This is a genomic window from Streptomyces sp. LARHCF249, from assembly GCF_052871255.1.
In genome coordinates this window covers 1-51,539 of record NZ_JBIXJQ010000022.1, presented here as the reverse complement: position 1 = coordinate 51,539, position 51,539 = coordinate 1, and the positions used below count along the sequence as shown (strand labels likewise).

44 protein-coding genes, 1 tRNA gene and 1 rRNA gene are annotated in these 51,539 nt (G+C 72.6%); 19 read left to right on the top strand and 27 right to left on the bottom strand.

The features are described 5' to 3' along the window. Nucleotides 1–678, bottom strand: a 678-nt coding sequence (locus ACIPUC_RS36385; protein WP_446594672.1) for a hypothetical protein, incomplete at its 3' end; no start/stop codon positions are given. A gap of 34 nt (nucleotides 679–712) precedes the next feature. Further along, the gene (gene miaB, locus ACIPUC_RS36380; protein WP_446594671.1) at nucleotides 713–2,230 is read right to left on the bottom strand and encodes a tRNA (N6-isopentenyl adenosine(37)-C2)-methylthiotransferase MiaB; all 1,518 of its coding nucleotides are present in this window, start codon (nucleotides 2,228–2,230) and stop codon (nucleotides 713–715) included. A 108-nt stretch (nucleotides 2,231–2,338) separates the two neighbouring features. Between miaB and ACIPUC_RS36375 the strand changes: the two genes are divergently transcribed. Beyond that, nucleotides 2,339–3,334, top strand: coding sequence for a TAXI family TRAP transporter solute-binding subunit (locus ACIPUC_RS36375; protein ID WP_446594670.1), 996 nt, complete (start codon nucleotides 2,339–2,341; stop codon nucleotides 3,332–3,334). 160 nt (nucleotides 3,335–3,494) lie between these two features. On the opposite strand, the gene ACIPUC_RS36370 is transcribed toward ACIPUC_RS36375, so the two are convergent. Next, nucleotides 3,495–4,514: an ROK family protein gene (locus ACIPUC_RS36370; RefSeq protein WP_446594669.1), complete on the bottom strand. Its 1,020-nt coding sequence runs from the start codon at nucleotides 4,512–4,514 to the stop codon at nucleotides 3,495–3,497. A gap of 21 nt (nucleotides 4,515–4,535) precedes the next feature. Continuing rightward, complete coding sequence (locus ACIPUC_RS36365; RefSeq protein ID WP_446594668.1) at nucleotides 4,536–5,582, bottom strand: LacI family DNA-binding transcriptional regulator; 1,047 nt, start codon at nucleotides 5,580–5,582, stop codon at nucleotides 4,536–4,538. Nucleotides 5,583–5,817: 235 nt separating this feature from the next. On the opposite strand from ACIPUC_RS36365, the gene ACIPUC_RS36360 reads away from it, so the two are divergent. Together ACIPUC_RS36360 and ACIPUC_RS36355 are read left to right on the top strand one after the other, a co-directional pair. Beyond that, nucleotides 5,818–7,071, top strand: a complete 1,254-nt coding sequence (locus tag ACIPUC_RS36360; RefSeq protein WP_446594667.1) for a glycoside hydrolase 5 family protein — start codon at nucleotides 5,818–5,820, stop codon at nucleotides 7,069–7,071. Nucleotides 7,072–7,098: 27 nt separating this feature from the next. Next, nucleotides 7,099–9,261, top strand: coding sequence for an endo-beta-N-acetylglucosaminidase (locus ACIPUC_RS36355; protein WP_446594666.1), 2,163 nt, complete (start codon nucleotides 7,099–7,101; stop codon nucleotides 9,259–9,261). A 9-nt stretch (nucleotides 9,262–9,270) separates the two neighbouring features. Here the strand turns inward: ACIPUC_RS36355 and ACIPUC_RS36350 are convergent, their stop codons facing one another. After that, complete coding sequence (locus tag ACIPUC_RS36350) at nucleotides 9,271–10,683, bottom strand: ATP-binding protein (protein WP_446594665.1); 1,413 nt, start codon at nucleotides 10,681–10,683, stop codon at nucleotides 9,271–9,273. 12 nt (nucleotides 10,684–10,695) lie between these two features. Beyond that, entirely contained in the window at nucleotides 10,696–11,412 is a 717-nt protein-coding gene (locus ACIPUC_RS36345) for a response regulator transcription factor (RefSeq protein ID WP_446594664.1), read from the bottom strand. 261 nt (nucleotides 11,413–11,673) lie between these two features. Between ACIPUC_RS36345 and ACIPUC_RS36340 the strand changes: the two genes are divergently transcribed. The 8 genes from ACIPUC_RS36340 to ACIPUC_RS36305 all read left to right on the top strand — a co-directional run bounded on the left by ACIPUC_RS36340 (nucleotide 11,674) and on the right by ACIPUC_RS36305 (nucleotide 17,946). Beyond that, nucleotides 11,674–12,459 carry an amino acid ABC transporter ATP-binding protein gene (locus ACIPUC_RS36340; RefSeq protein ID WP_446594663.1) on the top strand — a complete coding sequence of 262 codons (786 nt, stop codon included), beginning with the start codon at nucleotides 11,674–11,676 and terminating at the stop codon, nucleotides 12,457–12,459. 119 nt (nucleotides 12,460–12,578) lie between these two features. Then, on the top strand, nucleotides 12,579–13,430 hold the full coding sequence (locus ACIPUC_RS36335) for a glutamate ABC transporter substrate-binding protein (protein ID WP_446594662.1): 852 nt from the start codon (nucleotides 12,579–12,581) through the stop codon (nucleotides 13,428–13,430). Nucleotides 13,431–13,513: 83 nt separating this feature from the next. Next, nucleotides 13,514–14,188 (top strand): amino acid ABC transporter permease, encoded by a 675-nt coding sequence (locus tag ACIPUC_RS36330; RefSeq protein ID WP_446594661.1) that lies wholly within the window; start codon nucleotides 13,514–13,516, stop codon nucleotides 14,186–14,188. Continuing rightward, nucleotides 14,185–15,078 carry an amino acid ABC transporter permease gene (locus ACIPUC_RS36325; protein ID WP_446594660.1) on the top strand — a complete coding sequence of 298 codons (894 nt, stop codon included), beginning with the start codon at nucleotides 14,185–14,187 and terminating at the stop codon, nucleotides 15,076–15,078. Before ACIPUC_RS36330 ends, ACIPUC_RS36325 begins: the two co-directional genes overlap by 4 nt. 154 nt (nucleotides 15,079–15,232) lie before the next feature. Beyond that, nucleotides 15,233–16,813: an FAD-dependent monooxygenase gene (locus tag ACIPUC_RS36320; protein WP_446594659.1), complete on the top strand. Its 1,581-nt coding sequence runs from the start codon at nucleotides 15,233–15,235 to the stop codon at nucleotides 16,811–16,813. Between the two features lie 33 nt (nucleotides 16,814–16,846). Continuing rightward, nucleotides 16,847–16,933: a putative leader peptide gene (locus ACIPUC_RS36315; protein ID WP_311318651.1), complete on the top strand. Its 87-nt coding sequence runs from the start codon at nucleotides 16,847–16,849 to the stop codon at nucleotides 16,931–16,933. 78 nt (nucleotides 16,934–17,011) lie between these two features. Next, on the top strand, nucleotides 17,012–17,545 hold the full coding sequence (locus ACIPUC_RS36310; RefSeq protein WP_446594658.1) for a cysteine dioxygenase: 534 nt from the start codon (nucleotides 17,012–17,014) through the stop codon (nucleotides 17,543–17,545). Continuing rightward, a complete protein-coding gene (locus tag ACIPUC_RS36305; protein ID WP_446594657.1) occupies nucleotides 17,542–17,946 on the top strand; it encodes a rhodanese-like domain-containing protein in 405 nt (134 codons plus the stop codon). Before ACIPUC_RS36310 ends, ACIPUC_RS36305 begins: the two co-directional genes overlap by 4 nt. Nucleotides 17,947–18,010: 64 nt before the next feature. Here ACIPUC_RS36305 and recX read toward each other — a convergent pair whose 3' ends face one another. Beyond that, the gene (recX, locus tag ACIPUC_RS36300; protein WP_446594656.1) at nucleotides 18,011–18,574 is read right to left on the bottom strand and encodes a recombination regulator RecX; all 564 of its coding nucleotides are present in this window, start codon (nucleotides 18,572–18,574) and stop codon (nucleotides 18,011–18,013) included. A 3-nt stretch (nucleotides 18,575–18,577) separates the two neighbouring features. After that, nucleotides 18,578–19,684 (bottom strand): recombinase RecA, encoded by a 1,107-nt coding sequence (gene recA / locus ACIPUC_RS36295; RefSeq protein ID WP_446594655.1) that lies wholly within the window; start codon nucleotides 19,682–19,684, stop codon nucleotides 18,578–18,580. 182 nt (nucleotides 19,685–19,866) lie between these two features. Between recA and ACIPUC_RS36290 the strand changes: the two genes are divergently transcribed. Together ACIPUC_RS36290 and ACIPUC_RS36285 are read left to right on the top strand one after the other, a co-directional pair. After that, nucleotides 19,867–20,475, top strand: coding sequence for a GNAT family N-acetyltransferase (locus ACIPUC_RS36290; protein ID WP_446594654.1), 609 nt, complete (start codon nucleotides 19,867–19,869; stop codon nucleotides 20,473–20,475). 47 nt (nucleotides 20,476–20,522) lie between these two features. Then, nucleotides 20,523–21,278, top strand: a complete 756-nt coding sequence (locus ACIPUC_RS36285) for a Clp protease N-terminal domain-containing protein (RefSeq protein ID WP_446594653.1) — start codon at nucleotides 20,523–20,525, stop codon at nucleotides 21,276–21,278. On the opposite strand, the gene ACIPUC_RS36280 is transcribed toward ACIPUC_RS36285, so the two are convergent. Both ACIPUC_RS36280 and ACIPUC_RS36275 read right to left on the bottom strand, forming a co-directional pair. Continuing rightward, a complete protein-coding gene (locus tag ACIPUC_RS36280; RefSeq protein WP_446594674.1) occupies nucleotides 21,232–22,320 on the bottom strand; it encodes an AI-2E family transporter in 1,089 nt (362 codons plus the stop codon). The genes ACIPUC_RS36285 and ACIPUC_RS36280 overlap by 47 nt on opposite strands. Before the next feature lie 363 nt (nucleotides 22,321–22,683). After that, nucleotides 22,684–22,878, bottom strand: coding sequence for a DUF3046 domain-containing protein (locus ACIPUC_RS36275; RefSeq protein ID WP_446594652.1), 195 nt, complete (start codon nucleotides 22,876–22,878; stop codon nucleotides 22,684–22,686). 81 nt (nucleotides 22,879–22,959) lie between these two features. Between ACIPUC_RS36275 and ACIPUC_RS36270 the strand changes: the two genes are divergently transcribed. Beyond that, on the top strand, nucleotides 22,960–23,925 hold the full coding sequence (locus tag ACIPUC_RS36270; protein WP_446594651.1) for a hypothetical protein: 966 nt from the start codon (nucleotides 22,960–22,962) through the stop codon (nucleotides 23,923–23,925). Here ACIPUC_RS36270 and ACIPUC_RS36265 read toward each other — a convergent pair. From ACIPUC_RS36265 to ACIPUC_RS36255, 3 genes are all read right to left on the bottom strand, one after another. Further along, nucleotides 23,894–24,202 carry an AzlD domain-containing protein gene (locus tag ACIPUC_RS36265; protein WP_446594650.1) on the bottom strand — a complete coding sequence of 103 codons (309 nt, stop codon included), beginning with the start codon at nucleotides 24,200–24,202 and terminating at the stop codon, nucleotides 23,894–23,896. The genes ACIPUC_RS36270 and ACIPUC_RS36265 overlap by 32 nt on opposite strands. Beyond that, nucleotides 24,199–24,906, bottom strand: coding sequence for an AzlC family ABC transporter permease (locus tag ACIPUC_RS36260; protein ID WP_446594649.1), 708 nt, complete (start codon nucleotides 24,904–24,906; stop codon nucleotides 24,199–24,201). The genes ACIPUC_RS36265 and ACIPUC_RS36260 overlap by 4 nt, the downstream gene beginning before the upstream one ends. Nucleotides 24,907–25,006: 100 nt before the next feature. Then, complete coding sequence (locus ACIPUC_RS36255) at nucleotides 25,007–25,843, bottom strand: AraC family transcriptional regulator (RefSeq protein ID WP_446594648.1); 837 nt, start codon at nucleotides 25,841–25,843, stop codon at nucleotides 25,007–25,009. A gap of 80 nt (nucleotides 25,844–25,923) precedes the next feature. Between ACIPUC_RS36255 and ACIPUC_RS36250 the strand changes: the two genes are divergently transcribed. Further along, complete coding sequence (locus ACIPUC_RS36250; protein WP_446594647.1) at nucleotides 25,924–30,513, top strand: ATP-dependent helicase; 4,590 nt, start codon at nucleotides 25,924–25,926, stop codon at nucleotides 30,511–30,513. Here ACIPUC_RS36250 and ACIPUC_RS36245 read toward each other — a convergent pair whose 3' ends face one another. Next, entirely contained in the window at nucleotides 30,514–31,221 is a 708-nt protein-coding gene (locus ACIPUC_RS36245) for an NADPH-dependent F420 reductase (RefSeq protein ID WP_446594646.1), read from the bottom strand. Beyond that, nucleotides 31,218–31,610 carry a VOC family protein gene (locus tag ACIPUC_RS36240; protein WP_446594645.1) on the bottom strand — a complete coding sequence of 131 codons (393 nt, stop codon included), beginning with the start codon at nucleotides 31,608–31,610 and terminating at the stop codon, nucleotides 31,218–31,220. Before ACIPUC_RS36240 ends, ACIPUC_RS36245 begins: the two co-directional genes overlap by 4 nt. 120 nt (nucleotides 31,611–31,730) lie before the next feature. On the opposite strand from ACIPUC_RS36240, the gene ACIPUC_RS36235 reads away from it, so the two are divergent. From ACIPUC_RS36235 to ACIPUC_RS36225, 3 genes are read left to right on the top strand one after another with little or no spacing between them, the layout of a single operon-like run. Then, nucleotides 31,731–32,303: a TetR/AcrR family transcriptional regulator gene (locus ACIPUC_RS36235; protein ID WP_446594644.1), complete on the top strand. Its 573-nt coding sequence runs from the start codon at nucleotides 31,731–31,733 to the stop codon at nucleotides 32,301–32,303. 28 nt (nucleotides 32,304–32,331) lie between these two features. Beyond that, entirely contained in the window at nucleotides 32,332–33,129 is a 798-nt protein-coding gene (locus tag ACIPUC_RS36230; protein ID WP_446594643.1) for an Fpg/Nei family DNA glycosylase, read from the top strand. Nucleotides 33,130–33,161: 32 nt separating this feature from the next. Next, nucleotides 33,162–33,932 (top strand): SDR family NAD(P)-dependent oxidoreductase, encoded by a 771-nt coding sequence (locus tag ACIPUC_RS36225; RefSeq protein ID WP_446594642.1) that lies wholly within the window; start codon nucleotides 33,162–33,164, stop codon nucleotides 33,930–33,932. Here the strand turns inward: ACIPUC_RS36225 and ACIPUC_RS36220 are convergent. From ACIPUC_RS36220 to ACIPUC_RS36180, 9 genes are all read right to left on the bottom strand, one after another. Continuing rightward, nucleotides 33,880–34,119 (bottom strand): hypothetical protein, encoded by a 240-nt coding sequence (locus tag ACIPUC_RS36220; RefSeq protein WP_446594641.1) that lies wholly within the window; start codon nucleotides 34,117–34,119, stop codon nucleotides 33,880–33,882. The two genes, ACIPUC_RS36225 and ACIPUC_RS36220, sit on opposite strands and share 53 nt — an antisense overlap. Before the next feature lie 165 nt (nucleotides 34,120–34,284). Continuing rightward, nucleotides 34,285–34,665, bottom strand: a complete 381-nt coding sequence (locus ACIPUC_RS36215; RefSeq protein ID WP_069922226.1) for a helix-turn-helix domain-containing protein — start codon at nucleotides 34,663–34,665, stop codon at nucleotides 34,285–34,287. Nucleotides 34,666–34,774: 109 nt separating this feature from the next. Further along, nucleotides 34,775–35,332: a CinA family protein gene (locus ACIPUC_RS36210; RefSeq protein ID WP_446594640.1), complete on the bottom strand. Its 558-nt coding sequence runs from the start codon at nucleotides 35,330–35,332 to the stop codon at nucleotides 34,775–34,777. Then, a complete protein-coding gene (pgsA, locus tag ACIPUC_RS36205) occupies nucleotides 35,329–35,985 on the bottom strand; it encodes a CDP-diacylglycerol--glycerol-3-phosphate 3-phosphatidyltransferase (protein ID WP_446594639.1) in 657 nt (218 codons plus the stop codon). The genes ACIPUC_RS36210 and pgsA overlap by 4 nt, the downstream gene beginning before the upstream one ends. Further along, nucleotides 35,982–37,478 (bottom strand): 30S ribosomal protein S12 methylthiotransferase RimO, encoded by a 1,497-nt coding sequence (gene rimO / locus ACIPUC_RS36200; RefSeq protein ID WP_446594638.1) that lies wholly within the window; start codon nucleotides 37,476–37,478, stop codon nucleotides 35,982–35,984. Before rimO ends, pgsA begins: the two co-directional genes overlap by 4 nt. 137 nt (nucleotides 37,479–37,615) lie before the next feature. Next, on the bottom strand, nucleotides 37,616–38,512 hold the full coding sequence (locus tag ACIPUC_RS36195; protein WP_446594673.1) for a helix-turn-helix domain-containing protein: 897 nt from the start codon (nucleotides 38,510–38,512) through the stop codon (nucleotides 37,616–37,618). Between the two features lie 245 nt (nucleotides 38,513–38,757). Next, on the bottom strand, nucleotides 38,758–41,547 hold the full coding sequence (locus tag ACIPUC_RS36190; protein ID WP_446594637.1) for a DNA translocase FtsK: 2,790 nt from the start codon (nucleotides 41,545–41,547) through the stop codon (nucleotides 38,758–38,760). A 127-nt stretch (nucleotides 41,548–41,674) separates the two neighbouring features. Then, the gene (locus tag ACIPUC_RS36185; protein WP_446594636.1) at nucleotides 41,675–42,355 is read right to left on the bottom strand and encodes a response regulator; all 681 of its coding nucleotides are present in this window, start codon (nucleotides 42,353–42,355) and stop codon (nucleotides 41,675–41,677) included. A gap of 274 nt (nucleotides 42,356–42,629) precedes the next feature. After that, nucleotides 42,630–48,161 carry a HAMP domain-containing protein gene (locus tag ACIPUC_RS36180; protein WP_446594635.1) on the bottom strand — a complete coding sequence of 1,844 codons (5,532 nt, stop codon included), beginning with the start codon at nucleotides 48,159–48,161 and terminating at the stop codon, nucleotides 42,630–42,632. A gap of 166 nt (nucleotides 48,162–48,327) precedes the next feature. Between ACIPUC_RS36180 and ACIPUC_RS36175 the strand changes: the two genes are divergently transcribed. Further along, a complete protein-coding gene (locus tag ACIPUC_RS36175; RefSeq protein WP_446594634.1) occupies nucleotides 48,328–50,910 on the top strand; it encodes a SpoIIE family protein phosphatase in 2,583 nt (860 codons plus the stop codon). A 21-nt stretch (nucleotides 50,911–50,931) separates the two neighbouring features. Here the strand turns inward: ACIPUC_RS36175 and ACIPUC_RS36170 are convergent, their stop codons facing one another. From ACIPUC_RS36170 to rrf, 3 genes are all read right to left on the bottom strand, one after another. Then, nucleotides 50,932–51,153 carry a hypothetical protein gene (locus ACIPUC_RS36170; protein ID WP_446594633.1) on the bottom strand — a complete coding sequence of 74 codons (222 nt, stop codon included), beginning with the start codon at nucleotides 51,151–51,153 and terminating at the stop codon, nucleotides 50,932–50,934. Nucleotides 51,154–51,333: 180 nt separating this feature from the next. Further along, nucleotides 51,334–51,409: transfer RNA gene (locus ACIPUC_RS36165), tRNA-Thr, on the bottom strand. Nucleotides 51,410–51,414: 5 nt separating this feature from the next. Beyond that, nucleotides 51,415–51,531, bottom strand: a 5S ribosomal RNA gene (gene rrf, locus ACIPUC_RS36160). Nucleotides 51,532–51,539 lie beyond the last annotated feature (8 nt).

Below are 51,539 nucleotides of genomic sequence, written 5' to 3'. Positions count from 1 at the left end.
CCCGTACGGCGCGTCCTCGTACAGCAGGCGCCCGTCGAGCCCCGCGCCCTCGGCGGCGCCCGCAAGCACCTGCCAGGGGGCCCGTCCGGCGGCCAGGAGCTCGGCCGCGAGTTCCGTGTCGAGGGCGGCGAGCGCGGCCGCGTCGGCGGCGCCCAGCGCCCGGGCGGCGGCCGCGTCGAAGGCTGCGGCGCGCTCGTCCAGGTAGCCGGGGGCCTTCAGGGTCCGGCAGGCGCTGCCGTCGCCCATCACGAGCAGCGCGACGCGGGCATCGCGCGCGGCGAGCTCCCGGCCGGCCTCCAGGCACCGCCCGGTGTCCAGCCGCTCCGCGACACCGAGCCCCTCGACGGGCGCCGCGCCCCAGCGCGCGTGCCGCAGCAGCCAGGCACCCACGGTGAGCGAGGGGGGCAGCGGGCGCCGCCCTTCCTCACCCTCCCCGAGCTCTACGCCGGCCTCGACGCCGAATCCGCGGAAGGTGCCGCGGGCACCCTGGGGGTAGGGCCCGATGCGGTCCTCGTCGGCGGCCCCGACCACGACGAGCAGGTCGGGCCGGGAGGCGGCGAGCACCGCGATCGCGTCGGAGCAGGCGGTGCGGGCGTCGCCGAGTTCGGCGGCGGCCCCCGAGGCGACCTCCGGCACGAGCAGCGGCGGGGCGGGACAGACGGCAGCGGCTACGAGCATGATCCGCAGCCTAGCCGCCGCCCGCGGCCGGCGGTCAGTCGATGGCGCAGCCCGAGGTGGCGGCGGGCAGCGGGGCCGGGACGCCCAGGGTCGGGATGCCGAGCATGACTCCGGCGGGCTGGGCCGGGGCGGCGTTGCGCTTCTCCCAGGCGTCGCCGGCGCGGGTGCGGCGCACGGCCAGGGTCGGGCCCTCGGCCAGCAGGTGGTGCGGGGCCGCGTAGGTGATGTCCACGGTGACCACGTCGCCCGGCCGGACCTCCGCGTCCGGCTTCGTGAAGTGGACCAGGCGGTTGTCGGCGGCGCGGCCCGACAGTCGGTGGGTGGCGCCGTCCTTGCGGCCCTCGCCCTCCGCGACCATGACCTCCAGCGTGCGGCCGACCTGCTTCTTGTTCTCCTCCCAGGAGATCTCCTCCTGGAGGGCGACCAGGCGCATGTAGCGGTCCTGCACGACCTCCTTGGGGATCTGCCCCTCCATGTCGGCGGCGGGGGTGCCGGGCCGCTTGGAGTACTGGAAGGTGAAGGCGCTCGCGAAGCGGGCCTCGCGTACCACGTGCATCGTCTGCTGGAAGTCCTCCTCCGTCTCGCCGGGGAAGCCCACGATGATGTCGGTGGAGATCGCGGCGTGCGGGATCGCGGCGCGGACCTTCTCGATGATCCCGAGGAAACGCTCCTGCCGGTACGACCGGCGCATCGCCTTGAGGATGGGGTCCGAGCCGGACTGCAGCGGCATGTGCAGCTGCGGCATCACGTTCGGGGTCTCGGCCATCGCCGCGATCACGTCGTCCGTGAAGTCGCGCGGGTGCGGCGAGGTGAAGCGGACCCGCTCCAGGCCCTCGATCCGGCCGCAGGCGCGCAGCAGCTTGCCGAAGGCCTCGCGGTCGCCCAGGTCGGAGCCGTACGCGTTGACGTTCTGCCCGAGCAGGGTGATCTCGGAGACGCCCTCGGCGACCAGGGCCTCCACCTCGGCGAGGATGTCGCCGGGACGGCGGTCCTCCTCCTTGCCGCGCAGCGCCGGAACGATGCAGAAGGTGCAGGTGTTGTTGCAGCCTACGGAGATCGAGACCCAGGCCGCGTACGCGGACTCGCGGCGGGTCGGCAGCGTCGAGGGGAACGCCTCCAGGGACTCGGCGATCTCGATCTGCGCCTCCTCCTGGATGCGGGCGCGCTCCAGCAGCACGGGCAGCTTGCCGATGTTGTGCGTACCGAAGACGACGTCCACCCAGGGGGCCCGCTTGACGATCGTGTCGCGGTCCTTCTGCGCGAGGCAGCCGCCGACGGCGATCTGCATGCCGGGCCGCTTCGTCTTCATGGGGGCGAGCCGGCCGAGGTTGCCGTACAGCTTGTTGTCGGCGTTCTCGCGGACCGCGCAGGTGTTGAAGACCACGACGTCGGCGTCGCCGTCGGAGCCCTCCGGGGCGCGGACGTAGCCGGCGTCCTCCAGCAGACCGGAGAGCCGCTCGGAGTCGTGCACGTTCATCTGGCACCCGTAGGTGCGCACCTCGTATGTTCCCTTGACGTCCACTGCCGTGCTCCGGTCGCTGCTGCTGGTCATGGAACAAGGGTAGGCGGTACCCGGAGGCCCTCCGGCCGCCGTGGGCGACGGACCGTGCCGTGAGCCCGCGCCGTGACAGGACGGCGGGCGGGTGGCAGGATCGCGCCCATGCCTCACGTACCGCCCCGGATCAGCAGGCGCCACGCCCTGCGGGCCCTGGTGGCCGTACTCGCCCTGCTCGGCGTCCTGGTCTGGTGGCTGAAGCCCTTCGGGGAGCCGGAGCTCAAGGGCGAGCTGACCTTCAGCACGGGCGTCAGGACCGGGGTCTACCACCGCTACGGAGAGCTGCTGGAGCAGCAGCTCCGGCGGGACATGCCCGGGGTGAGGGTCCGGCTGGAGACCAGCGAGGGCTCGCAGCAGAACCTGCAGCGGGTGGCCGCCGGGAAGGCGGACTTCACGGTCGCGACGGCGGACGCGGTGGCCAAGTACCGGCTGGACGGGAAGCCCGGGGCCGACTCGCTGCGCGGCTGCGCGCGGCTCTACGACGATTACGTGCAGCTGGTGGTGCCGGCCGGGTCCCCGGTGCAGTCGGCCCGTGACCTGCGGGGCAAGCGGGTGGCGATCGGCCAGCCGGGATCCGGGGTGCGGCTGATCTCGGAGCGGCTGCTGACGGCGGCCCTGCTGGACCCGGTGCGCGACATCACCCCGGTGTCCATCGGCATCGACACGATGCCGGCCGAGCTGGAGGCGGGGCGGATCGACGCCTTCTTCTGGTCGGGCGGGCTGCCGACGAACGCGGTGCGGGAGCTGTCGGAGCGGTTCGACATCCGGCTCGTGCAGCTCGGCGACCTGGTGGAGCGGCTGCAGGGGAGCGGAAGCCCCGCGCGCTACTACCGGGCGGCGGTGATGCCGCAGGACGCCTACGCGCGGGCGCGCAACACCAGCGCGGTGGCGACCCTGGCCGTCCCGAACCTGCTGGTGACCACGGAGGGCACGGACCCCGAGCTGACCGAGCGGTTCACGCGGACGGTGATCCTCAGCCGCGACGGGATCGGGCGCGTGGTGCACGCGGCGCAGCTGGTGGACCTGCGGACCGCGATCTACACCGACCCCCTGGACCTGCACGAGGGCGCGCGGCGCTACTACCGGTCGGTCAAGCCCTAGGCCGTCTCTTTCGGATCTTGCCTGACCCGCGTTGTCTGGCACCGCACCTCGCCGCGTTGTCGGGGCGCCCAAGTACGTCCAGTACTCGGGCGCCCCTCCGCCTTGCGATGCACGGCGCCAGACAACGCGGGCTTGACCGACAAGATCCGAAAGAGACGGCCTAGAGAAGTGAGTCCGAGGTGTCGGCCCGGGGCAGCAGCATGGTCGCCGCGGCGGCCGCGCCGATGAGGCCCGCGTGCGTGCCCAGGCTCGCCGGGACCACCGTCAGGTCCCGTACGAAGGACAGCGTGGCGTAGTCCGCGAGATGGCTGCGGATCGGCCCGAAGAGGGTCTCGCCGCAGCCGGCGACTCCCCCGCCGATGACCGCGATGTCCGTCTCGACGAGGGTCGCGGTGGCTGCGATGGCCGCCGCGAGGGCGCGGCCCGCGCGGTCGAAGGCGGCCAGCGCGACCGGTTCGCCGGCCTCGGCGGCCGCGGCCACGCCCGCCGCCGTGGCGTCGCCCCCGGGCTCTGCCGGGGTCCAGCCCTGGGCGCGGGCCCAGCCGGCGATGGCGGTGCCGGAGGCGATCGACTCGACGCAGCCGCGGCTGCCGCAGACGCAGGGTTCGCCGTCGAAGGCCACGCTGATGTGGCCGATGTGGCCTGCGTTGCCGGTGGGGCCGGGGTGGAGCTGGTTGTTCAGGACGAGGCCGCCGCCGACGCCCGTGGAGACCACCATGCACAGGGCGTTGGCATGGCCCCGCGCGGCTCCCAGCCAGTGTTCCGCCGCGGTCATCGCCACGCCGTCCCCGACCAGCACGGCCGGGACGGCAGCCCTGCGCGCCGCGAGCTCCGCCGTGACCCGGGCCTGGACCGGGAACTCCCGCCACGCCCCGATGTTGACCGGGCTGACCGTCCCCCGGGAGGAGTCCACCGGGCCCGCGCTGCCGATCCCGCAGCGGACCGCCGAGGGCCAGAGCGGGGAGCCGGACAGGTCGGTGATGACCTCGGTGACCGCCGCCATCACGGAGTCCGCGCCCCCGCCGCGCGGGGTCGGCCGGCGGGTCGTGCCCGTCATCGTGCCGTCGGGGTGCACCAGCGCCCCGGCGATCTTCGTCCCGCCGATGTCGATCGCCACCGTCAGGCCCGCGGCCGGGACGCGGGCGCGCGGGGTGGGGAAGGAGGCGGTGGGACTGGTCACGGTGGCGGCTCCAGGGAGGGGTCAGGATTCAGTATGCGCCGCCGGCGGCGCCGTACTCTCGCGGGGCTCGAGCCGCGGCTGCTCGCTCGTGCGCACTCCGGGCGGCCGTCCCGCGAGGACGGCGAGGAGTTCCCCGGCGGCGAGCCGGCCGAAGGCCGCGGTGTCCCGTACGAGCGCGGTGAGCCGCGGGTGGGTGACCCGGCACAGCGCGGAGTCGTCCCACGCCACCATGGAGAGCCGGCCGGGCACGGGGATCCCGAGCTCGGCGGCGACCGCGATCCCGGCGACGGCCATCACGTCGTTGTCGTAGACGAGTGCGGTGGGGGGATCGGGCTCGGCGAGGACCCGGCGGGTGGCCGCGGCTCCCTCGGCGTCGGAGTAGTCGGTGACCACGGAGCGCACCCGGCCGGGGCCGAGTCCCCGCAGCGCGGCCTCGGTGCGCAGCGCCTCGATCCGGCGGGCCGTGTGGGCGAGCTCGGGGAGCCCGGCGACGTGGACGATCCGGCGGTGGCCGAGCCCGTGGAGGTGGTCCAGGATCCGGGTCATCGCCCCGGCGTCGTCGGCCCGGACGGAGGAGACGGCGTCCGCGGCCCGGGAGAGGTCCCCCTCGCCCACCATGACCGCGGGCAGGCCAAGCTGTCCGAGCAGCTCCGGGCGCGGGTCGTGCGTACGGGGGTCGACGACGAGCACCCCGTCGACCCGCCGCTCGGCCCACCAGCGGCGGTAGACGGCGCACTCGGCGTCGATGTCCTCGACGACCTGGAACAGCAGGGCGGTCCGGGCGGCGGAGAGGACCTCCTGGATGCCTGACACGAGCTGGAGGAAGAAGGACTCGACGCCGAGCGTGTGCGCGGGCCGGGCGAGGACCAGTCCGACGGCCCCGGAGCGTTCGCCGGACAGGGCGCGGGCGGCGCTGTTGGGCTGCCAGCCGAGCTCCTCGGCGACGCGGCGGATCCGGGCACGGGTCTCCTGGGAGACGCCCGGCCGGTCGTTGAGCGCGAAGGACACGGCGCTCTCCGACACCCCGGCCCGGCGGGCGATGTCCTTGATGGTGGGTCTGCGGGCCATGCCTGCCTCGTCCTTCGGTGACGCGGACCGAAATACCGCTGTCCTTTTCCCCGCACTCCCTGTGCACGTCACAGCTAAAGCGCATTAGTTCCCACAGCTTCGAGTGGCCGGAACCCCTGTGTCAACAGGGCTGAAGCGCATAAGTACACCGGGCCGGGGCCCTGTTGACTTTCCCCGTGCACACCGGCAGGTTGTGGCTCGCCCGGTGAATTCCTCAGAACTCCAGGGACGCCCAGTGCACGCAGACGCGCTCCGTTTCGGCGCCAACTACACGCCCGCCCGGGGCTGGTTCCACCACTGGCTGGACTTCGACCTCGACGAGGTCAGGGCCGATCTCGACTCGATCGCCGCCCTCGGGCTGGACCACGTCCGGGTGTTCCCGCTGTGGCCGGTGTTCCAGCCGAACCGGACGCTGATCCGGCCGCGCGCGGTGGAGCAGCTCGTCGCGCTCGCCGACGCGGCCGCCGAGCGCGGGCTCGACGTCGCGGTGGACGGGCTGCAGGGGCACCTGTCGAGCTTCGACTTCCTGCCCGCCTGGACCCGGACCTGGCACCGGCGCAGCCTCTTCGCCGACCCGGAGGTGGTCGGCGGCCAGGAGGAGTACCTGCGCACACTGGCCGCGGCCCTCGCGGACCGGCCGAACTTCCTGGGCATGACCGTCGGCAACGAGGTCAACCAGTTCTCCGACGATCCGCACCCCGATCCCGACCGGATCACCCGGGAGCAGGCCGCCCGCTGGCTGGAGCGGATGCTCGCCGCCTGTGAGGCGGGCGCGCCCGGCCGGTTCCACCTGCACGCCGCGTACGACGCCGCCTGGTACCGGGACGGGCACCCCTTCACCGTCGCCCAGGCCGCGCGGCTGGGCGCGGCCACCGCCGTGCACTCCTGGGTGTTCAACGGCACCGCGCAGCGCCACGGCCCGACGGGGACGGCGACCGAGCACCACGCCGCGTACCTGATCGAGCTGTCCAAGGCCTGGGCGCTGGACCCGCACCGCCCGGTGTGGCTCCAGGAGGTCGGCGCCCCCGCCCCGTTGATCGGGCCGGAGCGGGCGGCCGCCTTCACCGAGGCGACCGTGGCCAACGCCCTGGACTGTCCGGATCTGTGGGGCGTGACCTGGTGGTGCTCGCACGACGTCTCCCGGGAGCTGGCGGACTTCCCGGAGCTGGAGTACGGCCTCGGCCTGCTCACCAACGACCGCCGCCCCAAGCCCGCCGGCGCGGCCGTCGCGCGGATCGCCGCTGCGCGGCGGGGCCGCGAGCACCGTCCGGCCGTGCGCTCCACCGCTCTGGTGGCGGACGTCGGCGGGGCGGAGGCGGCTCCGCGGCGTTCGGTGTGCGCGCCGGGCGGCGCCTTCTTCGAGGCGTGGGCGGCGCTCACCGCGGAGGGCGTCCGGCCCGCGGTGGTGCTGGCCGAGCTCGCCGAGGACCCCGCGCACCTGTCCGCGCGCGGCATCACCGAGGTGCTGCGCGTGCCCGACCTGGCCTGACCTGACGCCCCATCCGGAGGAGCCCGCATGTCCGAGAGCGATGCGTTACGAGGCGAATCGATACGAGGCGAAGCGGTACGACGCGAAGCGGTACGACCGACCCGGCGCACGGTCCTGGCAGCCGCAGCCGCAGCCGCAGCCGGGGCCGTCGCCCTGCCGGCCGCTCCCGCTACGGCGTCGGCTGCCGCCTCAAAAACCCCGGCGGCCGCGGCAGCCACGGCCGCCGCGACCACTCCCGCCGACCTGGCCCCGTACGCCTCCTACTGGTTCCCGGACTCCCTCCCCGAGGGCGCCCCCGGGCCCGGGATCGTGTGGCGCTCGCTCAAGCGGTGGACCCCGCAGGGCGACCCCGATCTCGCCCACAACAGCGCGACCGTGCCGCTCGCGCCGCGCTTCACCCCGGTGCCGCCGCACCCGGGCGCCCGCACCGGCCAGGCCCGGATCGCCTCCCTCGTCTCCTTCGGGCCCACCGCGCAGAACCCCTCGCAGGGTTCGGCCACCGCCGACTACTACGCGCTGACGCACTGGGCGTACATCGACGAGCTGGTCTTCTGGGGCGGCTCCTCCGGCGAGGGCATCGTGCTCGCCCCGAACGCGCCCGTGGTCGACGCGGCGCACCGCAACGGGGTCCGGGTCCTGGGCAACGTCTTCCTGCCGCCCGCGGCCTACGGCGGCGACCTGCGGTGGACCCGCGACCTGGTCCAGCGGGACTCCCTCGGCCGTTTCCCGATCGCCGAGCAGCTGGTGCGGGTGGCGTCGGCGTACGGCTTCGACGGCTGGTTCGTCAACGCCGAGACCGAGGGCGGGGACAGCGAACTGGCTTCCCTGATGCGGCAGTTCCTGCGCGCCCTGCGGGCGGCCGGCGAGCCGCACGGGCTGCGCATCACGTGGTACGACGCCATGAACACCACCGGGCGCGTCGGCTGGCAGGGCGCGCTCAACGAGCTGAACCAGGAGTTCTTCGAGGACCGGGCCGGCCGGGTCGCGGACACGATGTTCGTGGACTTCCGCTGGACCCCGCAGACCCTGGCCGCCTCCGGGGCGCTCGCGGACCGGCTGGGCCGTTCCCGCCACGAGCTGTGGGCGGCCGTGGACACCGAGTCCCACGGCTGGAACTCCGCCGTCCGCTGGGACGCGATCATCCCGCGCGGGCGCGACCACATCGTCAGCTACGGCTTCTACCGGCCCGAATGGACCCGCAACCACCTCACCGACCGCTCCCCCGGCGCCTTCCACCGCGCCGACGACCGGTTCTGGACGGGCGCCTCCCTCGATCCGTCCCGCCCGGCGCCCGAGGACACCTGGCGGGCCCCGGCCACGGCCGTCGCCGACCGGTCCACGGTCGCCGCGCTGCCCTTCGCCTGTTCGTTCAACACCGGGCACGGGGAGCGCTGGTACGAGGACGGCGAGGTCGCCTCCGACACCCCGTGGAACCACCTGGGGCTCCAGGACCGGCTGCCGGGCCGACGCTGGGTGGTGGACACCGCCGGGCAGCGGCCCGCCGTGACCCTGGACTTCGCGCGTGCCTGGCGCGGCGGCTCCAGCCTGCTCGTCGCCGGTCCCCTGACCGCCCCGGCCGCCGTCGGGCTGCACGCGACACGCCTTCCCCTGACCCGGTCCACGGTCATCGAGCTGGTGCACGCCACCGAGGCGGGCCCGGTGGCCGTGGAGGTCGGGGTGGCCACGCGCGAGCCGGCGGCTCCGGGCGAGCCGGTCCCGTACACCTGGCTCCGTGCGGAAAGCCCCGGCACGGGGCAGGCCTGGCGGCGGTCGCGGGTCGGGCTGTCGGCCCTGGCGGGGAAGACCGCGTACGGACTTGCCGTACGGATCACGGGGCTCGGGAAGAGAGCCGTGGCGTGGCGGCTCGGGTCCTTGTCGGTACGCGACACCGCCGCCGGTCGGCGCCCGGCGTCTCCTGCCGCCCTGACCGTGGACGCCTCGGCCCGCCACGAGGACCAGGCCCGGCTCCGCCTGTCGTGGCGCCGGGCGGCCGGGCCGGTACGGCACTACACGGTGTCCCGGGTCCTGCCCGACGGCAGCCGCCGCTTCCTCGGCGGCACCTGCGGCGCCGCCCTCTACCTGCCTGCCGTCCCGCGGGCGGGCCGCGAGCCGGCGGCGGTCTTCGAGGTGCGGGCCGTGGACGAGCTGTATGCGGCCTCCGCCCCGGCCCGCACCGCCATGCCCTGGTAGAACCGCCGGTCAGGAGTGGTGCGGGTCGGTGCGCGGGACCGCCACCGTCACCCGCAGCCCGTGCGGCGGATTCTTCTCGTACGAGAGGGACCCGCCGCCCGCGGCCAGCAGGGCCCGGGAGATCGACAGGCCGAGCCCGGAGCCCTTGATGTTCTGGTGCCGGCCGCTGCGCCAGAACCGGTCGCCGATGCGGAGCAGCTCGTCCTCGGTCAGGCCGGGGCCGCGGTCGGCGACGACCACGCGGACGGTGCGCTCGACGACCGAGACCGACACCTCGACCTCCTCACCCGTGGGGGTGAACTTCAGCGCGTTGTCGATGACGGCGTCGAGCGCGCTGGACAGGGCGATGGGGTCGGCCCAGCCGGTGACGGCGGACCGGCCCGTCGCGGTGAGCCGTACGCCCTTGTCCTCGGCGTACGGGCGCCACGCGGCGACCCGCTCGGCGGCCAGCGCCCCGATGTCGGTGAGGCTGATCTCGGCGGAGGCGTGCTCGGCCAGCGCCAGGTCCAGCAGGTCGTCCAGGACCTGGGTCAGGCGCTTGCCCTCGGCGCGGACGGAGGCGATCTCCTCATTGCCCTCGGGGAGTTCCAGGGCGAGCAGCTCGATCCGCAGGAGCAGCGCGGCGAGCGGGTTGCGCAGCTGGTGGGAGGCGTCCGCGACGAACGCACGCTGCTGCTCCAGTACCTCTTCGACGTTGTCGGCCATCTCGTTGAACGAACGGGCCAGGCGTTGGAGTTCCGGCGGCCCGCCGGCGGCCGCGACGCGCGAGTTCATCCGTCCGGTGGCGATGCCGTGGGCGGCCGCGTCCAGGGTCTGCACGGGCTTGAGGACCCAGCTGGTGAGGCGCAGGGCGGCCCCGAAGGCCACCAGCATGGCGCCGGCGAGGCCGCCCGCGATGAGCAGCCAGCCCCGCAGGATCCGGCCGCGCATCAGGTCGGTGGGCGATTCGGTGGCGACGACGGCGACCACGTCCCCGTCGAGGACCACCGGGGAGGCGACGAGGAGCTTGCCGTGGGTCTGCCAGGGCCAGACCTGGCCGGGATCGTGGCTGCGCCGCCCGGCCAGGGCCTCCTCGAAGGCGCGGCGGCCCTCGCCGGACTCGGGGAGCTGCCACCAGCCGGGGGACCGGGCCATCGCGTTGTCGTCGCGGTAGAAGATGCCGGCGCGGATGCCGTAAAGCTCCTGGTAGCGGGCGAGTTCGTGCTGGAGGGTCGCGATGCGCTCGTCGGCGCCGCTGGATCCGGAGCCCTCGGCGTTGACGACGAACTGGGCCAGGGCGGCGAAGCGGGCGCTGTCGTCGATGCGGTCGACGACCACCCGCTGCTGCTGTCCGGCGGCCAGGCTCACGGCGAGCGGGAAGCCGAGCGCGAGGAGCGTGCCCGCCATCAGGACGACGAGCAGCGGGAGCAGCCTGGCGCGCACGGAGCCGGTTCCTTAGGGGGCGGTCGGGGCGACGAGCCGGTAGCCCACCCCGCGGACGGTCTCGATGAGCGCGGGCATGCGCAGCTTGGAGCGCAGCGAGGCGACGTGGACCTCCAGGGTGCGCCCCGTCCCCTCCCAGCTGGTGCGCCACACCTCGCTGATGATCTGCTCGCGGCGGAAGACGACGCCGGGCCGCTGCGCGAGCAGGGCCAGCAGGTCGAACTCCTTGCGGGTGAGCGGCACATCGGCGCCGTCCACGGTGACCCGGCGGTTGGGCAGCTCGATGCTGACGGAGCCGAGCCGGACCGTGGCGGGCGTCCCGGTGCCGGTGGCGGCGGCCTCCTCGGAGGCGCCGGTGCGCCGGGCGACCGCGTGGATGCGGGCCAGGAGTTCGCCGGTGTCGTAGGGCTTGACGACGTAGTCGTCGGCGCCCATGTTCAGGCCGTGGATGCGGGAGCGCACGTCGGCCCGCGCGGTGACCATGATGACGGGCGTGGCGGTGCGCTTGCGGATCTTGCCGCACACCTCGTAACCGTCCTGGTCGGGCAGTCCCAGGTCGAGCAGGACAACCCCGTAGGGAGGCGGGCAGGGCGGGGCTCCGGCGGGCAGCAGGGCCTGGAGGGCCTCTTCGCCGTTGCGTGCGTGGGTGACCTGGAAGCCGTGCCGGGTGAGGATCGCGGACAGGGCGGCGGCGACGTGGTCGTCGTCCTCGACGAGCAGCAGTCTCATGTCGTCCCCCTCTCCTCTTCTCGGTCTTCGGCTTCTGTTCAGGGCCACCTTGCATCCACGCCGATGCAGACTCCCACGTCAAGGGGGTACGGGCCGGGCGCGTCTTCCGTTATGCACCCGGTACGAGCGGATCGGCGGGGCGCACGGAGCGTATCCGAGCGAGGCCGGATCGTTATGCTCAATTCTCCCTCAGATGTGATGACGGTGTGGACACCACGTCACTACTGTCCTCCCAACCGAGGAGGACGGAGCTAGAGGCCGATGAGCGGAGTATCAGTGACCAAGGACGTGCAGGACGCGGCCGGTGCCGCGGACGACCTGGTTGTACTGAGCAACGTCAACAAGCACTTCGGCGCGCTGCACGTGCTTCAGGACATCGATCTGAGCATTGCCCGCGGTGAGGTCGTCGTGGTGATCGGTCCTTCGGGATCGGGCAAATCCACGCTGTGCCGGACCATCAACCGGTTGGAAACCATCGACTCGGGCACCATCACGCTCGACGGCAAGGAGCTGCCCTCGGAGGGCAGGGAACTCGCCCGGCTGCGCGCCGACGTCGGCATGGTGTTCCAGTCGTTCAACCTCTTCGCGCACAAGACGGTGCTCCAGAACGTCATGCTGGGCCAGCTCAAGGTCCGCAAGACGGACCAGGCCGAGGCCCACGCGAAGGCGGTGGCCCTGCTGGACCGTGTGGGTGTCGGCTCGCAGGCCGACAAGTACCCGGCGCAGCTCTCCGGCGGCCAGCAGCAGCGCGTGGCGATCGCCCGCGCGCTGGCGATGGAGCCGAAGGTGATGCTGTTCGACGAGCCGACCTCGGCGCTCGACCCGGAGATGATCAACGAGGTGCTGGAGGTCATGCAGCAGCTCGCCCGTGAGGGGATGACCATGGTGGTCGTCACGCACGAGATGGGCTTCGCCCGCTCTGCGGCCAATCGGGTCGTCTTCATGGCCGACGGAAAGATCGTCGAAGAGGCCACGCCCGAGCAGTTCTTCAGCAACCCGCGCAGTGACCGCGCCAAGGACTTCCTGTCGAAGATCCTGCACCACTGAGGGTCTCGTCTGGTAGTCATCCGGTGACGGACCACTGCGAGGACGGCTTCCGCTGCCCGCGCGTGCGGCCGTACGCGTCGCTCGTCGTTCAACAACGTCTCATCCGAGGGAAGTTCACCATGAAGATCTCCAAGGCCGTTGCGGCCGCGGCCGCAGCCGTCGCTCTCGCCCTGACCGCGACCGCCTGTGGCGGCAGCGACAAGGCCGCCAGTGACGGCGGTGCGACCGGTGGCGCCAAGAACGACAAGATCGTCATCGGCATCAAGTTCGACCAGCCGGGTCTGGGCCTCAAGACCCCGGACGGCAAGTACACGGGCTTCGACGTCGACGTCGCGACCTACGTGGCCAAGGAGCTCGGCTACCAGCCCGACCAGATCGAGTTCAAGCAGGCCGTCAGCGCCGAGCGCGAGAACCTCATCGCCAACGGCGACGTCAAGCTGGTCGTCGCGAGCTACACGATCAACGACAAGCGCAAGGCCAAGGTCGACTTCGCCGGCCCGTACTTCCTGGCCCACCAGGACCTGCTGGTCCGCGCCGACGACACCTCGATCACCAAGGCCGAGGACCTGAACAAGAAGAAGCTCTGCTCGGTCACCGGCTCCACCTCGGCGCAGAACGTCAAGACCAAGCTGGCCCCCGAGGCCGACCTGCAGGAGTACCCGGGCTACTCCGACTGCCTCACCGGCCTGGAGAACAAGGCCGTGGACGCGCTGACCACGGACAACTCGATCCTGGCGGGCTACGCGGCCCAGGACAAGAACAAGGGCAAGTTCAAGCTGGTCGGGCTGAGCCTGAGCAACGAGCCCTACGGCATCGGCCTGAAGAAGGGCGACACCGAGTTGCAGACCAAGGTCAACGCCGCGCTCAAGAAGATGGTCGCGGACGGCGCCTGGGAGGCAGCCGTGCAGAAGAACTTCGGCCCGGCCAACTACAAGAGCGAGCCTGCCCCGCAGATCACCGAAGGCAGCTGATTCATCGGTGAGGAGCGTCGCCGCCCGCCTGCCACGGGCGGCGGCGCACCTCACCGGCCATCCTGGGGAGAGCGCAGGGCATCGTGTTCGATTTTCTTGAGTCCGGGCAGTACGACGTGCTCGGAGCCTTCTGGGTGACGGTTCAGCTCACCCTCTATTCGGCGGCCGGATCCTTGATCTGGGGCACCATCCTGGCCGGGATGCGGGTCAGCCCGGTCCCGCTGCTGCGGGGCTTCGGTACCGCATACGTCCACCTGGTGCGGAACACCCCGCTGACGGTGCTGATCCTCGGCTGCTCGCTGGGCCTGTACCAGACCCTCAGCATCAACCTGGGCGGCGACACGTCCAAGGAGGCCGGCTTCCGGCTCGCGGTCCTCGGACTGGTCGCCTACACCGGAACCTTCGTCTGCGAGGCCGTGCGCTCCGGTATCAACACCGTGCCCGTCGGCCAGGCCGAGGCGGCCCGCGCACTGGGACTGAGCTTCTTCCAGGTGCTCACCCTGATCGTGCTCCCCCAGGCCTTCCGGGCGGTCGTCGCACCGCTCACCAACGTACTGATCGCACTCACCAAGAACACCACGGTGGCGGCGACCATCGGCGTGGCCGAGGCGGCCCTGCTGATGAAGGAAATGGTCGAGAACGAAGCGGACGCGCTCTTCGCCGTGTTCGGCGTCTTCGCCCTCGGCTTCGTCCTTCTGACCCTGCCCACCGGTCTGCTGCTGGGCTGGGTTTCCAAGCGAGTGGCGGTGAAGCGATGACCTCCGTGCTGTACGACGCCCCGGGCCCCAAGGCCAAGGCGCGCAACTGGATCTACAGCGGGATCTTCGTCGTGCTCTTCGGGCTCGCCCTGTGGTGGGTGCTGTCCCTCATGGGCGAGAAGAACCAGCTCGATGCCGACAAGTGGAACCCCTTCGTCACCGACAGCCAGATCTGGACCACGTTCCTGATCCCCGGCCTGCTGGAGACCCTCAAGGCCGGCGCGATCGCCATGGTCATCGCGCTCCCGCTGGGCGCCCTGCTGGGGATCGGCCGGCTGTCCGACCACGCCTGGGTGCGGGTGCCGGTCGGCGCGGTTGTGGAGTTCTTCCGCGCCATCCCGGTGCTGATGCTGATGATCTTCAGCTCTGCGCTGTACGTCCTGCTCGGCACGGTCAGCTCCGATGTGCGGCCGCTGTACGCAGTGGTCACCGGACTGGTCCTGTACAACGCGGCGGTCATCGCGGAGATCGTCCGGGCGGGCGTGCTGTCCCTGCCCTCCGGCCAGACCGACGCGGCCAAGGCGATCGGCATGCGCAAGGGCCAGACCATGGTCCACGTGCTGATCCCGCAGGCCGTCACGGCGATGCTGCCGGCCCTGGTCAGCCAGCTCGTGGTGATCCTGAAGGACACCGCACTGGGCGGCGCGGTGCTGGGCCTCGCCGAGCTGCTGTCGACGTACCGACAGATCTCGGCGAACTACAGCAACACCATCGCGGCCCTCATGGTGATCGCGCTGATCTACATCGTGGTCAACTTCGCACTCACCACCTTCGCCTCCTGGCTGGAAGGCCGGCTGCGGAAGTCGAAGAAGGGCACCGGCGCCGTCGTCGCCGGTGACGTGGCCGAGGTCGACGCGGGCGGCGCCGCCGGCGTGGGCGAGGCTCCCTGACAGTCGGTCAGTACACTGGTGTGACACGTGTGGTGCGGCGGAACTCTTTCCGCCGCACCACACGGCGTTGTCGCGGCCGGCGTCACTTGACGCAGGCACCTCCAGTGGGTTGCATACGTTCTGTGATCACATACCGGACATCGGGAGCCGCGCCATGGACCCGGTGATCGTCGTCGGCGCGGGGCCCGTCGGACTGTCCCTGTCCCTCGCCCTCGCCGGCCAGGGCGTGCCCTCCGTCGTGCTCGACGAAGGGCCCGGCAAGGACGAACCCCGCCCGGCCCGTACGGTCGTCCTGCACGCCGACACGGCGGCCATGGCGCACCGGCTGGGCTGCAGGACGCTGCGCGACGAGGGGGCGTACTTCGCCGCCTGGCGCACCATGCGCCGCAGCCGCCCCGCCCAGCGGATCACCTTCGACGACGGCCCCGCCCCGCTGCACCTTCCGCAGCACGCCCTGGCGCGCGGGCTGCGCGACGCCGCGGCCGCGCACCCGCTCGTCCGGCTCGTCACCGACAGCCGGCTGGACACCGTGGAGCAGGACGGCCGGGGGGTCACCGCGCACACCCAGGGCGCCGAGACCACGTGGTGGCGCGGGAGTTACCTGGTCGGCTGCGACGGCGCCCGGTCCACCGTGCGCAAACTGCTCGGCATCCGCTTCCCGGGCCGCACCGCCGTGGAACGGCACGCCGTGGCCGCCCTGCGCACCGAACTGCCCTGGCCCGGCGAGGCGCTGCTGGACCGGAACCCGCCGCAGGAGGTCACCTGCCGGCCGCTGCCCGACGGGGTGTGGCGGCTGGACTGGCTGCTGCCGGGCCGCGGGGACCTCGTCACTCCCGATGCGCTGGTGACCCTCGTACGGGACACCCTCGCGGTGTGGTGCGGGGGCACGACTCCGCCGTACGACCTCCTCGACACCGGGGTCCACACGCTGCACCACCGGCTCGCGCGCCGCTGGCGCGACGGCCGCGCCTTCCTCGCCGGGGACGCCGCCCACCTGCTGGGCGCCCTCGGCACCCAGGGGGTCGAGGAAGGGCTCCGGGACGCCGAGAACCTCGCGTGGAAGCTGTCGCTGGCCTGGCACCACGGAGCCTCCGAGGCGCTGCTCGACAGCTACGAGGGCGAACGGCGCACGGCGGTCGCCGCACGGCTGCGCGCCACCGACCAGGCGATGCCGGCGCTGCGGTCCGGGGGCGCCCTGCGCACCTACCTCCCCGGCTCCGCGCGGTCCGCCGAATCCCTCCTGACCGACGGGCACCTGGGGCGGGGGCCGCTGGGCGCGGCGCCGGCGTACGCCCCTCCGATGGCCGTACGGGAGGTCCCGACGGCCACGGAACCGGGCGGTCCGGTGGCGAACGTACCGGTGACCGCGCCCGACGGGTCGACCGTGCCGCTGCGTGACCTGCTGGGCCAGGGCCGGCTTCTGGTGGTCCTGGTCGCGCCGGGCACCGGGGTCTGGGACCGGCGCCACTGGCTCGGCGCCGGGCTCATGCCGCGCCTCGCGGCCGCGGTGAGCGCGCTGCCCGTCCGCACCGATCTGCTGGTCGCGGACGCCTATCCGGGAGCCCCGGCGCACACCGTGCTGCTGGTCCGGCCGGACGGGCACCTGGCGGCGACCTTCGCGGGGGTGCGCCCGGCGGAGCTGTACGAGGCGGCGGACTCGGTCCGGGCGGGCGCGCCCGCCGCCCGGGTGCCGGCGCCGTCGGCCGCCACGCCGCCGGCCGTGGTGATCGATTGACCGGCCAGCGGCGCTCGTGGTTCACTCGCGGACATGACCGGCAATGACGTACGCCTGTGGCGGAGGGTCCATATGGACCTGCTCCGCTACGCGGGCTGCGTGTGTCGCCCTTCCTGCTGATTCGCCCTTCCCTCCGCGCGCCCCGTGCCGTCACCGGCCTGCGCGCACCTCCGCGAACCCAGGAACGGTCCCCCCTTCATGTCTGCACCCGCGCACTCCCCTGCCGTCGCCGGCCTGCCCGGCCCCACGGCCGCCGAGCTCCTCCACTTCGCCCTCCGCACCGCCACCGACCCCGAGATCGTGTCCTCGCTGCCGCTCGATCCCCAGGGCCGCACCTGGATCCGGCTGGACGGGCCGTCCGGCAGTGAGGCGTGGCTGATCGGCTGGCCGCCGGGGACCGGCACCGGCTGGCACGACCACGCCGAGTCGCGGGGCGCGTTCGCCACCGCGCGCGGCCGGCTCACCGAGCACTCGCTGGCCGTACGGCTGCCCGCGGAGGGCTGGCAGTCGCTGGAGCTCGCGCCCGGACTGGACCGCCGCCGCAGCCTGGGCGCGGGCACCGGGCGGGCCTTCGGGGAGCACCACGTACACGAGGTCCTCAACGACTCGCCGGCCGAGCACGCGGTCTCGGTGCACGTGTACTACCCGCCGCTTCCCCTGATCCGGCGGTACAGCCGCAGCGGCCCGGTCCTCAACCTGGAACACGTCGAGCGTCCGGAGGACTGGCAGTGAGCGCCCCGGCCGGCATCGACGAACTGCTGGAGCGGGTCCGCTCGGGCTACACCCGCGTCGACCCGCAGGAGGCGTACGCCGCCTCCCGCGCCGGAGCCCTCCTGGTCGACATCCGCTACCAGGCCCTGCGGGACCGCGACGGGCTGATCCCGGGTGCGCTGGTGGTCGAGCGCAACGAACTGGAGTGGCGCCTGGACCCCCTGGGCAGCCACCGCGCCCCCGAGGCCGAGAGCCACGACCTCCAGGTGGTGGTGATCTGCAACGAGGGCTACGCCTCCAGCCTCGCCGCGGCCTCCCTCCACACCCTGGGCCTCCACCGCGCGACGGACCTGACCGGCGGCTTCCAGGCCTGGCGGTCGGCAGGCCTCCCGGTGACGCCTCCGGGATCCGGCCCCGCGTGAGGGCCCCCCGGACGGAGTCCGGGGAAGTCTGGGGCGCGGGTGTCCGGGAGCGGGCCCGCTCCGCCTACCCCGGGTGGTCAAGGTCCTCGGCGTCCTCGCCCTCCGCTTCCAGCGCACGGCGGACCACCCGCAGGGCCATGCCCTCGGGGTACCCCTTGCGGGCGAGCATCCCGGCGAGGCGCCGGATCCGCTTGTCGCGCTCCAGGCCCCGGGTGGCGCGGAGCTTGCGCTCCACGAGCTCGCGGGCGGTCTGCTCCTCCTGGTCGGAGTCCAGCAGTTCCAGGGCCTCCTCCACGAGGGTGGCGTGCACCCCCTTGGTCCGGAGCTCCTGGGCGAGGGCCCGGCGGGCCAGGCCCCGGCCGCGGTGCCGGGACTCGACCCAGGCCCCGGCGAAGGCGGCGTCGTCGATCAGGCCCACCTCCTCGTACCGGGAGAGGACCTGCTGCGACACCTCCTCGGGGATCCCCCGCTTGTGCAGGGCGTCCGCGAGCTGGCGCCGGGTGCGCGGGCTCCCCGTGAGCAGGCGCAGGCAGATGGCCCGCGCCTGCTCCTCGGGGCTCTGGGGCGGCAGTTCCTGGCGGCCTTCACGGCCGCCCCGGTCCCTGCCGCCCCTTTCCTGCTCCCGCACGGGTCAGCTCTTGGCCACGGCGGCCTTGGCCGTCGTCTTTGCCTTCGACGCGGGCGCGGGCACGGCCGCGGCCTCGGCGGGCGCGGCGGCGGCAGCGTCGGCGGCGGCGTCCTTGCGGACCCCCACGCCCAGCTTCTCCTTGATCTTCCGCTCGATCTCGTTGGCGAGATCCGGGTTGTCCTTCAGGAAGTTGCGGGCGTTCTCCTTGCCCTGGCCGAGCTGGTCGCCCTCGTACGTGTACCAGGCGCCGGCCTTGCGCACGAAGCCGTGCTCCACGCCCATGTCGATCAGGCCGCCCTCGCGGCTGATGCCCTGGCCGTAGAGGATGTCGAACTCGGCCTGCTTGAAGGGCGGGGCGACCTTGTTCTTGACGACCTTGACGCGGGTGCGGTTGCCGACCGCGTCCGTGCCGTCCTTCAGGGTCTCGATGCGGCGGATGTCGAGACGCACGGAGGCGTAGAACTTCAGCGCGCGGCCACCGGTCGTGGTCTCCGGCGAGCCGAACATCACACCGATCTTCTCGCGGAGCTGGTTGATGAAGATCGCGGTGGTCTTCGACTGGTTGAGCGCACCGGTGATCTTCCGGAGCGCCTGGCTCATCAGGCGGGCCTGCAGACCCACGTGCGAGTCGCCCATCTCGCCCTCGATCTCGGCGCGCGGCACCAGGGCCGCCACGGAGTCGATGACGATCAGGTCGAGGGCACCGGAGCGGACGAGCATGTCCACGATCTCCAGCGCCTGCTCGCCGGTGTCCGGCTGCGACAGGATGAGGTTGTCGGTGTCGACGCCGAGGGCCTTCGCGTACTCGGGGTCGAGCGCGTGCTCGGCGTCCACGAAGGCGACGGTGCCGCCGGCCTTCTGCGCGTTGGCCACGGCGTGCAGGGTCAGGGTCGTCTTACCGGAGGACTCCGGCCCGTACACCTCGATCACGCGGCCGCGGGGCAGCCCGCCGACGCCGAGGGCGATGTCCAGCGCGGTCGACCCGGTGGGGATGACCTCGATGGGGTCGTTCGGCTTGTCGCCGAGGCGCATGACCGCACCCTTGCCGAATTGCCGTTCAATCTGTGCGAGCGCGGCGTCGAGAGCCTTCTCGCGGTCGGTGCCTGCCATGGGTTCCACCCGGTTTGCTTGAGTCGATCGCTTCACGCCATTGACGCTAATGCCTGCCACTGACAATGCGCCTCCACGACCGGTTCGGCTGTGGATAACTCATCAGAATGGATGTTCGATTTCCCTGTCAAGCGCACCACGCCGCCCGTGGGGCGCCGCGCCTCTCGTGGCATCGTGGGGGCATGGCCATCGACGTACGCCCGGCTTCCGTCTTCGAGGATGTCCGCACCCTGGTCGGACCGAAGTCACCCGGGGCCAACGTCTGCTGGTGCCTGAGCTACCGGATCCCGTCCAAGCTCAACAACGACCTCCGGGGGCCGGCCCGCGGAGAGTACGTCGCCGAGCTGTGCCGCAGGCAGCCCCCTCCGGGGGTGATCGCCTACGACGGCGACGAGCCGGTCGGCTGGGCCGCCGTGGCGCCGCGCGCGGACACCTCCTTCGCGCACAGCCGCAAGATCCCGCACGTCGACGACCTCCCGGTGTGGTCACTGTGGTGCATCCGCGTGCGCCCGGGCCACCGCAAGAAGGGGATCTCGCACGCCCTGATCGCCGGCGCCGTCGAGTTCGCCCGCGCCCACGGCGCCCCGGCGATCGAGGCGTATCCCCTCGACAACGGCGACGCCGAGGTCGACCTGACGATGGCGTACGCCGGACTCCGCAAGAACTTCGAGCGCGCCGGGTTCACCCACGCCGCCGACACCGCCTCCGTACTGGCCGGCCACCCCCGCGTCCTGATGCGGCTCGACCTGGGCGGCGGCCCGGCCGCCCCGCAAGCAGCCCTCACCGAGTGACAACCGCAGGTTGACACCCCAGGGACTGTCAACCTAGGGTTGCACCCATGACGAACCCTTCCGTGGAACCCGTTCGCATGACCAACCCGGTCCGCCTCGACGACCTGATCGAGGCCATCAAGAAGGTCCACACCGACACCCTGGAGCAGCTCAGCGGCGCCGTCGTCGCCGCCGAGGCCCTGGGCGACGTGGCCGACCACCTCATCGGCCACTTCGTCGACCAGGCCCGCCGCTCCGGTGCCTCCTGGACCGACATCGGCCGCAGCATGGGCGTCACCCGCCAGGCCGCCCAGAAGCGCTTCGTGCCCAAGGCCGACAAGGAGGGGGACTCCGGCCTCGACCCCAGCGCGGGCTTCGGCCGGTTCACCCCCCGTGCCCGCAACGTCGTGACGGTCTCGCAGAACGAGGCCCGCGCCGCAGGCAACACCGAGATCCGCACCGAGCACCTGGTCCTCGGCCTGCTCGCCGAGCCCGAGGGCCTCGCGGCGCTCGCGCTGAGCGCCCAGGGAGTCGCCACCGACGCGGTACGCGCCGCGGCGACCGCCGCCCTGCCCCCGGCAGTGGCGGACGTCCCCGACCTCATCCCCTTCGACGCGTCCGCGAAGAAGACCCTGGAACTCACCTTCCGCGAAGCCCTGCGCCTCGGCCACGGCTACGTGGGCACGGAGCACATCCTGCTCGCGCTCCTGGAGCAGGAGCACGGCGAGGGCCTGCTGACCGGCCTCGGCGTGGACAAGGACGCCGTCGAGGCCGCCGTCACCGAAGCCTTGGCAGCCGTACTCGGCGGCGAGGCCGGGAAGTAGAGTCGTCCGCGTCCCGCGTCAGCTCGTACCGCTTCACGTACGCGCCGAGGAACGCCTGCAGCGTGGCGACGGCCGGGATCGCGATGAGCGCCCCGACCGCGCCCAGCAGGGCGGTGCCCGCGACGACCGATCCGAAGGCCACCGCCGGATGGATGTCGACGGTCTTCGAGGTCAGCTTGGGCTGCAGGACGTAGTTCTCGAACTGCTGGTAGACCACCACGAATCCGAGGACGTACAGCGCGTACCAGGGGTTGACCGCGAAGGCGATCAGCATCGGCAGCGCGCCCGCCAGATAGGTGCCGATGGTGGGGATGAACTGGGAGACCAGCCCCACCCACACCGCGAGCGCGGGCGCGTACGGCACTTCGAGGATCACCAGCAGGATGTAGTGCGCGATGCCGGAGATCAGCGCCATCAGCCCGCGCGAGTAGAGGTAGCCGCCCGTCTTGGCGACGGCGATCTCCCAGGCGCGCAGCACCTCGGACTGCTTGGCGGGCGGCAGTACGGAGCACAGCGCGCGCCGCAGCCGCGGCCCGTCGGCGGCGAAGTAGAAGGAGAACAGCCCGATCGTCAGCAGCTTGAAGAGTCCGCCGAGCACGGTGGCGGACACGTCGAGCACGCCGGTCGCGCTGTCCTGCACGTACTTGCGCAGCCAGTCGGAGCGCAGCAGGCTGTCCTGGATCTCCAGCCGGGACAGCTCGGTGCGGAAGGTGGCGTTGATCGAGTTGATCACCGAGTCGAGGTAGCGCGGGAAGCCCTCCACCATCTCGATGATCTGCCCGGCGAGCATCGAGCCGAGCAGCGTGAGGAACCCCGCGGCCGCGGCGAACACCCCGAGGAACACCAGGAAGGTGGCGATCCCGCGGCGCATGCCGCGGGCCGCCATCCGGGACACCGCGGGTTCGATCGCGAGCGCGAGGAAGAACGCGATCAGGATGTTGAGGAGCAGCCCGATCAGCTGGTGGAAGGCCCAGCTGCCGAGCTGGAAGCAGGCGACGAGGGCCAGTACGAGGATCACGGCCCGCGGCAGCCAGCGCGGCATCCGCGCATCGTCCCCGCCGCGGGCCGCAGCGGTCGGAGGGCTCCCGGCCCCCGCGAAACCGCCCTCCGGGCTCACGGCCCCGGCGTCGTCGGCAGGCCCGGCCGGGCCGACGGGCGGCGTCCCGGGCCCGGTGGACGCGGCGGGTCCGGCGGGCGCGGCCTGCGAGGCGGGGCCGGCCGGCCGCGGCTGCGTCGCACCGTGGGCGTCTGCGGGCTGATCGGTCGTCGTCTCATCACTGGCTGCCACGCCGACAAGTCTGTCCCACCGGCGGCCCGTACCGCGAAGCGGTGCCTCCCGCCGCCCGCGGACACGGCTCGCACGGCGCAGGAGCGGCCCGCGCGGCCGGAGGAGCGGCCCCGCCCGTCAGCGCAGCGAGGCCGGCACGTCCATCGCCGAACAGACCGCGCGCCACACGTCCTTGGCCTCCCAGCCGGCCTCCAGCGCCTGGTGGACGGTCCGGCCGCCCAGCTCCGCCATGACGTGGTCCCGCGCGAAGGACTCGGCGTAGCCCGCACCGAAGTGCTCGGCCATCCGCTCCCAGAAAATCGTCAACCGCATGACCCCAGTATCCCGCCCCGGGAGAGTGCACCGGCCGCGTTCGTCCCTCCCCTGCGCTCCGCCGCGCCCTACGTTGCACGCATGGCCGGAGACGACGCTTCCCCGCTGACCCCGCTGCCCGCACTGGCCCGCGCCGAGCAGTTCATCTGGCTCACGGCGCGGGTGCTGGAGCAGCGGCGGTTCGCGTTCCACTTCCTCGGAGGCGACGCCGACCCGGTGGACACCGCCCTCGGCTCCTACCTCAACGGCGACGGCGGCTACGGGCACGCCCTCGATCCGGATCTGCGCGGCCCGCTCAGCCAGCCCCTGCACACCGCGCACGCGCTGCACGTCCTGGACAGCCTGGGCCGCTGCGCCGGGCAGCGCATCGAGCGGCTCTGCCGCCACCTGACCCGGGTCTCCACCCCGGAGGGCGCCCTTCCGGTGGTCGCGCCGGCCCCCCGCGGCTATCCGGGCGCCCCGTACCACCCGGTGTACGACGACCCGCCGGGCGAGCTGCTGACCACGGGCCCGGTCGTCGGGGTGCTGCACCGCAACCGGGTCTGGCACGCCTGGCTCTTCCGGGCCACGGACTTCTGCTGGGACCGGATCGAGAGCCTGCGCCACGCGCATCCGTACGAGGTCCAGAGCGCGGTGGCCTTCCTCGACGGCGCCCCGGACCGGGCCCGCGCCGCGGCGGCCGCGGACCGGCTGGGACGGCTGGTGCGCGAGGGGAACCTCGCGGTGCTGGACCCGTGGCGGCGCTCGCAGCACCCGCTGTTCCCCGGCTACGCGCCGGGCGAGCACCTGTACGCGTACGACTTCGCGCGCCGTCCGGAGTCGCTGGCCCGGAGCTGGTTCACCGACCGGGAGATGGCCCGCGCGCTGGACTTCCTGGCGGCCGAGCAGCAGCCGGACGGCGGCTGGCCGGTGCGCCGCCGGGCCTGGGCGCCGGGCAGCTCGCTGGAGCGGCGGCCGATCGCCACGCTGGAGGCCCTGCTGACGCTGCGCGCGTACGGGCGCCTGCCCGCCGGTGTCAGCCCCCGAGGGCCCGTACCCCCGCGGTGACGACGACGGCGGCCGCGACCACGAGCAGGAACGGCGCGCGCACCAGCAGGGCGAGCCCGGCGGCCGCGAGCCCGGCGGCGCGGGCGTCGAGGACGAGTGCGCTGCCGGTGCTGAAGGTCTGCTGGGCGGTGAGCGCCGCGAGCAGGGCGACGGGCAGCAGGGCGGCGAGCCGGCGCACGAGGGGTCGTTCCAGGGCCCCGGCAGGGACGAGGAGCCCGGCGAGCTTGACGGCGTAGCAGCCGAGGACGGTCAGTCCGATGGCGATCCAGACGCTCACGAGCGGCGTCCCTTCATCCACAGCACGGCGGGCGCGGCCAGCGCGGCGATCAGCACGGGCAACCCGGCCGGCAGTACGGGCAGGAATCCCAGCCCGAGGACCAGCGCGAGGGCGGCGACGGCCCGCTCGGTGGCGGTCTTGAGCATCGGCGCGAGGAGGGCGAGGAACACGGCGGGCCCGGCGGCGTCCAGCCCCCACGCGGCGGTGTCCCCGATGGCCTCGGCGCCCAGCGCCCCGAGCAGGGTGGTGAGGTTCCACAGGACGTAGAGGGTGAGCCCGGTGACGGTGAAGCCGAGCCGGGCGGACGTGCGGTCCGGCTGGCCCAGCGCGACGGCGGCGGTCTCGTCGATGACCCAGTGGGCGGCGAGGGGCCGTACGGCGCGCGGCACGGCGAGCAGCTGCGACAGCCGCAGCCCGTAGAAGGCGTTCCGCGTCCCGAGGAAGAAGGCCCCGGCGGCGGCGGTGAACGGGTTGCCCCCGGCCGCCAGCGCCCCGACCAGCGCGAACTGCGAGGCGCCGGTGAAGACGAGCAGGCTCAGCACGCAGGCCTGCAGCACGCTGATGCCGGCGCCCGCGGCGGTGACCCCGAACGCGAAGCCGGACAGGCCGACGGCCGCTCCCACCCCGAGCGCGTCGCGTACGACGGCGGCGCGCGGCCGCCCGGGTGTCGCCGGGTTCTCCCGCGTCTCTGCCTCTGTGACCATCCGCTGCTCTCCCACGCCCCGAAGCTATGCGGGGCCGGGCCGGGCGGTCTTGTACGTTCTTGCGCGGTACGTTCTTGCGCGCTGACCCGCGGCTGATCCGCTAACCCGCCGCCCGCTCGCGCCGGTAGGCGCCCGGCGGGACCCCCACGATGCGGGTGAAGTGCCGGTTGAGGTGCGGCTGGTCGGTGAAGCCGACGGTGACGGCCGCCTCCGCGGGCGGCGTCCCCGCGTCGAGCAGCCGGCGCGCCCGCCGGATCCGGGCGTCGGTCAGCCAGGTGTGCGGCGGCATGCCGTACCGCTCCCTGAAGGCCCTCAGCAGGGCGAACGGGCTGGTCCCCAGCTCGGCCGCGAGCTGTTCCAGCGACGGCGGGTCGGCTATCCGGTCCTCCAGTACGGCCCGGGCCCGCTCGGCGTCGGCTCCGCCCGCGCGGCGGACCGTACGGGCGGGCAGCGGGCCCGCGTGGCGGCCGAGCATCCGCGCCACGACCCCCCGCAGCAGCGTGTCGGCGGCCAGCGCGTTCCCGGCCTCGGCGGCCCGGTGGACCTCGGCGATCGCCCGGGAGCCCTGCGCGTCGGCGACCATGTCGGCGGTGAAGCCGGGGGTCCCGCGCAGCGTGCCGATCTCGGCGGCGACCTCGGTGATCAGCTCACGGGAGGGGTAGAGGGTGGCGTAGGCCCAGCCCTCGGGCACCCCGGCCCGCGCGGTGTGCGCCACCTCGGGGTTGATCAGGACCACGCTGCCCGGCCCGGCGCGCACGGTGCCGCCGGGGAGGCCGATCTCCTCGATGCCGCCGGTGACGGCCGCGATGACGTAGCCGTCGTGGGCGTGGCGCGGGAAGGTGTGGCGTACGTAGTGGGCGCGCAGCAGGTCCAGCCCGGGCAGCTGCGGGTACTGCCAGTGCCGGGCCCATTCCCGGCGCCCCTCGTCCGTCCCCATCACCCCATTCTGCGCCCGGCCGGACGGGGGTGTTCCCGCAGGTCCGGCCCGTTGTCAGTGCCCGGGTGCACGATGGGGGCATGTCCGGCTCCGCGCTCGCCTCGTTCTCCCCCGCGACCCGCTCCTGGTTCACGGGGGCCTTCCGTACGCCCACCTCCGCACAGGAGGGCGCCTGGCGGGCGATCGGGCAGGGCTCCGACGTGCTGGTCGTGGCGCCCACCGGTTCGGGCAAGACGCTGGCCGCCTTCCTGGCCGCCCTCGACCGGCTGGCCTCGGTGCCGCCCCCGGCCGAGGCGCGGAAGCGCTGCCGGGTACTGTACGTGTCGCCGCTGAAGGCCCTGGCCGTGGACGTGGAGCGCAACCTGCGCAGTCCGCTGACCGGGATCCGCCAGGAGTCCGTGCGCCTGGGTCTGCCCGAGCCGGAGATCCGGGTCGGGATCCGCTCGGGCGACACCCCGCCGGCCGAGCGCCGGGCGCTGGCCACCCGCCCGCCGGACATCCTCATCACCACGCCCGAGTCGCTGTTCCTGATGCTGACCTCGGCCGCCCGGGACGCCCTCGCCGGGATCGAGACCGTGATCCTGGACGAGGTGCACGCCGTGGCCGGGACCAAGCGCGGCGCGCACCTGGCCCTGTCCCTTGAGCGGCTGGACGAGCTGCTGCCGCGCCCGGCGCGCCGGATCGGACTGTCGGCGACGGTCCGGCCGGTGGACGAGGTGGCCCGGTATCTCGCGCCCCGCGGCCGGGTGGAGATCGTGCAGCCGCCGTCGGCCAAGGAGTTCGACCTGTCGGTGGTCGTCCCGGTGCAGGACATGGGCGAGTTGGCGGGCTCGCCCGCCACCGAGGGACGGGAGGGCGGGGACAAGCCCTCCATCTGGCCCCACGTGGAGGAGCGGATCGCGGATCTGGTGCAGGCGCACCGGTCCACGATCGTGTTCGCCAACTCCCGCCGCCTCGCCGAGCGGCTGTGCAACCGGCTCAACGAGATCGCGTACGAGCGCGCCATGGGCGAGAAGCTCCCCGAGGGCGCTCCCCCGGCGCAGGTCATGGCCCAGTCGGGCGCCGCCCACGGCGCCCCGCCGCTGCTGGCCCGGGCGCACCACGGCTCGGTGTCCAAGGAGCAGCGGGCCCTGGTGGAGGAAGACCTGAAGGCGGGACGGCTGCCCGCCGTGGTGGCCACCTCCAGCCTGGAGCTGGGCATCGACATGGGCGCGGTGGACCTGGTGGTGCAGGTGGAGTCCCCGCCCTCGGTGGCGTCCGGGCTGCAGCGGGTGGGCCGCGCGGGGCACCAGGTGGGCGCGGTCTCCACCGGTGTGGTCTTCCCCAAGTACCGGGGCGACCTGGTGCAGGCGGCCGTGGTCACCGAGCGGATGCGCACCGGCTCCATCGAGTCCCTCCGCGTCCCGTCGAACCCCTTGGACGTGCTGGCGCAGCAGCTGGTCGCGATGGTCGCGATGGACACCTGGCAGCTCGACGACCTGCTCGCGCTGGTGCGCCGGGCGGCGCCCTTCGCGGCGCTGCCGGAGTCGGCGTTCACCGCGGTGCTGGACATGCTGGCGGGCCGCTATCCCTCGGACGCGTTCGCCGAGCTCAGGCCGCGGGTGGTGTGGGACCGCGTGGCCGGGACGATCACCGGCCGGCCGGGCGCCCAGCGCCTGGCGGTGACCTCCGGCGGCACCATTCCCGACCGCGGCCTCTTCGGCGTCTTCCTCGCCGGATCCGACCCCAAGAAGGGCGGCGGCCGGGTCGGGGAGCTCGACGAGGAGATGGTCTACGAGTCCCGCGTCGGGGACGTGTTCACCCTGGGCACCACCTCGTGGCGGATCGAGGACATCACCCGCGACCGGGTCCTGGTGACCCCGGCGCCCGGGGTGCCGGGCCGGCTGCCGTTCTGGAAGGGCGACCAGCTGGGCCGCCCGCTCGAACTGGGCCGCGCGGTCGGCGCTTTCCTGCGCGAGCTGGGCGGGCTCAGCGCCGAGGACGCCCGGCTGCGGCTGCTGGCGGCCGGCCTGGACGCGTGGGCCGCGGAGAACGTCCTGGCGTACCTGGCCGAACAGCGCGAGGCGTGCGGTCACGTGCCGGACGACCGGACCATCGTGGTCGAGCGGTTCCGTGACGAGCTCGGCGACTGGCGGGTCGTCGTCCACTCCCCCTTCGGTGCCCAGGTGCACGCCCCGTGGGCGCTGGCGCTGGGTGCCCGCCTCGCCGAGAAGTACGGCATGGACGCGCAGGTCGTGCACGCCGACGACGGGATCGTGCTGCGCCTGCCGGACGCCGACCTGCTCTCGATGGACCTGCTGGACCACGACCCCACCGCCCCGGCGCCGTTCGAGTTCGACGACGAACAGGCCCCGCTCGGCGCGGCCGACGTCGCCTTCGACCACGGTGACGTCAACCAGCTGGTCACCGACCAGGTCGGCGGCTCGGCGCTGTTCGCCTCCCGTTTCCGCGAGTGCGCGGCCCGCGCCCTGCTGCTGCCGCGGCGCAGTCCGGGCAAGCGCACCCCGCTGTGGCAGCAGCGCCAGCGTGCTTCGCAGCTGCTCCAGGTGGCCTCGGAGTTCGGTTCGTTCCCGATCGTGCTGGAAGCCGTACGGGAATGCCTGCAGGACGTCTTCGACGTGCCGGGGCTGACCGAGCTGATGGCCGACATCGAGGCCCGCCGGGTCCGTCTGGTCGAGGTCACCACACCCGAGCCCTCGCCGTTCGCCCGTTCCCTCCTGTTCGGTTACGTCGCCCAGTTCCTCTACGAGGGCGACTCGCCCCTCGCCGAGCGCAGGGCGGCCGCGCTGTCGCTGGACTCCCGGCTGCTGGCAGAGCTGCTGGGCCAGGCGGAGCTGCGCGAACTGCTCGACGCGCAGGCGCTGGAGGAGCTGGAGCGGGAGCTGCAGTGGCTCACCGAGGACCGGCGGGCCAAGGACGCCGAGTCGGTGGCCGACCTGCTGCGCATGCTGGGGCCGCTGACCGAGGCCGAGCTGGCCGAGCGCGGGGCGGAGCCCGCCTGGGCTGCCGAGCTGTCCTCGGCGCGCCGGGCGATCCGGGTGCGGATCGGCGGCGCGGACCACTGGGCGGCGATCGAGGACGCGGGCCGGCTGCGTGACGCGCTGGGCACGGCGCTCCCGGTCGGTGTCCCGGAGGCCTTCACCGAGCCGGTCAAGGATCCGCTGGGTGACCTCCTGGCCCGGTACGGCCGCACGCACGGGCCGTTCACCACGGCCGCCGTCGCCGCCCGCTTCGGTCTGGGCCCGGCGGTCACCGAGGGCGCCCTGCACCGGCTGGCAGCGGCCAGCCGGGTGGTCGAGGGCGAGTTCCATCCGGCGGGCATCGGCCAGGAGTGGTGCGACGCGACGGTGCTGCGCAGGCTCCGCCGCCGTTCGCTGGCCGCGCTGCGCCAGGAGCTGGAACCGGTTGCGCCGGCCTCGCTGGCGACCTTCCTGCCGCAGTGGCAGCACCTGGGCGGCGCACTGCGCGGCATCGACGGCCTGGCCCGGGCCGTCGAGCAGCTCCAGGGCGCCCCGGTTCCGGCCTCGGCGCTGGAGCGCCTGATCCTTCCGTCCCGGGTCAGCGGCTACTCCCCCGGCCTGCTGGACGAACTGACCACGGCGGGCGAGGTGGTCTGGGCGGGTGCCGGAGCCCTCCCGGGCAAGGACGGCTGGGTCTCCCTGTATCTGGCTGACGCCGCTCCGCTGCTCCTGCCGCCGCCGCACCCGCTGGAGCTGAGTGCCGTCCACCAGGCGGTGCTGGAGTCCCTCTCGGGCGGGTACGGCCTGTTCTTCCGCCAGATCGCCGAGTCGGTGCGGGCCGCGTTCCCCGAGACCTCCGACCTCGCGCTGTCGGAGGCGGTGTGGGACCTGGCCTGGTCGGGCCGGCTCACCAACGACACCCTGAGCCCGCTGCGGGCCCTGCTCGGATCGGGCCGCACGGCCGGCTCCACGGCCCACCGGGCCCGGCGTACGGTCCCGCGCGGGCGGTACGGCACGCTCAGCGCGACCGTGTCCCGTACGGGCCCGCCCACGGTCTCGGGCCGCTGGTCCCTCCTGCCGTCCCAGGCCACCGACCCGACCCACCGGGCCCACGCCCTCGCCAGGACCCTGCTGGACCGGCACGGGGTGGTGACCCGGGGCGCGGTCGCCGCGGAAGGGGTGGAGGGAGGCTTCAGCGCGGTCTACCGCGTCCTGTCCGCCTTCGAGGACAGCGGCCAGGCCCGCCGGGGCTATGTGGTCGAGGGGCTCGGCGCGGCCCAGTTCGCGATGGACGGCGCGGTGGACCGGCTGCGGGCCGCCGAGCGGACCCCGCCCCCGCTGGCGGCGGTGGTCCTGGCCGCCGCCGATCCGGCGAACGCGTACGGGGCGGCGCTGCCCTGGCCGGAGCCCCCGACCGGGGCCGCGCACAAGCCGGGCCGCAAGGCGGGCTCCCTGGTCGTCCTGGTCGACGGCGAGCTCGTCCTGTACCTGGAGCGCGGCGGCAAGACACTCCTGGCCTGGCCGGAGCCCGGCGACCCGCGCCTGGAGGCGGCCGTCGGGGCGGTCGCCGCCGCCTCCCGTGCGGGGACGCTCCCGGCACTGACGGTGGAGCGCATCAACGCGTCCCCGTCGCTGACCTCGCCGCTGGGCCGCGCCCTCGAGGAAGCCGGGTTCCACGCCACCCCGAGGGGGCTGCGGATGCGGAGCTGATCAGCGGATCACCTTCATCCCGAAGCGCGCACCGCCGAGCGCGAACTGGATCGCGCTGTGCATGTGGGCGTACATCTCCATGCCCCGGGAGGAGACGATCGGGCCGAGGTCGAGGACGTCCTGCCAGCCGTAGGCCCGCAGCAGCTCGGTGACCTGCTCCTTCGCTCCGGCGTCCTCGCCCGCGATGAACATCGTGTGGTCGCCGCCGCCGACGGACTGCGGGTTCACGACGGTCTCCTGCTCCTGCGTGACGCCCGCCTTGACGACCTTGGCCGCCGGCAGGGCCCGCTGGATCTGCTCCCCCAGGCTGTCGTGGTCCACCGGGTCGAGGGCCGGCATGACGCCCCACGGGGTGGGCCAGGGGTGGGCCCGCTCGGGGTTGTAGACGTACGGGACGGCGTAGTCCATGACGGTCTTGCCGGCCAGGTGCTCGGCGATGCCGCTCAGGACCCGTACGGCGTTGGCTCCGTCGATCCCGTTGATGACGAACTCGGCGCCGGCCGCGGCGTCACCGAAGTTCATGAGCTCGATGCCGGGGTAGTCGGCGACCCACTGCCCGAAGGGCTCGATGCCCATGAAGTTGGGCTCGGTCCGCCCGAGCGTGACCTCCGAGTCCCGGGTACCCACGACCACCTCGTGGCCGAGTTGCAGGAGCCGGGCGGCGTGGGCGCGGCCACCGCCGCCGGTGCCGAGGACTGTGATCTTCATGCGGACGCCCCGTTCTCGCACAGGAACCACTGGTTGCCCCAGGGGTCCTCGAAGACCGCGACCTTGACCGGTCCGGTCTGCCGGGCCGCGGCGGCGACCTTGCCGCCGTGCCGCTCCACCTCGGCCAGGGTGGCCTCGATGTCCTCGGTGCCGAGGAACGGCACCGCCTTGCCCGTCTTCCAGAACCCGGACAGATCGCCGGACTGCGGGTTGCCCTCCCACATCAGTCCGACCTGACCGCCTCCCGGGCCGGTGCCCATGATCGGGTAGCCGGGAAGGTCGACGTCCACGGTCCAGCCGAAGGTCTCGGTGTAGAAGCGGCGGGCGTCGGCGTGCGCCTCGTGGGGGACGGTGACGTCCACCAGGTTCAGGGGGTGCGCTGGTGTCATGTTCTCTCTCCTGTCGTTCCCCCCGGCGACTGCAACTCCTCCACCCTAACATCAGTACGGACGTCCGTACCAATAAACTTGTGCGAGAGTGAACCGCACCCGGGAAGGAGCCTGACCACAGTGACCGAAAAAGCCCGCAGGACCCGCCGACACGACCCGAACCGGCGGGAGCGGATCGCCGAAGTGGCCGAGGAGCTCATCGCCGAGCGCGGGCTGGAGGGGCTGACCCACCGGGCCGTCGCCGAGCGGGCGGACGTGTCGCTCAGCTCGACGACCTACCACTTCGCCGACCGCGAGGCGCTGATCCGCGCCGCCCTGGAACGGGCCTCCGACCGGTTCACCGGCTTCGTCCGACAGTGGGCCGAAGACCTGGCCGCCGCCACCCCGGACCGGATCGCGGACGCCCTTGCGGACAGCGTGCTGAGCTGCCTCGGCGAGGGCCGCACCCGGGCCGTGGTCGAGTACGAGCTCCACGTCGCCGCCCTGCGCCGCCCGGAACTCCGCGCGGCCGCGAGCCGCTCCGCCGAGGCGAGCGTCGCCGCGATGGCCCCGATCGTCGGCCCCGCCGTCGCCGCGACCATCCCCCCGCTGATGACCGGGCTGTGCCTGCACGCGATGACGGCCCCCACCCCGCCGACCCGTGCCGAGGTCCTCCTCGTCCTGCGCCAAGCCCTGGGCCTCACCCCCTCCTGACGCCGTCCCCCGGCGGGACAATGGCGGCATGCCCGAAGGAGACAGCGTCCGGCGCGCGGCGACCCGCCTCCACAGCGCCCTCGCCGGCAAGCCCCTCACCCGCAGCGACCTGCGCGTCCCCCGTTTCGCCACGGCCGACCTCACCGGCCGCACCACCCTCGACGTCACCCCGCGCGGCAAACACCTCCTCACCCGCTTCGAGGGCGGCCTCACCCTGCACAGCCACCTCCGCATGGACGGCGCCTGGCACGTCTTCCCCGTCGGCGCGAAGTGGCACGGCGGCCCCGCCCACGAGATCCGCGCGATCCTCGGCACCGCCGACGACACCGCGGTCGGCTACCGCCTCCCCGTCCTGGAACTGATCCGCACCGCCGACGAGGACCAGGCCGTGGGCCACCTCGGCCCCGATCTCCTCGGCCCCGACTGGGACCCGGACCGGGCCGCCGCCAACCTCCTCGCCGCCCCCGAGCGCCCCCTCGGCGAGGCCCTGCTCGACCAGCGCAACCTCGCCGGGATCGGCAACATCTACAAGGCCGAGCTCTGCTTCCTGGCCCGCGTCACCCCCTGGACCCCGGTCGGCGCGCTGCCAGGGACCGCCCTGCCCCGCCTGGCCGCCGCGGCCCACCGCCTGCTGGCCGCGAACACCGGCGAGCGGCCGGGCCCCCGCAACACCACCGGCAGCCGCCGCCCCGGCCAGGACCTGTTCGTGTACGGCCGCGCCCACCGCCCCTGCCTGCGCTGCGACACCCCGATCCGCGAGGCCCCGCAGGACGGCCGCCCCACGTACTGGTGCCCCCGCTGCCAATCCGGCCCGACAGCTAGTTGACGGCCCGTCAGATCTGCTCGTACGGTCCCGGCATGCCCACACCCACAGCCTCGTACGATCTCACCGGCCGCACCGCCCTGATCACCGGCGCGGCGAGCGGCATAGGCCGCGCGACCGCCCTCCTGCTCGCCGGTGCGGGCGCGCACGTGCACTGCGCGGACCGCGACGGACAGGGGCTCGCCGAGACGGCCGCCCTCGTCGCCGGGGCGGGCGGCGCCGCCACCGTCCACACCCTCGACGTCACCGACCGGACCGCCCTGCGGGCCGCCGTCACCGCCGCGGGCCCGCTCGACATCGCCGCGGCCATCGCCGGGGTCATGCACACCAGCAGCGTCCTGGAGACCTCCGACGAGGACCTCGACCGGATCCTGGACGTCAACTTCAAGGGCGTCCTGCGCACCTGCCAGGAAGCCGCCCGCGCCATGATCGCGGCGGGCCGTCCCGGCTCGATCGTCACGATGGCCTCCGGGGCCGTGGACGCCGCCCAGCCCGGCCTGCTCTGCTACAGCGCGGCCAAGGCCGCCGTCGTCCAGCTGACCAAGACCCTCGCCACCGAAGCCGGCCCGCACGGCATCCGGGTCAATGCCGTCGCCCCCGGCTGGATCCGCACGCCGATGACCGGCCGGCACGGGGCCGAGGCCCAGGAGCAGACCGAGGCGGCGATGGTCCGCATGTCCCCGCTGCGCCGGGTCGGAGAGCCCGAGGACATCGCCCAGGCCGTGCTCTACCTGGCCTCGGACGCCTCGTCCTTCATGACGGGCCAGATCCTCCGCCCGAACGGCGGAGTGTCGATGCCCTGGTAGCCCCCGCGGCCCTGCGCCGCACGGGCCCCGGAACACTGTGCACCGGCAGCAGCCCCAGCCCCCAGCCCCCCACGGCCACCGCGCCCTCCACGGGCCCGGACTCCGCGGGCGCCAGGGCGAGGCGCAGCACGGCCCACCACCAGAGCACCCCCACCGCCAACGCGAGGGCTGTCAGTAACGGCCGCACGGCTACCTCCCTGGGGGTCTCCCCGGACGGGGGAGGGGCCGGAGCCCGGACCGCACCATCGTCCCGCACCCGCCCCGGGCCCGCACCCAGAAAGGCCGGGAGCCCCGTCCGGTGCCTGACGCACCGGCCGGGGCTCCGGCCACACTCATACGCTCACGTACTCGCTCACGCGGCTACGACATTCACCGCTTCCGCAGGCGCCTTGATGGTCACCCGCTCCGGTCCGGCCGTGACCGAAGCCATGGAGACCGAATTGAGCATCGGGCGGACCGGTACGCTCACCGGTTCGCTTGCCGCGGCCGACTGTGCCAGCTCGGCCAGCGACAGTTCATCGCTGACTTCGCGCATCAGCTCGGACATCCGTACGTCCAACGCGTCGCAGATCGCGGAGAGCAGCTCGGAGGATGCCTCCTTCTGCCCCCGCTCCACCTCGGAGAGATAGCCGAGCGAAACTCGGGCCGACGAGGAGACTTCGCGCAGAGTACGGCCCTGGCGCTGGCGCTGCCGACGCAGCACGTCACCCAGCAGGCGACGGAGCAGAATCATCGGTGGCTCCCTCCTCTGACCGTGTAGCCGCATCCTTCACGCCCCACCGTACCGCCTCGCGCCGCGGCCGTGCGGGGAGCGATGTCGTGTTCACTCAGGGCTGCAAACATCAAATCCCCCCGTTCTGTTCCGTATCCTGCCCCCGCGCATTCTCACGGAGTTGGCTTGAGAGAAGTTCGAGCACTGTCCGTGCACTCTCCCTACGGATTTCCGCCCGGGAGCCGTTCAACCTCAGCCGGGCCGTTTTCCTGACGTCCGGTCCCTCCACGGCGACGAAAACCGTGCCCACGGGCTGCCCGTCCTGCGGGTCGGGGCCGGCCACTCCGGTGGTCGCGATTCCCCACGAAGCGCCCATCACGGCCCGCACCCCGGCTGCCATCTCCGCCGCGACCTGCGCGTTCACCGCGCCTTCGGCCGCCAGCAGCGCGCCGTCCACTCCCAGGACGCGGTGCTTGAGCTCCGTCGCGTAGGCCGTGACCGAGCCGCGGAAGGAGCGCGAGGCTCCGGGAACGGCGGTGAGCTCGGCGGCCACCATGCCGCCGGTCAGGGATTCGGCGACGGCGAGGGTCTGATCACGCTCCGCGAGCAGCCGCAACACCTCCGCAGCCGCCCCGGCCGCTCCGGACGCGTCCACCGCCTCCGGAGACTCCCCCGACCCGTCCGTCACCGCGCGGCCCGCTCCTCGGCGAGACCCTTGCGGCGCAGGACGACGGCCTGCCGGATGTAGTCCAAACCGGTGACCACGGTCAGCACGACGGCGAGGGCCATCACCCAGAAGCGCAAGGTCGCCAGCGGGCCCGTCAGCGCGAGGACGTACATGCCGACGGCGGTGCCCTGCGCCAGGGTCTTCAGCTTGCCGCCCCGGCTGGCCGGAATCACGCCGTAGCGGATCACCCAGAAGCGCAGGAGCGTGATCCCGAGCTCGCGCCCGAGGATCACCCCGGTCACCCACCACGGGAGGTCGCCGAGCCAGGAGAGGCAGATCAGCGCCGACCCCATGATCGCCTTGTCGGCGATGGGGTCGGCGATCTTGCCGAAGTCCGTGACCAGGTTGTACGTACGGGCCAGGTGCCCGTCGAAGATGTCCGTGATCATGGCGACGGCGAACGCCGCCCATGCCCAGGCCCGCCAGGCCGGGTCGTAGCCGCCCTCGGCGAGCAGCAGGAAGACGAAGCCCGGCACCAGCAGCAGCCGGATCATCGTCAGGATGTTGGCGATGTTCCACAGGCTGGCCTGATTGACCGCCGCGGCTCCCAGCTTCGCGCCGGGCGCGGGCCGGCGGCCGGTCCCGCCCGCCGCAGATGCCGGGACTCCGGTCATCCGGCCGCCTCCTCAAGATCCATGCCCAGGGGCTCGGCCACCAGGTCCACACCCAGGGTGCCGACCACCTTCGCCGTGACGATACGCCCGGGGACCAGCCCCGTGCCGTCCGTGAAGACGACCTGCCCGTCGGTCTCGGGGGCCTGGTGGGCGGCGCGCCCGTAAGCACCCTCGCCCTCCTCGGCCTCGTCGAGCGGGACGACCGTCTCGACGAGTACCTCCAGCGTCTCTCCGATCCGCTCCTCCGCGCGCTGCGAGGTGAGCTCCTCGGCGAGCCGCTGCATGTGGGCGAGCCGCTCCGCGATGGTGTCCTCGTCCAGCTTGTTCCCGTACGTGGCGGCCTCGGTGCCGTCCTCGTCGGAGTAGCCGAAGACGCCGATGGCGTCGAGGCGCGCGTGGGTGAGGAAACGCTCCAGCTCGGCGAAGTCCGACTCCGTCTCGCCGGGGAAGCCGACGATGAAGTTGGACCGGACACCGGCCTGCGGGGCCTTGCTGCGGATGGTGTCCAGCAGCTCCAGGAACCGGTCGGTGTCACCGAAGCGGCGCATGGCGCGCAGCACGTCGGGGGCCGAGTGCTGGAAGGACAGGTCGAAGTACGGCACGACCTTGGGGGTCGAGGTCAGTACGTCGATCAGACCGGGCCGCATCTCGGCGGGCTGGAGGTAGCTGACGCGGACGCGCTCGATGCCGTCGACCTCGGCCAGCTCCGGCAGGAGGGTCTCCAGCAGGCGGATGTCGCCCAGGTCCTTGCCGTACGAGGTGTTGTTCTCGGAGACCAGCATGATCTCCTTGACGCCCTGCTCGGCGAGCCAGCGGGTCTCGCCCAGCACGTCGCTGGGGCGGCGGGAGATGAAGGAGCCGCGGAAGGACGGGATGGCGCAGAAGGAGCAGCGCCGGTCGCAGCCGGAGGCCAGCTTGACCGAGGCGACGGGGCTCTTGTCCAGACGGCGGCGCAGCGGCGCGCGCGGCCCGGAGGCGGGCGCGAGCCCGTCCGGCAGGTCGGCGGGGGCCTCGGCCACCGGCTCCTGGGCGTGGCCCGGCAGCGCAACGGCGGCGCCCTGGCGCTCCGCCGGGCTGATCGGCAGCAGCTGGCGCCGGTCGCGCGGGGCGTGGGCCTCCACGCTGCCGCCCGCCAGGATGGTCTGGAGGCGGTTGGAGATGTCGGAGTAGTCGTCGAAGCCGAGCACGCCGTCCGCCTCGGGGAGCGCTTCGGCGAGTTCCTTGCCGTAGCGCTCGGCCATGCAGCCGACGGCGACGACGGCCTGCGTCCTGCCGTGATCCTTCAGATCATTGGCTTCGAGCAGGGCGTCTACGGAGTCCTTTTTGGCGGCTTCGACGAATCCGCAGGTGTTGACGACGGCAACGTCCGCATCGGCGGCGTCCTCGACGAGCTCCCAGCCATCCGCCGCCAAGCGGCCTGCGAGCTCCTCCGAGTCCACCTCGTTACGGGCGCAGCCAAGAGTGACAAGGGCGACGGTACGGCGTTCGGGCATGGACTCAAGACTACTTCGTCCCGGCGCCGGCCCCCGCCTCCTGCCCCCGAACAGCAAGATCCCCGGGGCCTGCGGCAAGTACCGCACGGCGCACCGGGGATCCGGATCAAGGCGTTCCGCCCTAGGGCGGCCTCGGGTCAGCCCGCCTGGGGCTGTTCCTGGAGGGGGTCTTCCTTGGTGTATGTGAGACGTTCCACCTGGCCCGGCTCGAAGTCGTCCTTGATCTCCTTGCCGTTCACGAAGAGCTTCACGGCCCCGGCGTCGCCGAGTACGAGATCGACGGACTCCTTGTCCGTGAAGGTCTTGGAGTCACCCTGGGACAGGGTGCCGTCGAAGAGCAGCCGACCGGTGGAGTCCTTCGCCGAGATCCAGCTCTCGCCGGTGTCGGCCGTCAGGACGACCGTGACGAGGTCCTTGGGTGCGGCGGCGATCGCGCTGTCGGAAGGCTCCGGCTTGGGCGCCTGCGGCGTCTGCTGGGGCTGCGCGGCCGGCTTTCCGCCGCTCTGCTTGGGAGCGGGCTTGGGTGCGGCGGAACCTTCCGCCACCGGCTTCTTGGCGTTGTCGTCGCCGCCGCTGAAGGCGGTGAAGCCCACGAAGCCGATCACGGCGACGATGGCGGCGACCATGGCGGCGGTCCAGTTGGGCCGCTGCCGCTCGGGGCGGAGGCGCTCGGCCTCGAACATCGGCGCGGCGGGGGTGGGTGCCGGCCGGCCGCCGTGGGCCGCGTCGTAGCTCTCGACCAGGGGTACCGGATCGAGGTGGACGGCGCGGGCGAGCGTACGGATGTGGCCGCGGGCGTAGACGTCGCCGCCGCAGCGCGTGAAGTCGTCCTCTTCGATCGCGTGCACGATCGGGATGCGCACGCGGGTGCTGGAGCTGACCTCGTCGACGGTGAGCCCGGCGGCGATCCGGGCCTTCTTGAGAGCCGTCCCGATGGACGGTCCTTCGACGGAGCGTTCGACGATGCGGTCCTCGGACCGGTCGTCGGTCGAAGGCCGCTCTTCTTCGGGGGAGTTGGCGTTGCCGATGGACACGAGGGCGCCTTTCGAGCGTGTAGCCACCTGCTGGATGTCCAGTCTAGGGGGGTGACGAAAGGGTGGAGCAACCGGAGGGGGCACTTCCTACGCCATCCGAATGGCGAGGAGGGTTCCGCCCGGTGCGGCGGCGCTGCGCCGTACACGTACCGTGCGCGGTGCCGCCTCCTCCCTTCAACTGGACGCGAGCCCAAGGGAAACGGTTGCCTGCGATATCGCCCGTATTTCCCTGCGGACGGGCGGCCTCACGGCTGGGTCTCCCCGCGGATGACGGCGAGTACCCCGTCCAGCTCCTCGGCCTTCAGCAGCACGTCGCGGGCCTTGGAGCCCTCGCTCGGGCCGACGATGCCGCGCGACTCCATGAGGTCCATGAGCCGGCCGGCCTTCGCGAAGCCGACCCGCAGCTTGCGCTGGAGCATCGAGGTCGAGCCGAACTGCGTGGAGACGACCAGCTCGGCCGCCTGGCACAGCAGGTCCAGGTCGTCGCCGATCTCCTCGTCGATCTCCCTCTTCTGCTTCTGCCCGACGGTGACGTCGTCCCGGAAGACCGGCGCCATCTGGTCCTTGCAGTGCTGGACGATGCCGGCGATCTCGTCCTCGGTGACGAAGGCGCCCTGCAGCCGGACCGGCTTGTTCGCGCCCATCGGCAGGAACAGCCCGTCACCCTTGCCGATCAGCTTCTCGGCGCCCGGCTGGTCCAGGATGACCCGGCTGTCGGCGAGCGAGGAGGTGGCGAAGGCGAGCCGCGAGGGCACGTTCGCCTTGATCAGGCCGGTGACCACGTCCACCGAGGGCCGCTGGGTCGCCAGCACCAGGTGGATGCCGGCCGCTCGGGCCAGCTGCGTGATGCGGACGATGGAGTCCTCCACGTCGCGCGGGGCCACCATCATCAGGTCGGCCAGCTCGTCGACGATCACGAGCAGGTACGGGTACGGGCTGAGCTCGCGCTCGCTGCCCGGCGGCAGTTTGATCTTCCCGTCCCGGATGGCCTGGTTGAAGTCGTCGATGTGCCGGAAGCCGAAGGCGGCCAGGTCGTCGTAGCGCAGGTCCATCTCGCGCACGACCCACTGGAGCGCCTCGGCGGCCCGCTTGGGGTTGGTGATGATCGGCGTGATCAGGTGCGGGATGCCCTCGTACGCCGTCAGCTCCACCCGCTTGGGGTCCACCAGCACCATCCGGACGTCCTCAGGGGTCGCCCGGACCATGATCGAGGTGATCAGGCAGTTGATGCAGGAGGACTTTCCGGAACCGGTGGCACCGGCGACGAGCACGTGCGGCATCTTCGCGAGGTTGGCCATGACGTAGCCGCCCTCGACGTCCTTGCCCAGCGCGACCAGCATCGGGTGGTCGTCCTCGGCCGCGTCCGCCAGCCGCAGTACGTCGCCCAGGTTGACCATCTCGCGGTCGGTGTTCGGGATCTCGATGCCGACCGCGGACTTGCCCGGGATCGGGCTGATGATCCGCACGTCCGGCGAGGCCACGGCGTACGCGATGTTCTTCGCCAGCGCCGTGATCCGCTCGACCTTCACCGCCGCGCCGAGCGTCACCTCGTAGCGGGTGACCGTCGGCCCCCGGGTAAAACCGGTGACCTGCGCGTCGACCTTGAACTCGGTGAACACGTTCGTCAGCGAGGCGACCACCGCGTCGTTGGCGGCACTGCGGGTCTTGCCCGGCCCGCCCCGCTCGAGCAGGTCCAGCGAGGGCAGCGCGTACGTGATGTCCCCGCGCAGCTGGAGCTGCTCGGCGCGCGGCGGCAGGGCCTGGGTCTGCGGCGGAGCCTTGGTCAGGTCCGGTACCGCCAGCGTCCCGGAGGCCGCGGCGGTGGTGTCGTACGGGCCCCCGCCCGGCTCGTCCGGCTCGGCCGCTGCTGCTGCCGGGCGAGGTACGGCAGGCTCCTCGCGGGCGGGCGGCACCGGAGCGGTGACCTCCACGCCCTCGCGCTCGCGCTCGACGGAGATGCCCTGGGTGAGGTCGGCGACCAGCGGGGAGGGCGGCAGCCCGCCGTAGACCACCCCGTCCAGCGCGGCGGCGGCCGCCGCGGCCACGTCGACGGCGTCCATCTCCCGGTCCATGGCCGGCCGGGACGCGGACCTCCGCGGCCTGCGCCGCCGGGCGAGGGCGTCCTCCTCGGCGGCGTCCACCGGATCGGCGGGGTCCTCCCCGGCCCCGGTACGGGCCCGCCAGCGCTCCGGATCGTGCCGGTCGCCGGCACCCTCCTGCTCCCCGTATCCCTCGTCGTACTGGTTCGGCGCGATGATCCCGAGCCGGATCCCCAGCCGCCGCAGCCGCTCCGGGATCGCGTTCACCGGGGTCGCGGTGACCACGAGGAGCCCGAAGACCGTCAGCAGCACCAGCATCGGCACGGCCAGCGGCGCGCCCATGGTGAAGATCAGCGGCTTGGAGGCGCCCCAGCCGATGAGCCCGCCCGCGTTCTGCATGGCGGTGGTGCCCTCGTCCCGGCCGGGCGCACCGCAGGCGATGTGGACCAGCCCCAGCACGCCGATGACCAGGGCGGAGAGCCCGATGCCGATGCGGCCGTTGGCGTCGGTCTGCTCGGGATGGCGGATGAAACGTACCGCCATGACGCCGAGCAGGATCGGCACGAGCAGATCCAGTCGTCCGAAGGCACCGGTGACCAGCATCGTGACCAGATCCCCGACGGGACCGCTCAGGTTCGACCAGGTTCCGGCGGCGACGATCAGCGCGAGGGCGAGCAGCAGCAGGGCGAGGCCGTCCTTGCGGTGGGCCGGGTCGAGGTTCCTGGCGCCCTGGCCGATCCCGCGGAAGACGGCGCCGACCGCGTACGCGCAGCCGAGCCACAGGGCGCGCACCAGCCGCACCACACCCCCGGTCGGGGACGGCGCGGGCTTCGGCGCGACCTTCTTGGCCGGGGCGCGCCGGGCGGCCGCGGACTTCTTCGCGGCGGGCCCCCGCGCGGGAGCCGCCTTCTTCGCCGGCGCCGAGGTCCGGCCGGTGCGGCCCTTCGCGGTGCCCGCGGTGCTCTGGGAACCCTTGCCGGACGTACGTGAGGCCATGGGCCCGAGATTACCGGTGTCCACGCCAGTGGACACGCGTGCCCACCCCTTCACCCGTTCGTGTCGCCCGTTCCGTAGGCGCTTTGACGCACCGACAGACCTGACGCACCGCCAGGCGGGGCTCCCCTCAGCCCTGCACCGGCAGTACGGCGCCCCCGCCGGCCCCCGGCTCCAGCGCGTCCAGCGCCCGCCGCAGCCCGGTCAGCTTGCGCTCCAGATGGGCCGCGGTCGCCACCACCGCCGCCTCGGCCGAGTCCTCGCCGAGCTGCTTGGTCAGCGCCTCGGCCTGCTCCTCGACCGCGGCGAGCCGCGCGGAGAGCTCGGCCAGCAGGCCGGCCGTCTCCTTGCTGCCGTCCACGCCGTTCGAACCGCCGCCCTCCAGCTGGAGCCGCAGCAGCGCCGCCTGCTCGCGCAGCTGGCAGTTCTTCGTATACAGCTCCACGAAGACCGAGACCTTGGCGCGCAGCACCCAGGGGTCGAAGGGCTTGGAGATGTAGTCCACCGCGCCCGCCGCGTATCCGCGGAAGGTGTGGTGCGGACCGTGGTTGATCGCGGTGAGGAAGATGATCGGGATGTCCCGGGTCCGCTCCCGCCGCTTGATGTGCGCGGCCGTTTCGAATCCGTCCATTCCCGGCATCTGCACATCCAGCAGGATGACCGCGAAATCGTCCGTCAGCAGCGCCTTGAGCGCTTCCTCCCCCGACGACGCCCGGACCAGTGTCTGATCGAGCGCGGAGAGGATGGCCTCCAGCGCCAGCAGATTCTCCGGCCGGTCGTCGACCAGGAGGATCTTGGCCTTCTGCACCATGCCCTGTCCTCCTCGCCCCGGCATGGGGCCTACCCGGCTCCAGGCTCCGGCCTGTGCGCCGGGCCCCGCCCCAGAGGACGGCATCCTTGCGCCGTCCGTCCTTGTGCCGGTCATCGTAGCCCCAGTCCCGAGATCGCCACACCCTGTCACCAAGATGTCACTGTGCACGAAGCAGAAACGTGGTGGGAGAGCAGAAGGTTCCCCGTTTACCGCCCTCCCACACCGCATCGGGCACAGTCCGTCAGCAATCGTTGTCAGCCCGCTCGCCCGGTGGTCACTTCCCGCGCATCCACTGCTCCATCACCGACAGCAGATAGTCCGGGTCGACCGGCTTGGTGACGTAGTCGGAAGCACCGGAGTCGATCGCCTTCTCCCGGTCCCCCTTCATCGCCTTCGCCGTCAGCGCGATGATCGGCAGCCCCGCGAACTGCGGCATCCGCCGGATCGCCGAGGTCGTGGCGTACCCGTCCATCTCCGGCATCATGATGTCCATCAGCACGACCGTCACGTCGTCGTGCTGCTCCAGGACCTCGATGCCCTCCCGGCCGTTCTCCGCGTACAGCACCGCCAGCCCGTGCTGCTCCAGCACGCTGGTCAGCGCGAAGACGTTGCGCACGTCGTCGTCCACGATGAGCACCTTCTCACCGTGGAAGTCGTACGTCCGGGGCACCACCGGCAGCTCCTCCGCGCCGCCCCAGCCTTCCTCGGCCCCCGCCGCGCCCGGCTGCCCCGGCACGGCCGTACGCGGCTCCAGGTCGCTCAGCGCCTTGCGCCGGCGCCGGAACAGCGCGGCCCCGCCCTGGCCCGGCTCGGCGCCCGGCAGCCCCGAGCGCTCCGCCCGGGCCGCAGCGGGCTGCGCCGGAGCCGTCGGCGCGGGCGACGCCACGGGGGCCGCCGGCAGCGCGGGCCGGGCCTCGTCGGCGGGCCTGCGGTACAGCTCGGCGCGGCCACCGCCCGGCGTGGGCGGCGCGTACCCCTGCGGGGGCAGCTCGCTCGGGTGCAGCGGCAGGTACAGCGTGAAGGTGGAGCCGCGGCCGGGCTCGCTGGCCGCGTGGATCTCCCCGCCCAGCAGCCGGGCGATCTCCCGGCTGATGGACAGGCCCAGACCCGTGCCCCCGTACTTGCGGCTGGTCGTCCCGTCGGCCTGCTTGAACGCCTCGAAGATCACCAGCATCTTGCTCGCGGCGATCCCGATCCCGGTGTCGGTCACCGAGAAGGCGATCAGGTCCGCGTCCGCCTCCCGCAGCGATCCGGCCTCCAGCAGCTGCTCCCGGATCGCCGTGGGCACGTCCGCCCCGGCCGGGCGGATCACCAGCTCCACCGCCCCGGTGTCGGTGAACTTCACCGCGTTGGACAGCAGGTTGCGCAGCACCTGCAGCAGCCGCTGCTCGTCCGTGTGCAAGGTGGCCGGCAGCTCCGGGGAGACCCGTACCGAGAAGTCGAGCCCCTTCTCCGCCGTCAGCGGCCGGAACGTGGCCTCCACGTAGTCCACGAGCTGGACCAGCGCGATCCGCGTCGGAGAGACGTCCATCTTCCCCGCCTCGACCTTCGACAGGTCGAGGATGTCGTTGATCAGCTGGAGCAGGTCCGAGCCGGCGCCGTGGATGGTCTCGGCGAACTCCACCTGCTTGCCCGACAGGTTCTCGTCCGCGTTGTCGGCGAGCAGCTTGGCCAGGATCAGCAGCGAGTTGAGCGGGGTCCGCAGCTCGTGCGACATGTTCGCGAGGAACTCGGACTTGTAGCGCATCGAGACCGCCAGCTGCTCGGCGCGCTCCTCGAGGACCTGCCGGGCCTCCTCGATCTCGGTGTTCTTCACCTCGATGTCCCGGTTCTGCTGGGCCAGCAGCTCGGCCTTCTCCTCCAGCTCCGCGTTGGCGGCCTGGAGGGCCTTCTGCCGGTTCTCCAGCTCGTCGGAGCGCTCGCGCAGCTGCTCGGTCATCTCCTGCGACTGCTTCAGCAGCATCTCCGTCTTGGAGTTGACGCTGATGGTGTTGACGCTCGTACCGATCATCTCGGCGATCTGGCTGAGGAAGTCCTTCTGGATCTGCGTGAACGGCGTGAAGGACGCCAGCTCGATGACCCCGAGCACCTTCCCCTCGAAGAGCACCGGCAGCACGATCACGTGCGCCGGCGGCGCCTCGCCGAGCCCCGAGGAGATCTTCAGGTAGCCGGGCGGGGTGTTCTCGACCAGGATCGTCCGCTTCTCCTCGGCGACGGTCCCGATCAGGCCCTCCCCCGGCCGGAAGGAGGTGGGCATCTGGCTCCCGGCGTAGGCGTAACTGCCGCGCATCCGCAGTTCGTACGAGCCCTCCGCGCCGCCGTCCGTCCCGATCTCGGTGCTCCCGCCGGTGGGCAGGGCCAGGAAGAACGCGCCGTGCTGGGCCGAGACCACCGGAGTCAGCTCGCTCATGATCAGCGAGGCCACGTCGTCGAGCTCCCGGCGGCCCTGCATCAGCGCGGAGATCCGCGCCAGGTTGCCCTTGAGCCAGTCCTGCTCCTTGTTGGCCAAGGTGGTGTCGCGCAGGTTGACGATCATCGTGTTGATGTTGTCCTGGAGGACCTGGATCTCGCCCGCCGCGTCCACGTCGACCTTCAGGCTGAGGTCGCCGCGGGTCACCGCGGTGGCCACGGCCGCGATCGCGCGCACCTGCCGGGTGAGGTTCCCGGCCATCTCGTTCACGGACTCGGTCAGGTCCCGCCAGGTGCCGTCGACGTCCCGGACCCGGGCCTGTCCGCCCAGGATGCCCTCGGTACCCACCTCGCGGGCCACCCGCGTCACCTGGTCGGCGAACGAGGACAGCTGGTCGACCATCGTGTTGATGGTCGTCTTGAGCTCGAGGATCTCGCCGCGCGCGTCGATGTCGATCTTCTTGGTCATGTCGCCCTTGGCGATGGCGGTCGTGACCATGGCGATCTGACGCACCTGACCGGTGAGGTTCGACGCCATGAAGTTCACCGAGTCGGTGAGGTCCTTCCACGTCCCCGAGACGCCCGGTACGTGCGCCTGACCGCCCAGGCGGCCCTCCGTACCCACCTCGCGGGCCACGCGCGTGACCTCGTCGGCGAAGGACGACAGGGTCTTGACCATCGTGTTGACCGTGTCCGCGAGCTGCGCGACCTCGCCGCGCGCCTCCACGGTGACCTTCTTGGTCAGGTCGCCGTTGGCCACCGCCGCCGAGACCTGCGCGATCCCGCGCACCTGGGCCGTCAGGTTCCCGGCCATGGTGTTCACGTTGTCGCTGAGGTCCTTCCAGATGCCGGTCACCCCGCGCACCCGGGCCTGGCCGCCGAGGATGCCCTCGGTGCCCACCTCGCGCGCCACCCGCGTCACCTGCTCCGCGAACGACGACAGCTGGTCGACCATCGTGTTGACGGTGGTGACGAGTTCGAGGATCTCGCCCTTCGCGTCGACCGTGATCTTCTTGGACAGGTCGCCCATGGCCACCGCCGTGGTCACCTCGGCGATGTTGCGCACCTGCGAGGTCAGGTTGTTGGCCATGAAGTTGACGGACTGGGTGAGGTCCTTCCAGGTGCCGGAGACACCCTTCACCTCCGCCTGGCCGCCGAGGATGCCCTCGGTACCCACCTCGCGGGCCACCCGGGTCACCTGCTCCGCGAAGTTCGAGAGCTGGTCGACCATCGTGTTGAGGGTGTTCTTCAGCTCCAGGATCTCGCCCCGGGCGTCCACGTCGATCTTCTGCGACAGGTCACCGCGCGCCACCGCCGTGGCGACCTGCGCGATGTTGCGCACCTGCGAGGTCAGGTTCCCGGCCATCCCGTTCACGGAATCCGTCAGGTCCCGCCACACACCCGCCACGCCCGGCACCTGCGCCTGGCCGCCGAGCCGGCCCTCGGTACCCACGTCCCGGGCCACCCGGGTCACCTGCTCAGCGAAGGCCGACAGCTGGTCGACCATCGTGTTGATGGTGTTCTTCAGCTCCAGGATCTCCCCGCGGGCGTCCACGTCGATCTTCTGCGACAGGTCGCCGCGCGCCACCGCCGTGGTCACCTGGGCGATCTGGCGCACCTGGGACGTCAGGTTCCCGGCCATGAAGTTGACGGAGTCGGTGAGCTCCTTCCAGGTACCGGACACCCCCTCGACCCGGGCCTGGCCGCCGAGCCGGCCCTCCGTGCCCACGTCCCGCGCCATCCGCGTGACCTGGTCGGCGAACGAGGACAGCTGGTCCACCATCGTGTTCACGGTGTTCTTCAGCTGGAGCATCTCGCCGGAGACGTCCACGGTGACCTTCTGCGACAGGTCGCCGTTGGCCACCGCCGTCGTCACCTGCGCGATGTTGCGGACCTGACCGGTGAGGTTGCGGAAGGCGGTGTTCACCGAGTCGGTGAGGTCCTTCCAGGTACCGGCGGCCCCCGGCACCTGCGCCTGGCCGCCCAGCTCACCCTCGACGCCGACCTCACGGGCCACACGCGTCACTTCCGCACCGAAGGACTGGAGCTGGTCCACCATCGTGTTGACGGTGTTCTTCAACTCCAGCATCTCGCCGGCCACGTTGACCGTGACCTTCTGCGACAGATCGCCGTTGGCCACGGCGGTCGTCACCTGGGCGATGTCCCGCACCTGCGTGGTGAGGTTGCGGAAGACCGTGTTCACCGAGTCGGTGAGGTCCTTCCACGTCCCCGCCGCCCCCGGCACCTGCGCCTGCCCGCCGAGCAGACCCTTGGCCCCGACCTCGCTGGCCACGCGCGTGACCTCGTCCGCGAAGGTCCGCAGGGTCTCCGTCATCTGATTGATCGTTTCGGCCAGCTGCGCGACCTCTCCGCGCGCGCTCACCCGTACCTTCTGCGACAGGTCACCGTTCGCGACCGCCGTCGTCACCTGCGCGATCCCGCGCACCTGGGCCGTCAGGTTGCCCGCCATGGTGTTGACGGAGTCGGTCAGGTCCTTCCACACGCCGGCGACCCCGGGCACCTTCGCCTGACCGCCCAGCTCACCCTCCGTACCCACCTCGCGGGCGACGCGGGTCACCTCGGAGGAGAAGGAGGACAGCTGGTCCACCATGGTGTTCACGGTGTTCTTCAGCTGGAGCATCTCGCCGGCCACGTGGACGGTGACCTTGCGCGACAGATCGCCCTTCGCGACCGCCGTCGTGACGAGAGCGATATCACGCACCTGAGCGGTGAGCCGGTACGCCATCGTGTTGACGGAGTCGGTCAGATCCTTCCAAGAACCGGACATTCCGCGCACCTGGGCCTGGCCGCCGAGCTTGCCCTCGGTACCCACTTCCAGCGCCACGCGCGTCACCTCGTCGGTGAACGCGGACAGCTGGTCGACCAGGTTGTTGACGGTACGCCCGACCTTCAGGAACTCCCCGCGCAGCGGATGCCCCACCCCGTCCGGGGCCTGGGTCCGCAGATCCATCCGCTGGTCCAGATCACCCTCGGCGACCGCCGACAGCACCCGGCCCACCTCGGACACCGGCCGGGCAAGATCGTCCACCAACTGGTTCGACGCGTCGATCGCGGCCGCCCAGGAGCCCTCGCAGGCACCGGTTTCCAGCCGTTCGCTCAGCTTGCCCTCGCGGCCCACCATCCTGCGGACCCGCGACAGCTCCCCGGTCAAGTGCAGATTGCGGTCGGCGACCTCGTTGTAGACGGCGGCGATCTCCGCCATCACGCCCTCGCCGGACACCGTCAGCCGCTTGCGGAAGTTCCCGTCCCGCATCGACACCAGGGCCGTGAGCAGCCGGTTCAGAGCGGCGGTATCGACCTCGGTCGTACCCCCGCGCCGGGACCGCCCGCCTTTCGGCCGCGTTCCCGTACGCCGCACCGCTGCGCCAGACTCCACCGTGTCCCTCCCGAAAGGGTCGACCGCTGTTCCGCCGGGCTACGAGTGTCCCCGCCCGGCTCTTCAAGCCTGCCCAGTGTTTCACCCCGGCCGAACCCGGCCATAACACTTCGGCACCATCGCACAGCCGCCGTACCCTGCGGGTGGAATCCCCGACGACGGCACCATGCCGACCGCGAAGGTAAGTAACCTGGCACTCGATGTCCAACCGCGTCGAAGGAGACTCGTGATCACGGCACGGGCGGCTGCCAGTTTCGATCCCCTCGGGCGCTCGGTCGCCGCCGCCCGCGCGTTCGTCCGCGACACCCTGCAGGGCTGGGGCTTCGCGGACATCGTCGACGACGCGGTGGTGCTCACCAGCGAGCTCGTCACCAATGCCGTGGTCCACGCCGGAACCCGCGCCGAGGTCCTGTGCCTGCGCTCCGGGGACGGCGTGCGCGTCGAGGTCGCCGACCGCTACCCGGAGCGCGAGCTCCCGCTCCAGCACCCCGGCGAGCGCCCGTACGCCGACCCCGACCGCGAGAACGGCCGCGGCCTGATGCTCTGCGCCGCCCTCGCCACCCGCTGGGGCGTCGAGTACACCGCCACCCACAAACACGTCTGGTTCCGCCTCGACCTCCCAGACCGTCCGGTCGGTACCCGCTCCGCGGGCCCCGTCGTCCCCGACCAGCTGCTCCCCCTCGCCGACAGCCGGGTCCGCGTCGCCGTCCTCCAGATCGACGCCTCCGGAGCCGTCTCCGCCTGGAACGAGGACGCCGAGCACATCTTCGGCTACCCCGCCGAGAAGGTCGTCGGCCGCCCGCTCGCCGAGCTCGCCGCCTGGCCGCAGACCCCCGGCACCGGCACCGGCATCGCCGAGGCACTGAGCCTGTCCCGCTGGGAGGGCAGCTACGGAATCCGCGGCTCCGACGGCCGCGTCATCCCCGTTTACGCCTCCCACCTTCGGGTACGCGACGCCCATGGCGAACCCTCCATCGTCTGCCTCCTCGTCCACGACGACGAGCGCGCCCTCCTGCAGACCCCCGTGCGGATCCCCACCGACGGCGGCCACCTCACCGAGCCCCGCCCCGCGGACCCCTTCGAGGTCTTCATCGGCTCGCCCGCCCCCGACGACCTCGACGGCCTCCTCCAGCGCACCGTCGAGCGGGCCCGCGACCTCCTCGACGCCGACGCCGCCTTCCTGCTGCTCGCCACCGACGACGAGACCGAGCTCGAGGTCCGCGCCACCACCGGCCTGCCCTCCACCCGCCAGCGCTTCGCCCGCGTCCCCGTCGAAGCCGGCACCAACCGGTACGGCTCGGCCCGGATGCCCGCCGTCCACGACGACCTCGCCGCCGTCCCCGGAGCCGTCCCGCTGCTGGAGTCCACCGGCATGCGGTCCGTGGTGACCGTCCCCCTCAAGGTCGAAGGCCGGCTCACGGGCTCGCTCGGCGTCGCCGCCGAGGTCCCCGGCCGCTACTCCAACGAAGAGGCCCTGCGGCTCCAGTTCGCCGCCGACCGCATCGCGCTCGCCGTCGAGTCCGCCCGGCTGGGCGAGCTCGAGCGCCTGCGCCGCGGCTCGCTGTCCTTCCTCGTCGAGGCATCCGACCTGCTGGCCGGCACCCTCGACCGGGACCAGACCCTGGCCCTCATGGCCCAGATGACGGTCCCCACCCTCGCAACCTGGTGCGCCGTCTACACCATCGCCGACCAGTCCTCGGATCCGTACCTCTCCTACGTGCTGCACGAGGACGAAGAGCGCATCGACGGCCTGAAGGCCCTGCTCTCCCGGGTGAGCCCGCCCGAACCCGTCCGCGGGGCCGGCTCCCGCCCCTGGCCGGAGACGGCCCTCGCCGTCGGCGGCGAGACCGTCGTCCTCCCGCTCATGGCCCGCAACCGCGTGATCGGCATGCTCACCCTCGGCAAGCCCAGCGAGGAGCACTTCCGCCAGGAGATCCTCGAACTCGCCGAGGACCTCTCCCGCCGGGCCGCCCTCGCCCTCGACAACGCCCGCCTGTACTCCGAGCGGACCGCGATCAGCCGCTCCCTCCAGCGCAGCCTGCTGCCGCCCGGCTCACCTGCGATCCCCGGCATGGAGGTCGAGGTCATCTACCGCGCGGCGGGCGAGGGCAACGAGGTGGGCGGCGACTTCTACGACGTCTTCCCGATCCGCGACGGCGCGTACGGCTTCGCCATCGGCGACGTGTGCGGTACGGGCCCGGAGGCGGCAGCGGTCACGGGCCTGGCCCGCCACGCCCTGCGCCTGCTCGCACGCGAGGGCCTGGGCGGCCCCGCCGTCCTGGAACGCCTCAACGCGGCGATCCTCGACGAGGGCGCCCGCAGCCGCTTCCTCACCCTCCTGTACGGGGAGCTCCACCCCCAGCCGGACGGCGGCGCCCTGATGAAGGTCGTGTGCGCCGGCCACCCGCTGCCGCTTCGCCTGCGTCCGAACGGCGAGGTGCTCCCGGCCGCCGACCCCCAGCCCCTGCTGGGCGTGATCGACGACCTCGAGCTCTACGAGCAGACGCTGACCCTCGACCCGGGCGATGTCCTGCTCTGCGTCACCGACGGCGTCACCGAACGCCGCGAGGGCACCCGCATGCTGGGCGACGACGGCCTCGCCGAGGTCCTCACCACGTGCACGGGCCTCACCGCGGGGGCGGTCGCCTCCCGTGTCCTGCGCGCGGTGGAACGCTTCGCGGCCGAACCCGCCTCGGACGACATGGCCATCCTGGCCTTCCGCGTCCCGCACCAGCGCGAGGGCGACTGAGGACGCCGTGGTCCTCTCTCGTCACCGCCGGGGCCGCACCGACAGGATCATGAACGACGGGGCCGCCATCTCCGAGATCCAGGGATGGCGATCGTTGCCGGCACCGGGGGCGACGGCACGCTGCGGTGCCGGAGCACGGACCGGGCGGGCGGAGACCGGGGAAGCGGGGCGGGCATCGTCGGCTTCCGGCTCGAAGGCCGTCACGATCTTCAGAACGAGGCGTCGGATCCTTGCGATGGTCATGAGGGGCTCCTTACGCGGCTCAAAGGCTCGGACTGCGGATGCGGCGAGGAGGCCGTCTGCCTCCCGGTCCGTCATCCGTGCTCCCATTGCGCCCCGTGCCACGCCCCTGGTCACGACCCGGGAAGTCGGGACTTGACAAACGCAAAAAGGCCCCCGCCATGAGGCGGGGGCCTTTTTCTTTGGAGCCCTTTAACGGAATCGAACCGTTGACCTTCTCCTTACCATGGAGACGCTCTACCGACTGAGCTAAAAGGGCGGGTTGTTCGGCGGCGTCCTACTCTCCCACAGGGTCCCCCCTGCAGTACCATCGGCGCTGAAAGGCTTAGCTTCCGGGTTCGGAATGTAACCGGGCGTTTCCCTAACGCTATGACCACCGAAACACTATG

Bases quoted from the DNA above. Each gene is read 5' to 3' on its own strand.
- miaB (WP_446594671.1), bottom strand. From the start codon at position 2,230: ATGACCAGCAGCAGCGACCGGAGCACGGCAGTGGACGTCAAGGGAACA.
- ACIPUC_RS36375 (WP_446594670.1), top strand. From the start codon at position 2,339: ATGCCTCACGTACCGCCCCGGATCAGCAGGCGCCACGCCCTGCGGGCC.
- ACIPUC_RS36365 (WP_446594668.1), bottom strand. From the start codon at position 5,582: ATGGCCCGCAGACCCACCATCAAGGACATCGCCCGCCGGGCCGGGGTG.
- ACIPUC_RS36355 (WP_446594666.1), top strand. From the start codon at position 7,099: ATGTCCGAGAGCGATGCGTTACGAGGCGAATCGATACGAGGCGAAGCG.
- ACIPUC_RS36345 (WP_446594664.1), bottom strand. From the start codon at position 11,412: ATGAGACTGCTGCTCGTCGAGGACGACGACCACGTCGCCGCCGCCCTG.
- ACIPUC_RS36340 (WP_446594663.1), top strand. From the start codon at position 11,674: ATGAGCGGAGTATCAGTGACCAAGGACGTGCAGGACGCGGCCGGTGCC.
- ACIPUC_RS36335 (WP_446594662.1), top strand. From the start codon at position 12,579: ATGAAGATCTCCAAGGCCGTTGCGGCCGCGGCCGCAGCCGTCGCTCTC.
- ACIPUC_RS36325 (WP_446594660.1), top strand. From the start codon at position 14,185: ATGACCTCCGTGCTGTACGACGCCCCGGGCCCCAAGGCCAAGGCGCGC.
- ACIPUC_RS36320 (WP_446594659.1), top strand. From the start codon at position 15,233: ATGGACCCGGTGATCGTCGTCGGCGCGGGGCCCGTCGGACTGTCCCTG.
- ACIPUC_RS36315 (WP_311318651.1), top strand. From the start codon at position 16,847: ATGACCGGCAATGACGTACGCCTGTGGCGGAGGGTCCATATGGACCTG.
- ACIPUC_RS36310 (WP_446594658.1), top strand. From the start codon at position 17,012: ATGTCTGCACCCGCGCACTCCCCTGCCGTCGCCGGCCTGCCCGGCCCC.
- recA (WP_446594655.1), bottom strand. From the start codon at position 19,684: ATGGCAGGCACCGACCGCGAGAAGGCTCTCGACGCCGCGCTCGCACAG.
- ACIPUC_RS36290 (WP_446594654.1), top strand. From the start codon at position 19,867: ATGGCCATCGACGTACGCCCGGCTTCCGTCTTCGAGGATGTCCGCACC.
- ACIPUC_RS36285 (WP_446594653.1), top strand. From the start codon at position 20,523: ATGACGAACCCTTCCGTGGAACCCGTTCGCATGACCAACCCGGTCCGC.
- ACIPUC_RS36280 (WP_446594674.1), bottom strand. From the start codon at position 22,320: ATGCCGCGCTGGCTGCCGCGGGCCGTGATCCTCGTACTGGCCCTCGTC.
- ACIPUC_RS36275 (WP_446594652.1), bottom strand. From the start codon at position 22,878: ATGCGGTTGACGATTTTCTGGGAGCGGATGGCCGAGCACTTCGGTGCG.
- ACIPUC_RS36270 (WP_446594651.1), top strand. From the start codon at position 22,960: ATGGCCGGAGACGACGCTTCCCCGCTGACCCCGCTGCCCGCACTGGCC.
- ACIPUC_RS36260 (WP_446594649.1), bottom strand. From the start codon at position 24,906: ATGGTCACAGAGGCAGAGACGCGGGAGAACCCGGCGACACCCGGGCGG.
- ACIPUC_RS36255 (WP_446594648.1), bottom strand. From the start codon at position 25,843: ATGGGGACGGACGAGGGGCGCCGGGAATGGGCCCGGCACTGGCAGTAC.
- ACIPUC_RS36250 (WP_446594647.1), top strand. From the start codon at position 25,924: ATGTCCGGCTCCGCGCTCGCCTCGTTCTCCCCCGCGACCCGCTCCTGG.
- ACIPUC_RS36245 (WP_446594646.1), bottom strand. From the start codon at position 31,221: ATGAAGATCACAGTCCTCGGCACCGGCGGCGGTGGCCGCGCCCACGCC.
- ACIPUC_RS36240 (WP_446594645.1), bottom strand. From the start codon at position 31,610: ATGACACCAGCGCACCCCCTGAACCTGGTGGACGTCACCGTCCCCCAC.
- ACIPUC_RS36230 (WP_446594643.1), top strand. From the start codon at position 32,332: ATGCCCGAAGGAGACAGCGTCCGGCGCGCGGCGACCCGCCTCCACAGC.
- ACIPUC_RS36225 (WP_446594642.1), top strand. From the start codon at position 33,162: ATGCCCACACCCACAGCCTCGTACGATCTCACCGGCCGCACCGCCCTG.
- ACIPUC_RS36215 (WP_069922226.1), bottom strand. From the start codon at position 34,665: ATGATTCTGCTCCGTCGCCTGCTGGGTGACGTGCTGCGTCGGCAGCGC.
- pgsA (WP_446594639.1), bottom strand. From the start codon at position 35,985: ATGACCGGAGTCCCGGCATCTGCGGCGGGCGGGACCGGCCGCCGGCCC.
- rimO (WP_446594638.1), bottom strand. From the start codon at position 37,478: ATGCCCGAACGCCGTACCGTCGCCCTTGTCACTCTTGGCTGCGCCCGT.
- ACIPUC_RS36190 (WP_446594637.1), bottom strand. From the start codon at position 41,547: ATGGCCTCACGTACGTCCGGCAAGGGTTCCCAGAGCACCGCGGGCACC.
- ACIPUC_RS36185 (WP_446594636.1), bottom strand. From the start codon at position 42,355: ATGGTGCAGAAGGCCAAGATCCTCCTGGTCGACGACCGGCCGGAGAAT.
- ACIPUC_RS36175 (WP_446594634.1), top strand. From the start codon at position 48,328: ATGCCGACCGCGAAGGTAAGTAACCTGGCACTCGATGTCCAACCGCGT.
- ACIPUC_RS36170 (WP_446594633.1), bottom strand. From the start codon at position 51,153: ATGACCATCGCAAGGATCCGACGCCTCGTTCTGAAGATCGTGACGGCC.